Source organism: Desulfobacca acetoxidans DSM 11109, assembly GCF_000195295.1.
Taxonomy (GTDB): Bacteria; Desulfobacterota; Desulfobaccia; order Desulfobaccales; family Desulfobaccaceae; genus Desulfobacca; species Desulfobacca acetoxidans.
In genome coordinates this window covers 1383964-1441634 of record NC_015388.1, presented here as the reverse complement: position 1 = coordinate 1441634, position 57671 = coordinate 1383964, and the positions used below count along the sequence as shown (strand labels likewise).

The 57671-nt window shown below is 52.7% G+C and carries 55 protein-coding genes, 1 tRNA gene and 1 riboswitch (2 of these 57 only partly in view); of the genes, 17 read left to right on the top strand and 39 right to left on the bottom strand.

Annotation, left to right across the window (positions count from 1 at the left end; genetic code table 11):
- Positions 1 to 819: the 3' portion of a phosphatase domain-containing putative toxin gene (locus DESAC_RS06220; protein WP_148231197.1), read on the top strand. The gene continues 258 nt to the left of window position 1, outside the view; 819 of the gene's 1077 nt are visible here — the last part of the coding sequence; the start codon falls outside the window, past its left edge; it ends in the stop codon at positions 817 to 819.
- Between the two features lie 133 nt (positions 820 to 952).
- Here the strand turns inward: DESAC_RS06220 and DESAC_RS06215 are convergent, their stop codons facing one another.
- From DESAC_RS06215 to DESAC_RS06185, 7 genes are all read right to left on the bottom strand, one after another.
- Positions 953 to 1660 (bottom strand): ABC transporter ATP-binding protein, encoded by a 708-nt coding sequence (locus DESAC_RS06215; RefSeq protein ID WP_041283835.1) that lies wholly within the window; start codon positions 1658 to 1660, stop codon positions 953 to 955.
- On the bottom strand, positions 1647 to 2417 hold the full coding sequence (locus DESAC_RS06210) for an ABC transporter ATP-binding protein (RefSeq protein ID WP_013706221.1): 771 nt from the start codon (positions 2415 to 2417) through the stop codon (positions 1647 to 1649). Before DESAC_RS06210 ends, DESAC_RS06215 begins: the two co-directional genes overlap by 14 nt.
- A gap of 220 nt (positions 2418 to 2637) precedes the next feature.
- Entirely contained in the window at positions 2638 to 3678 is a 1041-nt protein-coding gene (locus DESAC_RS06205) for a branched-chain amino acid ABC transporter permease (RefSeq protein WP_013706220.1), read from the bottom strand.
- Complete coding sequence (locus DESAC_RS06200; protein ID WP_013706219.1) at positions 3679 to 4575, bottom strand: branched-chain amino acid ABC transporter permease; 897 nt, start codon at positions 4573 to 4575, stop codon at positions 3679 to 3681.
- Positions 4576 to 4590: 15 nt separating this feature from the next.
- Complete coding sequence (gene tsaB / locus DESAC_RS06195) at positions 4591 to 5289, bottom strand: tRNA (adenosine(37)-N6)-threonylcarbamoyltransferase complex dimerization subunit type 1 TsaB (RefSeq protein WP_013706218.1); 699 nt, start codon at positions 5287 to 5289, stop codon at positions 4591 to 4593.
- A 97-nt stretch (positions 5290 to 5386) separates the two neighbouring features.
- A complete protein-coding gene (locus DESAC_RS06190; protein WP_041283834.1) occupies positions 5387 to 5707 on the bottom strand; it encodes a hypothetical protein in 321 nt (106 codons plus the stop codon).
- 606 nt (positions 5708 to 6313) lie between these two features.
- Positions 6314 to 6790, bottom strand: a complete 477-nt coding sequence (locus DESAC_RS06185) for a MarR family winged helix-turn-helix transcriptional regulator (RefSeq protein ID WP_041284304.1) — start codon at positions 6788 to 6790, stop codon at positions 6314 to 6316.
- Between the two features lie 329 nt (positions 6791 to 7119).
- On the opposite strand from DESAC_RS06185, the gene DESAC_RS06180 reads away from it, so the two are divergent.
- The 7 genes from DESAC_RS06180 to DESAC_RS06150 all read left to right on the top strand — a co-directional run bounded on the left by DESAC_RS06180 (position 7120) and on the right by DESAC_RS06150 (position 14609).
- Positions 7120 to 7635, top strand: a complete 516-nt coding sequence (locus DESAC_RS06180; RefSeq protein WP_013706216.1) for a metal-dependent transcriptional regulator — start codon at positions 7120 to 7122, stop codon at positions 7633 to 7635.
- A gap of 170 nt (positions 7636 to 7805) precedes the next feature.
- The gene (locus DESAC_RS06175; protein WP_013706215.1) at positions 7806 to 8501 is read left to right on the top strand and encodes a MotA/TolQ/ExbB proton channel family protein; all 696 of its coding nucleotides are present in this window, start codon (positions 7806 to 7808) and stop codon (positions 8499 to 8501) included.
- Positions 8498 to 8896 (top strand): ExbD/TolR family protein, encoded by a 399-nt coding sequence (locus tag DESAC_RS06170; RefSeq protein ID WP_013706214.1) that lies wholly within the window; start codon positions 8498 to 8500, stop codon positions 8894 to 8896. Before DESAC_RS06175 ends, DESAC_RS06170 begins: the two co-directional genes overlap by 4 nt.
- A gap of 2 nt (positions 8897 to 8898) precedes the next feature.
- Complete coding sequence (locus tag DESAC_RS15150) at positions 8899 to 9624, top strand: energy transducer TonB (RefSeq protein WP_013706213.1); 726 nt, start codon at positions 8899 to 8901, stop codon at positions 9622 to 9624.
- Between the two features lie 298 nt (positions 9625 to 9922).
- On the top strand, positions 9923 to 11956 hold the full coding sequence (locus DESAC_RS06160; protein WP_013706212.1) for a TonB-dependent receptor: 2034 nt from the start codon (positions 9923 to 9925) through the stop codon (positions 11954 to 11956).
- Between the two features lie 99 nt (positions 11957 to 12055).
- A complete protein-coding gene (locus DESAC_RS06155) occupies positions 12056 to 12997 on the top strand; it encodes an SAM-dependent methyltransferase (RefSeq protein ID WP_013706211.1) in 942 nt (313 codons plus the stop codon).
- Between the two features lie 88 nt (positions 12998 to 13085).
- Positions 13086 to 14609 carry an APC family permease gene (locus DESAC_RS06150; protein ID WP_013706210.1) on the top strand — a complete coding sequence of 508 codons (1524 nt, stop codon included), beginning with the start codon at positions 13086 to 13088 and terminating at the stop codon, positions 14607 to 14609.
- A 472-nt stretch (positions 14610 to 15081) separates the two neighbouring features.
- Here DESAC_RS06150 and DESAC_RS16245 read toward each other — a convergent pair whose 3' ends face one another.
- From DESAC_RS16245 to DESAC_RS06110, 9 genes are all read right to left on the bottom strand, one after another.
- On the bottom strand, positions 15082 to 15243 hold the full coding sequence (locus tag DESAC_RS16245; protein WP_013706209.1) for a hypothetical protein: 162 nt from the start codon (positions 15241 to 15243) through the stop codon (positions 15082 to 15084).
- Between the two features lie 271 nt (positions 15244 to 15514).
- A complete protein-coding gene (locus DESAC_RS06145) occupies positions 15515 to 16258 on the bottom strand; it encodes a ZIP family metal transporter (RefSeq protein WP_041283832.1) in 744 nt (247 codons plus the stop codon).
- Between the two features lie 225 nt (positions 16259 to 16483).
- Entirely contained in the window at positions 16484 to 17911 is a 1428-nt protein-coding gene (locus tag DESAC_RS06140) for an efflux transporter outer membrane subunit (RefSeq protein WP_013706207.1), read from the bottom strand.
- Between the two features lies 1 nt (position 17912).
- Complete coding sequence (locus DESAC_RS06135) at positions 17913 to 21092, bottom strand: efflux RND transporter permease subunit (RefSeq protein ID WP_013706206.1); 3180 nt, start codon at positions 21090 to 21092, stop codon at positions 17913 to 17915.
- A 12-nt stretch (positions 21093 to 21104) separates the two neighbouring features.
- Positions 21105 to 22313 carry an efflux RND transporter periplasmic adaptor subunit gene (locus tag DESAC_RS06130; RefSeq protein ID WP_052301990.1) on the bottom strand — a complete coding sequence of 403 codons (1209 nt, stop codon included), beginning with the start codon at positions 22311 to 22313 and terminating at the stop codon, positions 21105 to 21107.
- Positions 22314 to 22420: 107 nt separating this feature from the next.
- The gene (locus DESAC_RS06125) at positions 22421 to 22897 is read right to left on the bottom strand and encodes a MarR family winged helix-turn-helix transcriptional regulator (protein WP_013706204.1); all 477 of its coding nucleotides are present in this window, start codon (positions 22895 to 22897) and stop codon (positions 22421 to 22423) included.
- Between the two features lie 33 nt (positions 22898 to 22930).
- A complete protein-coding gene (locus tag DESAC_RS06120; protein WP_013706203.1) occupies positions 22931 to 23170 on the bottom strand; it encodes a hypothetical protein in 240 nt (79 codons plus the stop codon).
- Positions 23171 to 23254: 84 nt separating this feature from the next.
- The gene (locus DESAC_RS06115) at positions 23255 to 24196 is read right to left on the bottom strand and encodes an SAM-dependent methyltransferase (protein ID WP_013706202.1); all 942 of its coding nucleotides are present in this window, start codon (positions 24194 to 24196) and stop codon (positions 23255 to 23257) included.
- A gap of 39 nt (positions 24197 to 24235) precedes the next feature.
- A complete protein-coding gene (locus DESAC_RS06110; protein ID WP_013706201.1) occupies positions 24236 to 26458 on the bottom strand; it encodes a TonB-dependent receptor in 2223 nt (740 codons plus the stop codon).
- Between the two features lie 818 nt (positions 26459 to 27276).
- Here DESAC_RS06110 and DESAC_RS06100 point away from each other — a divergent pair.
- From DESAC_RS06100 to DESAC_RS06080, 6 genes are all read left to right on the top strand, one after another.
- Positions 27277 to 27462, top strand: coding sequence for a hypothetical protein (locus DESAC_RS06100; protein WP_013706199.1), 186 nt, complete (start codon positions 27277 to 27279; stop codon positions 27460 to 27462).
- Between the two features lie 151 nt (positions 27463 to 27613).
- Positions 27614 to 27690 (top strand) — tRNA-Pro (locus DESAC_RS06095).
- A gap of 384 nt (positions 27691 to 28074) precedes the next feature.
- Positions 28075 to 28284, top strand: a complete 210-nt coding sequence (locus DESAC_RS15145) for a hypothetical protein (RefSeq protein ID WP_052301905.1) — start codon at positions 28075 to 28077, stop codon at positions 28282 to 28284.
- Between the two features lie 72 nt (positions 28285 to 28356).
- A complete protein-coding gene (locus DESAC_RS06090) occupies positions 28357 to 29670 on the top strand; it encodes an N-6 DNA methylase (protein ID WP_052301904.1) in 1314 nt (437 codons plus the stop codon).
- A 239-nt stretch (positions 29671 to 29909) separates the two neighbouring features.
- Positions 29910 to 30218: a type II toxin-antitoxin system Phd/YefM family antitoxin gene (locus tag DESAC_RS06085; RefSeq protein ID WP_013706198.1), complete on the top strand. Its 309-nt coding sequence runs from the start codon at positions 29910 to 29912 to the stop codon at positions 30216 to 30218.
- Positions 30193 to 30618 (top strand): type II toxin-antitoxin system VapC family toxin, encoded by a 426-nt coding sequence (locus tag DESAC_RS06080; protein ID WP_013706197.1) that lies wholly within the window; start codon positions 30193 to 30195, stop codon positions 30616 to 30618. Before DESAC_RS06085 ends, DESAC_RS06080 begins: the two co-directional genes overlap by 26 nt.
- Before the next feature lie 232 nt (positions 30619 to 30850).
- Here DESAC_RS06080 and DESAC_RS06075 read toward each other — a convergent pair whose 3' ends face one another.
- Positions 30851 to 31615 carry a GGDEF domain-containing protein gene (locus DESAC_RS06075; RefSeq protein WP_013706196.1) on the bottom strand — a complete coding sequence of 255 codons (765 nt, stop codon included), beginning with the start codon at positions 31613 to 31615 and terminating at the stop codon, positions 30851 to 30853.
- A gap of 389 nt (positions 31616 to 32004) precedes the next feature.
- A riboswitch (cobalamin riboswitch) is annotated at positions 32005 to 32211 on the top strand.
- Positions 32212 to 32288: 77 nt separating this feature from the next.
- Between DESAC_RS06075 and cbpA the strand changes: the two genes are divergently transcribed.
- The gene (cbpA, locus tag DESAC_RS15705) at positions 32289 to 32417 is read left to right on the top strand and encodes a modified peptide precursor CbpA (protein WP_013706195.1); all 129 of its coding nucleotides are present in this window, start codon (positions 32289 to 32291) and stop codon (positions 32415 to 32417) included.
- Positions 32418 to 32432: 15 nt separating this feature from the next.
- Complete coding sequence (gene cbpB / locus DESAC_RS06065) at positions 32433 to 33836, top strand: peptide-modifying radical SAM enzyme CbpB (protein WP_013706194.1); 1404 nt, start codon at positions 32433 to 32435, stop codon at positions 33834 to 33836.
- Positions 33837 to 34085: 249 nt separating this feature from the next.
- On the opposite strand, the gene DESAC_RS06060 is transcribed toward cbpB, so the two are convergent.
- The 3 genes from DESAC_RS06060 to DESAC_RS15140 all read right to left on the bottom strand — a co-directional run bounded on the left by DESAC_RS06060 (position 34086) and on the right by DESAC_RS15140 (position 36963).
- Entirely contained in the window at positions 34086 to 34928 is an 843-nt protein-coding gene (locus DESAC_RS06060; protein WP_013706193.1) for a universal stress protein, read from the bottom strand.
- Positions 34915 to 35982: a sulfite exporter TauE/SafE family protein gene (locus DESAC_RS06055; RefSeq protein WP_013706192.1), complete on the bottom strand. Its 1068-nt coding sequence runs from the start codon at positions 35980 to 35982 to the stop codon at positions 34915 to 34917. Before DESAC_RS06055 ends, DESAC_RS06060 begins: the two co-directional genes overlap by 14 nt.
- A 147-nt stretch (positions 35983 to 36129) precedes the next feature.
- A complete protein-coding gene (locus DESAC_RS15140; protein WP_013706191.1) occupies positions 36130 to 36963 on the bottom strand; it encodes a putative universal stress family protein in 834 nt (277 codons plus the stop codon).
- A 552-nt stretch (positions 36964 to 37515) separates the two neighbouring features.
- On the opposite strand from DESAC_RS15140, the gene lon reads away from it, so the two are divergent.
- Positions 37516 to 39528, top strand: a complete 2013-nt coding sequence (lon, locus tag DESAC_RS06045; protein WP_013706190.1) for an endopeptidase La — start codon at positions 37516 to 37518, stop codon at positions 39526 to 39528.
- 72 nt (positions 39529 to 39600) lie between these two features.
- On the opposite strand, the gene DESAC_RS06040 is transcribed toward lon, so the two are convergent.
- The 19 genes from DESAC_RS06040 to DESAC_RS05950 all read right to left on the bottom strand — a co-directional run.
- The gene (locus tag DESAC_RS06040; RefSeq protein WP_013706189.1) at positions 39601 to 40950 is read right to left on the bottom strand and encodes a sigma-54-dependent transcriptional regulator; all 1350 of its coding nucleotides are present in this window, start codon (positions 40948 to 40950) and stop codon (positions 39601 to 39603) included.
- On the bottom strand, positions 40947 to 42422 hold the full coding sequence (locus tag DESAC_RS06035) for a sensor histidine kinase (protein ID WP_013706188.1): 1476 nt from the start codon (positions 42420 to 42422) through the stop codon (positions 40947 to 40949). Before DESAC_RS06035 ends, DESAC_RS06040 begins: the two co-directional genes overlap by 4 nt.
- Positions 42423 to 42581: 159 nt before the next feature.
- The gene (locus DESAC_RS06030; RefSeq protein WP_013706187.1) at positions 42582 to 42953 is read right to left on the bottom strand and encodes an MliC family protein; all 372 of its coding nucleotides are present in this window, start codon (positions 42951 to 42953) and stop codon (positions 42582 to 42584) included.
- 331 nt (positions 42954 to 43284) lie between these two features.
- On the bottom strand, positions 43285 to 43662 hold the full coding sequence (locus DESAC_RS06025) for a response regulator (RefSeq protein ID WP_013706186.1): 378 nt from the start codon (positions 43660 to 43662) through the stop codon (positions 43285 to 43287).
- Positions 43663 to 43665: 3 nt separating this feature from the next.
- The gene (locus tag DESAC_RS06020; RefSeq protein ID WP_013706185.1) at positions 43666 to 44097 is read right to left on the bottom strand and encodes an iron-sulfur cluster assembly scaffold protein; all 432 of its coding nucleotides are present in this window, start codon (positions 44095 to 44097) and stop codon (positions 43666 to 43668) included.
- Positions 44098 to 44119: 22 nt separating this feature from the next.
- Complete coding sequence (locus DESAC_RS06015) at positions 44120 to 44524, bottom strand: NifB/NifX family molybdenum-iron cluster-binding protein (RefSeq protein ID WP_013706184.1); 405 nt, start codon at positions 44522 to 44524, stop codon at positions 44120 to 44122.
- 363 nt (positions 44525 to 44887) lie between these two features.
- Complete coding sequence (locus DESAC_RS06010) at positions 44888 to 46303, bottom strand: NADH-quinone oxidoreductase subunit N (RefSeq protein ID WP_013706183.1); 1416 nt, start codon at positions 46301 to 46303, stop codon at positions 44888 to 44890.
- Positions 46304 to 46306: 3 nt separating this feature from the next.
- Complete coding sequence (locus tag DESAC_RS06005; protein WP_013706182.1) at positions 46307 to 47779, bottom strand: complex I subunit 4 family protein; 1473 nt, start codon at positions 47777 to 47779, stop codon at positions 46307 to 46309.
- Between the two features lie 50 nt (positions 47780 to 47829).
- Positions 47830 to 49740: an NADH-quinone oxidoreductase subunit 5 family protein gene (locus DESAC_RS06000; protein WP_013706181.1), complete on the bottom strand. Its 1911-nt coding sequence runs from the start codon at positions 49738 to 49740 to the stop codon at positions 47830 to 47832.
- A 2-nt stretch (positions 49741 to 49742) separates the two neighbouring features.
- Positions 49743 to 50054: an NADH-quinone oxidoreductase subunit NuoK gene (gene nuoK, locus DESAC_RS05995; RefSeq protein WP_013706180.1), complete on the bottom strand. Its 312-nt coding sequence runs from the start codon at positions 50052 to 50054 to the stop codon at positions 49743 to 49745.
- Between the two features lie 25 nt (positions 50055 to 50079).
- Positions 50080 to 50601, bottom strand: a complete 522-nt coding sequence (locus DESAC_RS05990; RefSeq protein ID WP_013706179.1) for an NADH-quinone oxidoreductase subunit J family protein — start codon at positions 50599 to 50601, stop codon at positions 50080 to 50082.
- Complete coding sequence (locus tag DESAC_RS05985; protein ID WP_013706178.1) at positions 50598 to 51131, bottom strand: NuoI/complex I 23 kDa subunit family protein; 534 nt, start codon at positions 51129 to 51131, stop codon at positions 50598 to 50600. The genes DESAC_RS05990 and DESAC_RS05985 overlap by 4 nt, the downstream gene beginning before the upstream one ends.
- Before the next feature lie 55 nt (positions 51132 to 51186).
- On the bottom strand, positions 51187 to 52149 hold the full coding sequence (gene nuoH / locus DESAC_RS05980) for an NADH-quinone oxidoreductase subunit NuoH (RefSeq protein WP_013706177.1): 963 nt from the start codon (positions 52147 to 52149) through the stop codon (positions 51187 to 51189).
- A gap of 81 nt (positions 52150 to 52230) precedes the next feature.
- Positions 52231 to 53346 carry an NADH-quinone oxidoreductase subunit D gene (locus DESAC_RS05975; RefSeq protein ID WP_013706176.1) on the bottom strand — a complete coding sequence of 372 codons (1116 nt, stop codon included), beginning with the start codon at positions 53344 to 53346 and terminating at the stop codon, positions 52231 to 52233.
- Position 53347: 1 nt separating this feature from the next.
- Positions 53348 to 53788 carry an NADH-quinone oxidoreductase subunit C gene (locus DESAC_RS15135; RefSeq protein WP_013706175.1) on the bottom strand — a complete coding sequence of 147 codons (441 nt, stop codon included), beginning with the start codon at positions 53786 to 53788 and terminating at the stop codon, positions 53348 to 53350.
- Position 53789: 1 nt separating this feature from the next.
- On the bottom strand, positions 53790 to 54278 hold the full coding sequence (locus DESAC_RS05965; protein WP_013706174.1) for an NADH-quinone oxidoreductase subunit B: 489 nt from the start codon (positions 54276 to 54278) through the stop codon (positions 53790 to 53792).
- A complete protein-coding gene (locus DESAC_RS05960; protein ID WP_237671374.1) occupies positions 54251 to 54667 on the bottom strand; it encodes an NADH-quinone oxidoreductase subunit A in 417 nt (138 codons plus the stop codon). The genes DESAC_RS05965 and DESAC_RS05960 overlap by 28 nt, the downstream gene beginning before the upstream one ends.
- Positions 54668 to 55036: 369 nt before the next feature.
- Positions 55037 to 57112 carry a TonB-dependent receptor plug domain-containing protein gene (locus DESAC_RS05955; protein ID WP_013706172.1) on the bottom strand — a complete coding sequence of 692 codons (2076 nt, stop codon included), beginning with the start codon at positions 57110 to 57112 and terminating at the stop codon, positions 55037 to 55039.
- Between the two features lie 17 nt (positions 57113 to 57129).
- Positions 57130 to 57671, bottom strand: partial view of a hypothetical protein gene (locus tag DESAC_RS05950; protein ID WP_013706171.1) — the 3' portion only. Its footprint extends 310 nt past the window's final position; 542 of the gene's 852 nt are visible here — the last part of the coding sequence; its start codon lies off the right edge, out of view; it ends in the stop codon at positions 57130 to 57132.

The window sequence follows — 57671 nt, the reverse complement described above, 5'->3', positions numbered from 1 at the left end:
TATTTAGGGAAAAAGGTATTGATCCACTGCCGCTTTGGCATCGGCCGCACCGGTACGGTAGTAAATGCCTTTCTGCTCCGCAAAGGCCTGGGACACAAACTGGCAGGCAAGAGACTCAAAGGCCTGAAATCCAAACCGGCGAATTTTGATCAGTGGTGGTTTATCCGGAAGTATGGCAAAAAAGAAAAGCCGCTGACCATCCGCGAGCCTTCTCTGGAAACCAAACATTTGGTGGATCTCTTCCCGTTTTTTGCCGACTACGAGAGGCTCGCGCAAGAAGTGGACCGTCATCTGCTTGAGGCAGACTGTCATTCCCGGTGCGGTCGGGAGCATATAGCCTGCTGTTACAACCCGGTGGTTGTACCGTTTATTGAAGCGGTCTACCTCAACCACATGATCAACGCCACTTTGAGTCGGGTGGAGCGCCAGAATGCCGTTCACCGCGCCGCCGAAGCGAGGCGGATGGCCAAGGAGATGCAGTCAACGATGGAGGATTGTGGCGATGACCGGTTGGCTGAGGCCTACACGAGAGCTAACCTCTTATGTCCGCTGAACGAACGCCAGCGCTGCCTGATCTTCCCGCACCGCCCCCTGGCCTGTCGGCTCTTCGACCTGCCCCCCGAGAAACAGGGTGTTCTCCTGAGTGGCCTGTCTGAGGCCTTGGACAATCTCTCCCGCCAGGTCTATTTTGCCTTCACCTCCTGCTTTCCCGAGGCCAAGCCCTTATCTTTTCTGTTACTTGAGGTGGTCTCAGGCAGGTTCGCCCAGATCTTCTTTCATCAGATAACGGCGGGCACGGCTCGCCCTATAACTTCTTGATGATATTTCCAAGTGCAGGCCTTTGATGACGGCGGGCACGGCCCGCCCTATAACCCTGATTTGTGGGTAATGATTAGCTTATGGGAAGAGGGTCAGGAAGAGGCTCATCTTGTTCAGTATTTCGAACCAGAGATTAACCACCCAGATAAGCAGCCTGCACCATCGGGTCATTCAGGAGGCGGTTGCTCGGCCCCTCCAAGATAATGCGCCCGTTCTCCAGCAGATAGCCATAGTGGGCCAGACGCAGGGCCGCCACGGCGTTCTGCTCTACCAGCAGCATAGTTGTTCCCTCGCGGTTAATCTGCGCCAGCATTTTAAAAACTTCCTGCACGAGGAGCGGTGCCAACCCGAGGGAAGGCTCATCCAACAACAGTAGTCGAGGACGGGACATCAGCGCCCGCCCCAAGGCCAGCATCTGTTGTTCGCCGCCGCTCAGGCCCCCCGCCCTCTGCCTCAGGCGCTCCCCAAGGCGGGGAAAGAGCTGATAGACCCTAACTAAATCGCCCTCCAACTCCCGCTTCGGACGGTGATATCCCCCTAAAACGAGGTTTTCCCTCACCGTCAGGTGCGGAAAGACGCGTCGTCCCTCCGGACAGAGAGCCACCCCCCGACGCACGATGTCATGCGGCGCGGCCCCTTGTATATATTGGCCGGCAAAGAGAATGGTCCCCGCCTGCGGGCGCTGCAATCCGCTGACGGTCCGCATCAGCGTTGACTTACCGGCCCCGTTGGCCCCGATGAGAGCCACAATCCGGCCGGTGCCCACCGCCAGGGTGACATTATCCAGGGCCGGAATAGGACCGTAAGCCACAGAGAGGTTGGCAATCTCAAGCACCCGCATCCTCCCCCAGATAGGCCTGAATGACACGCCGGTCGGACCGCACCGCGGCTGGCGGACCCTGAGCAATGATCAAACCATGGTCCAGCACCGTCAGCCGTTGGCAGATAGGCATCAAAAACTTCATGTCGTGTTCAATCAACAGAATGGACAGGTTATAACGCTGCTGCAGATCAAGCAGGAGCCCCATGAGCTCGGCAGATTCATGGGGGTTCAACCCCGCCGCCGGTTCATCCAACAGCAGCAATTTGGGAGCCGTCGCCAGGGCCCGGGCAATTTCCAGGCGGCGCTGGCGGCCATAAGGTAGCTGGCCAGCTTTATCTTCAGCAACATCAGCTAATTGTAATGCCGTTAAGACCTCCATGGACTGACCTCGGAAAGACCTCTCTTCCGCCAGAAAACACGGGAGGCGCAGCACCGCTTGCCAGAGATGAGTCCGACGGCGACAGTGAAAGGCTATCCGGACGTTGTCCAGTACCGAAAGTTCTTGAAAAAGCTTGATATTCTGGAAGGTGCGGGCGATGCCCCGTCGCACTACGACCTGCGGCGGCAGACCGAGGATCGACGCACCCTGGAAAATGATCTCCCCGGCGGTAGGCCGGTAAAAACCGCTGAGAAGGTTGAAAACCGTGGTCTTGCCAGCACCGTTGGGACCGATGAGGCCATGCAGTTCCCCCGGCGGCAACTTAAGGGTGAAATCGGCCAGGGCCATCAGCCCGCCAAAGCGCATCTGCAGGTCTTTGATCTCCAGAATAGACACTGGTAAGGTTTCCGGTTTCAACTTTCCGGTTGCCGGTTAAAAACTTCCGTAATTTTCATTATCGGCGAAACGACCGCCAACCATGGAAATAACCTGTGCAGGGAGGCTGATTGTTGCGTCCCCCAAGTAATTCTCATCCATACTCCTCTAGACCATTACCCCCTCAACTGCTGCAGTGTCGTAGGGCGGCAAAGCGCAGCGCCTCCCGCCTCTTGACCAGTTATTTAATTTTTAGACGCCCTAGCAGCCAATTCCAGGAAAATTCCTGCCGCCCCAGCAGACCCCGGCGGAAAAAGAGGATCATCACCAGAAGCAGAAATGAGAATATTACCGCCCGCAGGCCTGGAATACCGGGCAGATGTATACACCCGATCAGGATCGGTTCTTCTACTACCCGCAGCCACTCCCCGCCCCAGGTCAGTACTATCGCCGCCAGCACTGCGCCGGTAGTACTCCCCAGACCGCCAAAGACAATAATGATCAATAGATTAAAGGTCAGAAAAAAGGTGAATAAAGTTGGTGAAATCGTCGTGATCAGGTGGGCTAACAGGCCGCCAGCCACCCCCAAAAAAAAGGCGCTGACCAAAAAGGCCAGCAGGAGGTGGCGGAAAGGGTCGATCCCCATGGCTCGGGCGGCGGTCTCATCCTCCCGAATAGCCTGCATGGCCCGCCCATAGCCCGAATGAATGATGCCGGTGATCACCACCAGCGCCATGACTGCCGTTCCCCAGGTCCACCACAGATTGGTGAATGGCGGCAGACCCTTGAGTCCCAAGGGGCCATTGGTGACCGACTGCAGGTTATTGGCCAGAACGCGCACTACTTCGCCAAAGCCCAGGGTAACGATAGCCAGATAATCACCGCGTACCCGCAGCACCGGAAAGCCGGTCAGGAAGGCGAAGACCACCGCCACCAGTCCCCCGGCCATCAGGGCGACAGGAAAAGAGGTGGAAAACTGATTGAGCGGCCAGATGAGGGGGCTGAGCAGAAAAGAGAGCTGTTTTTCCGCCGGACTGAGGGTCAGTAGGGCGGCGGTGTAGGCCCCCAGAGTGACAAAGGCATTGGGTCCCAGATGGAGTTGGCCGCAGACGCCGTTGATCAGATTATAACTCACTGCCATGGTAATAAAGATGGCAATGTTGTTCAAGATCCGGATGTGATAATCGTTGGCCCAGGTCTGGGCTCCTGCCAGCAGCAGAAACAACAGGATGGCTGTCCCAGAGGTGAGGAAGAGATTGCGGCGCCGTGGGTTCGATCCCATTTAGAGCTTCTCCGCCAGCATAATCTCTCCCATGATACCAGTGGGTCGCACCAGCAATACCACGATGAGCAGCCCGAAGGCCAGGGCATCCCGATATCCGGCCCAGGAAGGGAAGACGGCCACGACGGTAATCTCCAGGAGACCCAAAAGCACCCCCCCCACGACGGCCCCCGGCAGGCTGCCGATTCCTCCCAGCACCGCCGCCACAAAGGCCTTCAAACCGGGAAGAATCCCCAGGAAAGGATTCACCTGGGGATACTTCATGGCCCACAATAACCCACCGACCCCCGCCAGGGTAGATCCCAGGATAAAGGTCAGGCTAATGAGCCGATTGACGTTGACACCCATGATCTGGGTAGTCTCCCAATCAAAGGCCAGGGCCCGCAGAGCCATGCCCACGCGGGTAGAGTAGATCAGGACAAACAATCCGGCCAGGACGATGAGGGTGATCAGTGGAATGTACACACTGAGTCGGGGAAGATAGAGTTCCCCAAAGCGCCAGGCCCCCCCAAAAAAAGCCGGTGTGGGAAAAGACAGAGGCCGTCCGCCAATGAACACCAGGACCAGGTTTTCCAACAGGAAAGAGACCCCGATGGCCGAAATCAAGAGAGACAACCGCGGCGCCCGGCGCAGGGGCCGATAGGCCCCCCGCTCCAACATCGCCCCCATGAGTCCGGTGAGGATCAGGGCCAGCCCAAAAGCCAGCGGCCAGGGCAGGGAAAAGAGAGAAAGGCCGAAAAGTCCGAGATAAGCGGCAACCATCAAAAAATCGCCATGAGCGAAATTAATCAGCCGCAGGACGCCATACACCATAGTATAGCCGATAGCGATCAGGGCATAGAGGCTGCCGAGGGAGACACCGTTGATAAGCTGCTGTAACAGGACGGAACCGGTCATGCTCTTCGCCCCCGATTATGGCATTGCGGCAGACGCCGGCCTTTTTAATTCGGCATCGGCAGGGCGGAGATAAAAGGGCGTCAACTTCTCCAGGTTGGGAATTAACCCGGCGTCATACTGCTGGAGGCCTAAGCGGGCCAGCACCGCCGCCCGGATGTAGCGCAGCTCCGGCGGCGGCAGGATGGCCAGGTTCCCCAAAAGCTCCTGCCACAGGACGCCGTAACGCTCCAAACCGGGACCGGTAATGAGCGTCGGCTCGGTAATCCGCTCCGCCAATGCTGCAGGCGAAAGCAAGAGGTAATCGCCGGCCAGATTCAGGCCGCCCCCCCCCTGACAGTAAATCCCGGCGTAGACTTCGTGCTTCTTGGCGTCGATCACCGTGCAAACGGGCAAAGAAGCAAAAGGAAAATTGGCGGCCAGGACATCCAGGGTATTTACTGCAATAACCGGGCATCCCAGGACCAGGGCCAATCCTTTGGCGGCAGAGAGCCCCAGCCGCAGGCCGGTAAAATTGCCCGGTCCGCGGCTGACCACGATGAGCTTGACCTCCTGAATCGACCTGCCAGCGTCTTGAAGCAGCCGGTCAATGCCGGGCAGGAGACGGTTTAAATACGAGGCCGGACTTTCCAAGGTATATTCCGCCAGCAGCCGCCCGCCCTGCATGAGGGCCAGGCCACCGCGGCTAGTGCTGGTATCAAAGGCTAAAACGAGCATAATGAATCTGTACTCCAATTCCCCAAGCAGAAAATATAATATATTTTGATATATATGTATAGAGGCCATTGCAAAATACCCGTTTTTGTCCTCTGCGTTAGTCAGCCGACGTCATGGACAGCACAGCGTTAATCAAGGAGCCATCAATAGCAACTAGATCGCCCAATTCAGGATATTCCAGGGGCAAGGTTCGAGTAGTTTGTTCATGCAGCTTTTCGTAAACGTAGATGAGTTGTTCCAGACCACGGGTATTGATAGCTTCACAGTAACTACTCCTTTTTATGCCATCGGCAGGAGCAATGAATTCACGTGCATAATCATCCTCTTCCAAAAATTGCAGGAGATGCCAGGTCGAATCGTACTCTTTTAAATACAAGCCAACGAGAGATTTAAGTTGATGTTCAAAAGTCAATTTCAAAGGTTTATTTCCTCGGCCCAGAAGAGGAGGAATGGTATCATCAATATTCTCGGCTGGTTGCCATAATCCAGTTCAGGAGGGCACTTTTTTTCTGCTACTCTGAGGCTTGCTGATGTGAGGCCATTTCGTAACTTCCTATATGAATGATGGTGATGCAGGCTTTCCAGCCGGCACGCTGATGCATAGGCCAGGAAGCCTATGCTACCAATCATTCTTTCATGCTTCGTTATGTTATTGCGAACATGAGGACTTGTATTAAAGAATATTAAGAAATCCTTCACATGTACACAATTAACTTCATCAAGCAAGAAATGCGAGTTCTCGAAATTTTTTCACAAGTTTTATTGCTTAATGCAATTTTCTAACCGGACATTATTGGGATTTACTGATAGTCTCCGGAAGGGTTTTAAAAAATATCGCCGCGGATTATTCGGCCGTTAGGAAGAACTTTATTTTCCCAAGGAATTGCGCAGGAGACTTTAGAGGCAGAGTTTTTTTATCAAATTGATGTGAGTTTTGATGGAATGCGCCAAAACTTTGCTTCACGCCATCCCTCTTCTATCTTATCCTAATACGTAAAGCACCTTAAATTACTATCCAAAAAATTTACTTCTTGGATAGAAGATCGAGGCGTTCTTCTACGATATCTTCAATGACATCCAATATCACCGAAGCGGTGGCGATCTGAGCTAGGGAAAAGGCGCCCAAGCGATTGACTAGTTCGGCAAAGTGTTTCCCATGAAAACGCTCATGAGCCTGAAACGCCCGCCATCCCAATTCCGTAAGGGATAAATCTAACTCCTTATTATTGTTGGCTGTATGCTGTTTTTCCACGAAACCCTTCTCTGCCAATTTCGACACGATCTGCGAAGCCGCACTTTTGGTAACCCCGAAATAAGCTGCCAACTCTGTAACGTTGATTGGCCTATGCTCACCTATCGCCTGAATGGTATGGATCTCTCTGGGATTGAGTTCTACACCATCATCAAAACGAATGCGCAACGCCTCGAGGCGCGCCCGCTTGTTGAGGATCCGCATAAGCTTCCGCCCCATGTCGGCGATATATTCGGCCTTAGTGTCCATATTACCGATATGGTGAATCATCTTAACTAATTTGTCAATGGAAAACTTTCTCTAAACACGAAGTTAAAAAAGCCGCGGGCCTGACGCCCCTGGCGGATTGGTATGATCCTGGTTCTGAGCCCCTATTATATAAAATTCGTACCGGAACAGGCAGAATCTATCTCTTACCGAGGTTGGGCGGCGGCTTTGCGTATGTCAGATCTATGGAAATTTTTCATGCTGTGTCTGGATGCCATGCTGCCGGCTACGCTTCCTTAAAAAAAAGCTTGACAGATGTTTGTCTTATTCTATATTGTTTATTATCTAAACTATAATGAGAGGGTTCCAACATGGAAAACCTATCCCTGAGCGCTAGCATGGAAGATTATCTGGAGGCCATTTTCCATATCGTGGCAGAAAAACGGGTTGCCCGAGGGAAGGATATCGCTGCCAGCCTGAGGGTGCACAAATCCTCAGTGACCGCGGCCTTGCGGAACTTGGCCGAAAATAAGCTGATTAATTATGCCCCCTATGACGTAGTCACCCTGACTCCCCAGGGTGCTGCCCTGGCCCAGGATGTGGTATGGCGTCATGAAGCCTTGCTCAACTTTTTCGTTCAGGTCCTTACCATTGAAGAGCATCTAGCCGAAGAAGTCGCCTGCCGGATGGAACATGCCCTCCCGCGACTCATCGGGGATCGACTGATTCTGTTCTGCGACTTTTTGGAGGTTTGTCCCCTGACAGGCAAAAAATGGATTCTCGGTTTTCAGCACTTCTGCAACGGGGATCTGACGCAGAAAAACTGTGAACACTGCCTCAGCTTGTGCCTGGAAGATGTGACAAAAAACGGTCTTGAGGTGGGGTAAGGCTCAAAATATCGAGGTGAGCTAATTTTTTTTGAGCGATAAGTTTGTTAATTTAAACATTGTATTATAAATAAAACATAAAAACGAAGAACATGGGATAGTACAAGTTACTTTAGGGCGACTCCAAGGTAATAATGACTTCATGGCTTTTTCATTTTTGGGGGATCAAAATGGATTTGACCAAAAGCTTGCTTGACCTGACCGTCGGCGGCAGTACCTGGGTTCTATGGCTGCTCCTCGGGTTAAGTGTCGCCTCGGTGGCGATCATGATCGACAAGACCCTGATCTTTTATCGTCACCGTTTCAACCAGGATCGGTTTGTGGCCGAAATTAAAACATCCCTGAGGCAAGAAGACTGGCCCCGGATCATTTCCCGATGTGAGCAGGAACGCAGTATGGAAGCCCGGGTACTGCTAGTCGGCCTCCGGGAAATTCCCCGGAGCAAGGCGGCTGTACAGGACATCATGAAGGGGGAGCGGTTGCAGGTAGGCCTTTATCTGGGAAAAAGATTGGGTTTTCTAGGAACCTTGGGAGCCAATGCCCCCTTCATCGGCCTTTTCGGCACCGTCTTAGGAATCATCCATGCCTTCAAAGACTTAGCCCTGGCCGAAGGCGGCGGTGGCCCGGCGGTCATGGCGGGCATCGCCGAGGCCCTGATCGCCACTGCCGTAGGTCTCTTGGTGGCCATACCAGCGGTGGTAATGTACAACCTTTTTCATCACCGCCTTCAGGTAGTGCTGGAACGCTCCCGGGTTCTGGAGCAGCTTCTCTTGGCCCACCTCGATGGGGCAACCGGGACTGCCGAGATTTCCATTCCAGACGTGGAACTTTCCAAGTCCCCCCGGAGGGTCGGGAGATTGGTATGAAAGACCAAGTTCAAGGTCCCATCACCGAGATCAATATGACCCCTTTTGTGGACATCGTGCTCGTGATCCTGATCATTTTTATGCTGACTGCCACGCTGTTGCAACCCCGCACCTTTTCCATCGCCCTGCCCAAGGCCACCGAAGCGGAAAAAAACGAGAAACACCCCATCATCATCGCTATCAATGCAGAGGGACAGATCGCCATCAATGGGGTACGGCTGAACCATTACGGTGAGTTTGAGCAGGTCTTTCGGGCGCAGTCACAGGATCCGGAACCCCAGGCGGTCATTGCCGCAGATAGAGAAATCCGGCATGGCCGCCTCATCGAGGTCATTGATAATCTGAAGCGCCTGAAAGTGGAGCGCATCGGTATTGAGGTAGAACAACGTCAATAGCCATGAATGCGACAATCCCCAAATCCGACTCAAAATGGCATAGTTGCACCCTGGCGGCTCTAACTTCTATGGCCCTGCACGGGCTGCTAGGCGCATCCGTATTGTGGCTTCAAAAAGATCTGCCCAGACCGAAAAAGCTGAAAGAGATGACGATCCAGAGAATCTTTCTGGCGGACAATATTCAGGATGCGGTGATGTGTTCCACCCAGCCCCGGCAGGCGTCTTTGAGGCAGCTTAAGGCGCCGGTAAAGCCTGTCCCCCCGAAACCCGTGCCGAAACCGCGCCAGAAACCAAAACCCCAAATCATCCCGGAAACGGCGGAGCCGCATCCCTCCCTGGCTATAGCCCGACCCGGTCCGGTCCCATCGTCCCCCGCGGTCAGAGGACAACCCTCTTCTGCGCCGCAGGGTCGAGGAGGGGGGAGCGGCACCGGACCTCACCTCATAGATTTCGGCAGTTCCTCCGGTCCCGCCTTTCTGAGTCGGACCGCGCCGGTCTATCCGGAGCAGGCCCGGCGGCTCGGCCAGGAAGGCAAGGTGTTACTGCGGCTGAGCATTGATGAACGGGGCACTCTACAGAAGGTCGAGGTCTTGAAAAGCGCGGGGGGCGGGTTTGACGAGGCCGCGGTGGAAGCGGTTAAACGTTCCACCTTCCGGCCGGCTACCATTGAAGGAAAACCTGCGCCTTGCATCGCCAGGCTGCCGATAAGATTTGTTTTGCGATATTAATGAGATACCACCGGGGTGTTTCCACTTTTGACGGAGAGGAAGGGAACAGGGACATTCGCAGACTCACCGCTGTAGCATGAAGACTAAGATGGAGAAAGCCGCGGCGGCATAACCGCCACCTGATCCGTTTACAGGACAGGCGGCAAAAATCAGGGCAGGGGCTGACTTTGCCAAGGTGGCCCTGCCCTGAAAGGACCCTAGCGACAGACGGCCGTTAACCGTACACGTGTGCACCAAAGCCCCTGTTTTTCAGATTACGAAAGAATGGGGAGGAAGGCAAGGGGATAAGGAGAAAAAAATGAACATTAGATGGTTAATAATGGGACTTTTCTTGTTAACTCTCTGCACCACACCGGTTTCTGCCACCGTAGAGAAAGACGCTGCCGCAGAAGAGGACATCCCGGAAGTGGTAGTGGAAAGCCAACGTCTGGTGGAAAAACAGGACAAAATAACCATTAAACCAGAAGGTCTGCCCGCGAATGTGAATATCGTCACCAAAGAAGACCTGGAAAAGACACCCGTAACCAATTATTTGGATATCTTCCGAAAAATACCGGGAGTTTATGTCAGTAAATACTCATCGGCGTTCATGGGAGACAGAATCAGTATGCGGGGTTTTACCGGTAACCACAGCAGGGAAGTCGCCGTTTTCGTCGACGGCATGCCCATGAACATGCTCGATTTGGTCCCCGGCTATGCGGACCTTGAATGGCTGGTTCCGGAAATGGTCGAACGCATCGAAGTCATTAAGGGCCCTTTCTCCGCTCTATATGGCGATTTTACCTTGGGTGGAGTCATCAACATCATTACCAAAAAGGTGGATCAGCCCAGTGTGGGGTTCTATGGGGGCACCTATGGGACGGTGCAAGGCGTGGGGGTCCTCAGCGACCCATCTTGGAGTTCCTCATTAAAGAATATAACGCCTTTTCTGGTATGGGAAGGTTATAGCCGGGACGGCTATCGTGACAATAGTAATTACGATCGGGGGCAATTCTTCAATAAATTCACTTTCCCATTATGGCAGGGGGATTTATCGGCCCGTATTCATTATGTGGCCCGTTCCTGCGGAAATCCCGGTTTCCTGAATATAAACAGTATGAAGTCCGGATTAAGCCGAACAAGCGCGGTGGATAATAACGAACGTGGCGATGCCGAAATGGCTAACCTAGTGGTGAATTATGAACCCAGGGGCGGTGAGGAAGGCTTCCACGGCACCCTTTACTATTGCTATCATCAGAACAATATCTCGGGAACATATCCGCCTCAACCTCAATATCGAGCATTCACCTTTGAAAACTACTTCGGCTGGAAGCTTTTGTATGATTACCGGCCCTTTGAATGTCTTTCCTTGGAGGTGGGCAACGACCTGCGTTATGACGCGGTCAGTCAGAACCGCTGGAATACATTGAATTATTATACCTTAATAAAACATACCCAGGATTATGCATTCGATGTATTTAGCACCGGGTTTTTTACCCAGGCTCAGTACAAGCCTTTCTCTTTCATAAAGTTTATGGGCGGGGGGCGTTTCGACCAATATGCAATTAACCTAGTTAATGAATTGTACCCTCAAAATTCCGGAAAGGCTAGCCCCAATTTGTGGAGCCCCAAGATCGGGGTGGTTATCACTCCCTATAAGGATATCAATATCTTCGCCAACAAAGGGCGGGGCTTCCGTTCCCCAGCAGCTTTCGAACTGTCTCCATCCTCGGCGATCCAAAAAAAGAACTTCAATCTGGGGCTGTCCAAGTTGGAGTCCTGGGACGTGGGCATCAACGGCCTCCTGTTTAATCGGGTCTATGTCAGCTTTGATTATTTTAATACCTTGTATCATGGGGAGGGGGCGTTAAACCCTGCAACCCAGATGTATGAAAACCTGGGGACCTCCAAACGCACGGGCCTCGAAGTCGAGGCCAGGATCTTCCTGACTCGGGATCTCACCTTATACGGGAGTTGGATGGATGCGCGAGCCCGGCTAAAGAATCCGAGTACGCCGGGGGCAGTTTATATCCCCCGTACCCCCGAGGACCAAGGCATCGTCGGCTTGGAGTTCCATAAACCCTGGCGTGATCAAAGGTTTGGCCTGGATTTTTACTATCTGCGCGTCAGCCGGATTCCCATCGATGCGACCGGTACCCTGATCGCCTCGCAATTTGATCAATATCACTGGAAATTGACCTACGGCTACAAAAAGTGGACGGCGACACTAGACGCAACGTTTTCTCCCCGACGCTATGCTTCGGATGCCTATACGGGCGATCTCGTCACCGGTATAGCAATGGTCCCCTTGCCGCAATGGGAGGTACTGGGGGGATTGAAGTATCAATTTTGATAAAAGGTTTTGGGGTCTTCAATTGACTCCAGTTATTACTGCACCTTATGTAAGCACACACGACAATTCAATGAGAATCAACCTGAAGAGGAGGAGGAAATGATGACCAAGTGGAAGTTGCTGCGACTGTTGCTGGCAACCGGTTTGTGCCTGGTTGGGGGCGCGTTTACCGGAATGGCGGCGCCGCCGGCCCCGGGAAAATTTTACCTCGTCGGCACCGGTCCGGCCGGCCCGGAACACGCCACCCTGAAGGCCATGGATACCATAAACAAGGCAGACCTAATCCTCTGTCATCCGGAGCTGCAGAAACTGTTCCAGTCATGTCTCAACGGCAAAAAGGTGGAAGACCCCTGGAAGGAGCTGTGGTGGCACCAGGGGAAGATGTGGGTAATGTTGTTGCCCAATCTCCCTCCGGAGGAAAGACGCGCCTTAGTGGAGGAAAAGATGCGGCAACGGGATAAATTTGTCCAGCGGGTCAAGGGCCTCCTGGACCAGGGCAAGAAGGTGGCCCTGTTGGACGGCGGCGACCCCACGGTTTACAGCCGGGCATATTGGCTCATGGAAGGGCTGAACGACGACCGGGTGGAAATTATCCCCGGAGTGGGGGCCTTGTCCGCCTGCATGGCTGCTTTAAAGCGCCCGAGCACCGGCGGGGAAGCCCGCTTTATGTCTCAGACGGCGGGATATTGCTTCTTCGGCCAGCCCGACCGGGATGACCTGGCCCGGGATTTTGCGCGCATTTCCGGCACCCTGGTGGTTTACGCGGGTTTAAAAGAAGCCAATGATATCTTTACTGCTTTAAAGAAACATAATCCGGAAGAGCTTCCGGCGGCGGTGGTCTTTTTCGCCGGCTATCCGGATAAGGAGAAGATAGTCAAAGGAACCCTGAAAAACATTCAGGAAAAACTCGCCGCCGAAAAAGAGGAATTTATGGGCTTGATTATTGTGGGTCGATGCCTGGATGGGGCCCGTTTCCCCAGGTCGGTGTTGAACCTGCCGGAGCGGTCTTCCGGGGAAAAGCCGAGCAAGGGCCAACCGTAAAGGGTTCGTCGCGGTCTAAGAGATCGGTTCTGCGCGACTGCAAATTGGTAAAGAGGTTCTCGGCGCCGAATGTTGCTTCCGTTTCGATATGACCGGCAAAACCCGCGTCAATGTCGGTGCGCCCCAGCAGGGGTTTAACCGCCGCGCCCAAGGGACCCCGGAGATTATGCCGCTCAATAATTTCAATACTCTGAAAGTTGGGAAAAAAATGAACCGCACTGTCCCGGCTGTAGCCACCGAACTCTCGGCGCCGCAAAGCCGCCACGAGCTCAGCCTGTTTTCTGCCATCATCCTGGTGGTGGCCAACATGGTGGGCGCTGGCATCTTCACCACCTCAGGCTTCGCTATCCAGGAATTGCAAAATCCCTGGGCCTTGCTGGCGTGCTGGGCTGCCGGCGGGTTGTTTGCCCTGGCCGGTGCCCTGTGTTACGGCGAGTTGGGGTCCCGCTATCCTCGAGCCGGCGGGGAATACGCCTTTTTGCGGGAGATTTTTGGTGAATCGGTGGCTTTTTTATCCGGCTGGATCTCCCTCATTGTAGGCTTTTCAGCCCCCATTGCCGCGGGGGCCATGGCCTTTGCGGTGTATCTTCTGGGAAGCGCCGGGTTCCCCGCGGCTCTGGGCTTCACTTACAAAATCCAGGGGCTGACGGTGCTGACCATTTCACCGGTTACCCTGTTAGCCTCCGCAATAATCGTGGTCTTCTCCATGATTCACCGCCACAGCCTGTTTCTAGGCAGCCGCGTCCAGAACCTGCTCACCCTCTTTAAGGTCACCCTCATCCTGGCCTTTATTTTCCTGGGCTTCATGTATGGCCGCGGTTCTCTGACCCATTTGGGCGCGGCGCCGCCGGTAGGTCTTTATTTTTCCAGTTCTTTCGCCACCTCGCTTATTTTCATTACTTTCGCCTACAGCGGCTGGAATGCCGCGGCCTATATGGGCAGTGAAATCTCCCAACCCACCCGCAATATTCCCCTGGCTTTAGTGTGCGGCACCCTGGTGGTTACCGTCCTATACCTGCTTATCAATGTGATCTTTCTCTATGGCCTGCCGGTCCAGGAGATGAGCGGCGTCCTGGAAGTAGGAGAAAAGGCCGCCCTGGCCTTGTTTGGCCCCGAGGTCAGCCGGACGTTTGCCGCAGTTATCGCTTTAAGCCTCCTGTCCCTCATCAGCGCCATGATGATGACCGGCCCTCGGGTCTATCTGGCCATGGCGCAAGACGGGCTGTTTTTCTCGGGCCTCAGCAGGGTGAGCAGCCGCTCCGGCACCCCGGCCAACGCCATTTGGCTCCAGGGCAGCCTGGCTCTGGGTATGGTGCTGACCGCCTCCTTCGAAAATTTGCTGATCTTTATCGGTTTCACCCTGTCGCTGTTCTCCCTGATCACCGTGGCGGGGCTCATGGTTTTGCGGCACCGGCAACCAGCTCCGGACTTGCCTTATAAAACCCTGGGGTATCCTTTCACCCCCATCTTGTTTATGGCAGGCAATCTCTGGATTATCCTTTTTTCCATCATCAACAAGCCTTATGTTTCACTCACCGGCTTGGCCGCCATCGCAGCGGGCCTGGCCCTTTACTTCCTTTTCAAACGACGTTCTGGGCAAACCAAGGCTTAACGAACGATGACCACCAGGCACAGTCAGGTTAGGTTTTACAGGGGGATACAACTGATAATTGCAGTAAGGCGCTGCAAAGCCTCCACACCCGTCATTCTGAGGAAGCGAGGCAGTCCGGGAATCCAAAAAATATAAAATTCCTCAATTCCCCGAAAGAGACAATAAGTACAGAGAAAGGCCGGGGTGTGGGCAGGTAGATCTGATCGGACAGATTCAAGGCGATACTGCGCCCTGTGGCCTCGGGCATTCCTGGGCCATACGCGTCGAATACCTTATACAACCGGTGCCTCTGATCCATCTGGAGTTAGGACTGGAAAGGTACCAAAAAGCAATCCCCCAGGCAGGCCAGATAACGCATATCCTGGTACTCAGCAAAAGCCTACAACACGGAAAGGCCGACCTGGTAGGCATAAGTGTCAACCACCAGAGCCAGCCTTTCCAGATTCTCTCTGAAAGCCATTAAGGGCGCAAATTATTGAATGGGCGCCGGGCCGCAGACACGGCCGGGATGGCCTTTTATCCATTCCAGCAGTTTGTTCAGAAAACGCAGGGCTTCGTCTTTATCCCTGTCGATGACAATAGCTTCGATCTCTTGCTGGTCCTTGTCCGAAAAAAGGATCTCTTTGTCTGCCATGGTTTTTCTCCTTGTCTTGATTTAATGGGCGCTGCCGGGCAGCGCCGGTTGCAATCACCAAATTTCTCGAAATACACTTCCACCACTTATGCATGAATTGAGATCATTAAATAATGTCATTCTCTTGAAAGAAATTGGTTCATTAACCGCAATTATGCAACTATAAGTTTATAATCAGCATTTTTGAAAGCCTTCATCTAACATCAACTCGTTTGTTTATTTCATTGACGAATGAGAAGTTCCCTGCATCGTGTTAATGCTATTTTATTTTTTAACTAAAGATATTATCAAAAACCATCATAATAATAAAACCAAGAATCACACCTATGCTAGCTTCCCGGTCATTGCCTCGAGAATGAGTTTCAGGTATTATTTCTTCGGTTATCACAAGAAGCATAGCTCCGGCAGCAAATGCCAAACCATAAGGAAGAAGGAATTTCCCTAAAGAAACGACGGATATTCCCAAAAATCCTCCAAATGGTTCCACCAAACCAGTCAATAGAGCTATCAGGAAAGCTTTACTTCTCGTACTTCCCTCTCTTAACAAAGGGAATGCAACAGCTAATCCTTCAGGCATATTTTGGAGTCCTATTCCAATTGCTAAGCTGGTTCCCGCTTTAATATCACCGCCACCATAACCTACTCCAACAGCCATACCTTCAGGAAAGTTATGAATAGTTATAGCCAGAATAAATAACCATATTTTACTAAGCTTTGTTGGGGGACCCTTAACTCCTGCTACATAATGTGCATGAGGAATAAGTCTTTCCGCGTAGAACAGGAATACGGTTCCTGTAATAATTCCTATTACTGTTTTCCAAATTCCCCCAATTTCAATTGCAGGCACAATTAAACTGAATGAACTTGCTGCCAGCATAACACCTGCAGCAAATCCGAGTGAAGCATCAAGGAACTTATCAGAAGGTTCAGGTATAAAAAAAACTAATATGGCTCCTATGCCAGTAGCCAGGCCAGCTAAAAGACTGGCTAAACTTCCGATTAATATCATATTCATATTTGATTATTATATTAACTATTTTTAACCGAGATTAAGCGGCAACCTTGGCCACCGTAGTCAAAAATGGTTTTAAGGCCTCTTGGCCCGGTTAACATCCGGTCGGATTATCTCTTTTTGGCTTTTCCCATTATCGAGCATCTTTGAGATCTCGAATTGTTAGATTATCCCATTCTATTACATAGATATGCTAATTTCCATCTTTTCCTGCGGAATGATCCAGGATTATAAACCTTCAGGTGAGGTGCTGGCGTCGCCGCCCCCTCCCAACACCTCATAAAGCCGCACCTGATTGACTAATTTGGCCAGGCGGATGGCGATGAGACCCTGCTGTGCGGCATAAAGAGAGCGTTGCGCATCCAGCACGTTTAGATAGATGTCGATCCCCTTTTCATAGCGCGCATTGGAGAGCTGGTAGGTTCTGGCAGTGGCATCGACCAGAGATTGCTGGGCTGCCATCCGGTCTCCCAGCGTGCCTCGGCTGGCAAGCGCATCAGCGGTTTCCCGAAAAGCGATTTGGATCGATCGTTCGTATTGCGCCAGGGCAATCTTCCTTGCTACCTGAGTGGCCTCCAATGCTGGCCGGGTGCGGGCATCGAAGATCGGCAGAACGATTCGAGGAGCGTAACTCCAGACAAAGGAACCGGTCTCAAACAGTCCCGATAGGTCGCCGCTGGCGGTACCAATCGCCGAGGTAAGTGAAATGCGGGGGAAGAAAGCGGCGCGGGCCGCGCCGATATTGGCATTGGCGGCCTTGAGGACATGCTCTGCCTGAAGAATATCGGGACGGCGCAGGAGCACCTCCGAAGACGTGCCGGGGGATACATCCGGCAAGGGTTTGACCAGGCTCAATTCTCTCGGCAACAGGTCGGCCGGAATGGGTGATCCGGCCAACAGGTGTAAGGCATTTTCATCTTGAGCCGTCAATTCAGTATAGCGCGCCACGTCCACTCGGGCTGTATCCACTCTGGTTTGTACCTGACGCAGATCCAGTTCGGGTGCAAAGCCAACTTCAAACCTCCGTCGGATCAGATTGTAAGCAGCCTGCTGGGTCTCAAGGGTGGATCGAGCCAGTTTGAGGTTTTCCCGATCCGCCGCCAGGGTCAGATAGGCGTTGGCCACTTCTGATATCAGCAAGATCTCCGCACTGCGGCGACCCTGTTCCGAGGCCAGGTATTCTTCTAGGGCCCGTTTTTTCAAGCTGCGAATCCGGCCGAAGAAATCAATTTCCCAGGAACTGATGCCCAGATTGATGCTGTACTCCTCCAGGTTTACCATTCCTTGGGTTCCCGAGATTTTGACGCGTTCCTTTTTGGCGCTGATGCCGGTTTCCAACGTCGGGAAAAGCTCGGCGCGCTGGACGCGGTACAAGGCGCGCGCCTTTTCCACATTCAAGGCGGCTACCCGCAGATCTCGATTGTTTTTCAGGGCCATGGCAATAACCGTTTGCAGCCGGTGATCATTGAAGAATTTTCGCCATTGCACCTCGACCGCGAGCGCGGCGTCCGGCTTAGAGAAAGCGTCTTTATATGCCGGACCGCTGGGCCAGTCCTGGGGGATCGGCGCCTCGGGGCGACTGTATGGCGGAGCCATGGTGCAGCCGGTGAGCAAAAGGGCCGTTAGGGCGCAAAATGAAAGAATTTCCCTCATCATATCAATGCTCCTCTGATAAACTCGCGGCCTCCGCAACCGGCCCTGCCTTGGCGAAGCTATGTTTCCTGCCAAACAATTGCACTACTCCCACAAAAAAAAGGGGGATAAAGAAAATCGCCAGGAAGGTGGCCGTTACCATCCCGCCCAAAACGCCGGTGCCGATGGCGATTTGCGCGCCGGCGCCAGCTCCGGTGGCCAGCGCCAGGGGCAGAACACCGAAGCCGAAGGCCAATGAGGTCATGACAATGGGGCGTAACCTGAGTTTCGACCCGGTCAGCGTGGCTTGGATCAACTCCATGCCCTCCTTTGATTTGGCCATGGCGAACTGCACGATCAAAATGGCGTTCTTGCTGGTAAGCCCCAAAACGGTGAGCAGCCCGATCTGAAAATAGACGTCATTGGGCAGCCCCCGCAGTGATGATGCCACCACGCCACCGACAACTCCCAGTGGCAAGGCTAGCAGAATAGTGATGGGAATGGTCCAGCTCTCATACATGGCCGCCAGGCAGAGAAAAATCACAATAATAGAGAAGGCATAGAGCAAGGGGGCCTGTGACTTGGCCATGCGCTCCTGGTAGGAGAGTCCGGTCCAGTCAAAACCAATGCCCTTGGGAAGCTTCGAGACGATTTCTTCCATGGCCTGCATTGCCTCCCCAGAGCTTCTTCCGGCGGCCGGTTCACCCCAGATATTCAATGACGGGAAGCTGTTAAAACGCTCCAGCAGCGGCGACCCCTGGAACCAGTGGCCGCCGGCGAAGGAAGCGAACGGCGTCATCGTCCCGGAGATATTGCGAACATAGAGCCGCTCCAAATCTTGGGGCAGCATCCGAAAGGGCGCGTCGGCCTGAACATAGACCCGCTTGACCCGTCCGCCCTGGATGAAGTCGTTGACATAGGCACTGCCGAAGGCCGCGGAGATGGTGTTATGGATGGTGTTGATGGGAACCCCCAGGGCGCCCGCCTTTCCCCAATCCACATCAATGTGGTATTGGGTCACATCTTCCAGGCCGCTGGGGCGAATGCGGGTCAACCTCGGGTCCTTGGCAGCCATGTCGAGCATCCGGTTGCGGGCCGCCATCAAGGCCTCATGACCCAACCCACCCCGGTCCTGCAATTGAAAGTCGAACCCACCCGCCCGTCCGAGCTCGAAAACTGCCGGGGGTGGGAAGGCAAAAACTCTGGCGTTGCGGATCTGCGCAAACCTGGCCATGGCGCGTCCCACCAGGGCGTTTACTTTCAAATCAGCCTGGGGGCGCAGCTCCCAGTCCTTGAGCTTAACCAATCCAATCCCCACGTTCTGCCCGCCTCCGGAAAAGCCCCGGCCGGCAAAGGTGAAGCAGGAAGCCACCGCCTTCTTTTCCTCCACCAGCAGATAGTTTCGGACCTCATCCAAGACCTGCTTGGTCTGCTCCAGGGTCGAACCCGCCGGCAGCATCGCCTGGACGTACATGATGCCTTGGTCCTCGTTGGGAAGATAGGCGATGGGCATGCGCTGGTACAGAAATCCCAATATCGCCACGATCAGCAGGTAAATAACCAGGTAGCGCAGCTTCTTGGCAAGGATCCGGCCCACCAGGATTTGGTACCTATTCCTGATCCACAGAAACGCCTGGTCGAACCACCGGAAAAAGGGGCGAAAGAGAAAAAAGCCGGTCTCAGCGGCCTCATGTCCCTTGGTTAACGGCTGCAGCAGCGAGGCGCAGAGCACCGGAGTCAGGATGAGAGCCACCACTACCGACAGCAGCATGGCGGCAATGATGGTCACCGAAAACTGGCGGTAGATGACCCCGGTAGAGCCGCCGAAGAAGGCCATGGGACCGAATACCGCCGCCAGCACCAGCCCGATGCCGATCAAGGCGCTGGTGATCTCTCTCATGGATTTGCGGGTCGCCTCTTTGGGTGGGAGTCCCTCCTCACTCATGACCCGCTCCACGTTTTCCACCACCACAATAGCGTCGTCCACTAAAAGACCGATGGCCAGCACCATAGCGAACATGGTCAGCATGTTGATGGAAAACCCGAATAATCCCAGGACGGCGAAGGTCCCCAAGATCACCACCGGCACCGCCAGGGTGGGAATCAGCGTGGCCCGGATATTCCCCAGAAAAAGGTACATCACCAGGAAGACCAGTAGAATCGCTTCCAATAGGGTCATGACCACCTCGTTGATGGCCCCCCTGACGAAAGGGGTGGTATCTAAGGGGTAGATAACCTTTATGCCGGGGGGAAAGTACCTGGCCAACTCCTGCATTTTCGCCTTGACTAAATCAGCGGTTTTCAGCGCATTGGCGCCGGGGGCCAACCGGACGGCCAACACGGCTGCGGGCTTGCCGTCGAAAAGTTGGTGGCGGCCGTAGCGCTCGGTGCCCAATTCCGTCCGTCCCACGTCCCGCACCCGCACGATGGAACTATCCGGGTTGATCCGCAAGGGGATGGCGGCGAACTCCTCCGGAGTCTTGAGTAGGTTCTGGACGATGACGGAGGCGTTCAGCCGCTGCCCAGCCACCGCTGGCGCCCCGCCGAACTGACCGGCGGAAACTTCCACGTTGTAGGCCTGAAGCCCCTGGATGACATCTTCCATGGTCAAACGATAATCATTCAACCTGTCAGGATTAATCCAGAGCCGCATGGCGTATTGGGAAGAAAAGACTTCCACTTCACCTACCCCCGGCACCCGGGCCAGCACCTGCTCGACGTTGGCCTGGGCATAGTCCGCCAGGTCAAACTCGTCCATGCTGGCGTCTTCTGAGATCAGACCCGTAACCAGCAGCCAATTGATGGTCGACTTGCTGACCCTGACCCCCTGGCGTTGTACCACGTCGGGCAGACTCGCCAAGGCGAGCTGAAGCTTGTTCTGCACCTGGGCCCAGGCGAGGTCCGGATCGGTTCCCGGAGCAAAGGTGAGTTCGATTTTCCCGGCGCCGGAGGCATCGCTGGTAGCGGACATATACAGCAACTTGTCAAAGCCGGTCATCTTCTGCTCGATGATCTGAATAACGCTGTTCTCCACGGTTTCAGCCGAAGCCCCGGGATAAAAGGCTTCAATGGCGATGGAGGGAGGGGCGATAGGCGGATACTGGGAAATGGGCAAATTATAAATTGCCAGACCGCCCGCCAGCATCATGATAATGGCGATAACCCAGGCGAAGACCGGGCGGTCCAGAAAGAAATTGGATAACATCTCGATCCTCCGTCAGCGCGATTCTGCCAGGGGGCGGTTCGCAGGCGAGGCGGCTTGGCCGGCCTGGGCGTTTTTCCAGGGGACGGCTATGACTGTGGCGCTCGGCCGCACATTCATCATGCCTTCGACAATCAAGCGCTCACCAGCCTTCAGACCTGATGAGATGAGCCACTTATCCCCGATGGCGCGGTCGAGGGTCAACAGTCGCTGCTGGACCTTGCCAGCCTCATCCACGATCAGGGCGATGGGTTCCCCCTTGGGATTGCGGCTCACCCCTTGTTGAGGGACCAGCAGGGCTTGTTCGGCAATTCCCTCTTGAACTACGGCCCGCACGAACATGCCTGGCAGAAGCAGATGTTTCGAATTCGGGACCACAATCCGCAGGATGAAAGAACCGGTGGCCTGGTCCACAGTGATGTCGCGGAATTGCAGCAGGCCTTCCAGGGGATATGCTGTTCCGTCTTCCAGGAGGATGTGGACTTTTCTCCCGTTTGCTCCGTCGGCGCTGAGCCGGCCGGTTTCCAGGTGGCGTTTCAAACGCAGCAACTCGGCCGACGACTGGGTCACATCCACGTAAATGGGGTCAAGCTGCTGAATGGTGGCCAGGGATGTAGGCTGATAAGCGGTCACCAGGGCGCCGTCGGTCACGGAGGATTTGCCGATGCGTCCGGAGATGGGCGCGGTGACCCGGGTGTAGCCCAGATTGATGCGGGCTCCGGTCACCTGGGCTTGCCAATATGCCACTTCCGCCCGGGCCTGGTCCTCGGCGGCTACCGCATCGTCGTAGTCCTGGCGGCTTACCGCTTTGTCGACCAGCAATTCCTTATGCCGCTCGGCCTTCAAGCGGATGGAGGGTAGATTGGCCTGGGCCTTGCTTAGGGAGGCCCTGGAAGAGTCAAGGGCCACCTGAAAGGGAGCGGGATCTATCTGGTAAAGAACTTGTCCGGCTTGTACGTCGGAACCCTCTTTAAACAGGCGCTGCTTGATGATGCCATTAACTTGGGGTCGAATTTCTGCCACCAGGTAGGCAGAAGTACGACCGGGCAATTCGGTGGTCAACTCCACCGGCTGCGGCTTAATGGTTACCGTGGACACTTCCGGGAGCGGAGCTGGGGCAGGTTGCCGCCCGTACCCGCTTTCGCAGCCGCCCAGCAAAATCATCAGCCCCAGCAAAGCCACGGTCCATTTCAACGGTTCGTAACTTTTCTTGTGCAGTTCCATCATAAGTATTCCCACATGTCTAGTCGTAAGGCTATTCCAAAGTTAATTTGGCATCCTTCTTCAAATTGTAAAAATTGTTAAGTAGCTTAACTTCTATGATAAAAAAATTACTCGTGTAATATCCGCACCAGGCGCTCCTCCAGAACACTTTCAATGACGTCCAACAAAACAGACGTGGTGGCGATCTGTGATAGGGAAAAGGCACTCAAGCGATTGACTAGTTCGGCAAAGTGTTTCCCATGAAAGCGCTCATGCGCGTGAAACGCCCGCCATCCCAATTCCGTGAGGGACAGGTCTAACTCCTTGTTGCTGTGGGCGGCATGACGCTTTCGCACAAAGCCTTTCTCTGCCAGTTTCGCCACAATCTGTGAAGCCGCGCTCTTGGTGACCCCGAAATGAACTGCCAAATCTGTAAGGTTGATTTGCTTAGGCTCACCAATCGCCTGGACGGTATGGATCTCCTTGGGAGTAAGTTCCACACCTTCATCAAAACGAATGCGGATCTCCTCGATTTGCGCCTGCCTGTTGAGGATTCGCAGGAGCTTCCGAGAGATGGCGACGATAAAATCTTCCTTAGTTTCCATTTTAATTAATAGTAAAGGAGCTTAACTATATTGTCAAGTAAAAATCTGCAACACGCTCAGCTCTTTTGACTCAATCGTTCTGAGACCAGCCCAACTACCCTCTTCCCAGCGCCCCTGCTTGGGCGCCCCGACATCGACCATCGTTTCACCGGCTATGTCGAAACGGAAGCAGAGGTTGGCGTCGGGAACTTTTTTTGAAGACGAAAAAACCGTTCCCGGCCATACAGAGAGGCAGCGAGTTTTTTCTGCCTCTCCGCCGCTCTCCAAAGCCATAAACTTTGCGGGAGATGGGCCCCTGAATAGAGGTTACCCCTGCGAAACCGCGCAGAACCAATCTCTTAGACCGCGACGAACCCTTTACGGTTGGCCCTTGCTCGGCTTTTCCCCGGAAGACCGCTCCGGCAGGTTCAACACCGACCTGGGGAAACGGGCGCCGTCCAGACACCGACCTACAATAATCAACCCCATAAATTCCTCCTTTTGGGCGGCGATCTTTTCCCGGATATTCTTCATGGTTCCCTTGACAATTTTTTCTTTATCCGGAAAGCCTGCGAAATAGACCACCGCCGCTGGCAGGTCTTCCGGGTTATATTTCTTTAAAGTGGTAAAAATATCATTGGCTTCTTTTAAACCCGAGTAAACCACCAGGGTGCCGGAAATCCGCGCAAAATCCCGGGCCAGGTCATCCCGGTCGGGCTTGCCGAAGAAGCAATATCCCGCCGTCTGAGACATGAAGCGGGCTTCCCCGCCGGTGCTCGGGCGCTTTAAGGCGGCCATGCACGCGGACAAGGCTCCCACCCCGGGGATGATCTCCACCCGATCGTCGTTCAACCCTTCCATGAGCCAATAAGCCCGGCTGTAAACCGTAGGGTCGCCGCCGTCCAACAGGACCACCTTTTGGCCCTGGTCCAGGAGACCCTTGACCCGCTGGACAAATTTATCCCGTTGCCGCATCTTTTCCTCCACTAAGGCGCGTCTTTCCTCCAGAGGGAGATTGGGCAGCAACATTATCCACATCTTCCCCTGGTGCCACCACAGCTCCTTCCAGGGGTCTTCCACCTTTTTGCCGTTGAGACATGACTGGAACAGTTTCTGCAGCTCCGGATGACAGAGGATTAGGTCTGCCTTATTTATGGTATCCATGGCCTTCAGGGTGGCGTGTTCCGGGCCGGCCGGACCGGTGCCGACGAGGTAAAATTTTCCCGGGGCCGAGGGGGCTGCAACTCCGGAAATCGTCCCCCAAGCAAGGCATAAGCAACCGGTCAGAAACATAAGCAGCAACTTCTCTTTGATCATCATTTTTCCCCCTTTTGATTGCAACAAGACGGTTGTAAGAAGTTAATAACGCGCCTGCAACCCGCCATAGATGGTAGCGCTGGGCATGGGATAACCGGCGCTTTCTTCATAGAACTCGCCGGTGAGGTTTTGCACGCCGCAATATGCGAAGGTTTTTACGCCATAGCGTTCCACCACCGGGTAACGACCCTCCAGATTAATATTGAAGAAACCTTTCATCGGTCTTAAGGTGACGCCGGTGACCACATTACTCGCAGAAACCCCGGAGACGGTGTACTGCTTGCGATGGGAGACCAGGCGCAGGGAAAGCTTGCCTTCCGCCCCGTTGGGCGCCTTATACTTCAGGCCGACATTGGCTTTATGCTCCGGATATTCAGTGAGCTTTTGCACCCCGCCGCCCAAAGGATCGGGGCTGGTGCTGGTCTGCTGCCAGGTGTAATTAGCGAAGGCCGCCAGGTTGTAAGGCAAGGGGATGTGTCCTTCCACTTCGACGCCTCTGATTTTGGCCAGGTCGAGGTTATAGACCACCCTGCCGCCCGGGCTGAAGGCTGAACTAAACATCTGTCGGATATAATCGTTTATGTCGTAATAGTAACTCCGGATCCGCAGCATGGAATTCCAGGGCAACTGCTGGGTGATCCCGGCCTCGTATTGCATGCCGAATTCCGGAGAGACAACTGGCTGCCCGGTGGGGACGCTGGCACCGACCCAAAATGCGCACCACTCCGTCAGGTTGGGAAAATGGCTGCTATAATTGGCCGACAGATAGGCTTCAGTGGTGTCCGTGGGCCGGATGGTCAAGGTACATTTAGGACTCAGGAAGTCGGCGCGTAGACCTTTGGAGTTTTTGATTCCTGGATCCGCAGCATCATAATTGTCATAACGCAGTCCCAGGTAGAGCTCAAAGTACTTGGTAAGGGGAAGGGACGCGTCCACGAAGCCGCCATGCATCTTGGCCGCATTTCTCATGCCTTGGATGGGGCGTGGGGTGGGGGGGAAGGTCATGTAATTTAAATATACTGCCGGAGAAAAATAATTCGGGTCTAGGTCAGTATATTGCACGCCGCCGAAGCCATAATAATTCCCTTCCAGACCGAAACCCAGGCGAACTTTTCCCGGGGTTTGGCGAACCTTGAAGTTCCAACCCCAGGTATCTTCATCCCAGCTCCCGCGCGACGCGATTAACTTATTCGGGTTGTTCATGGCGTAATAATGTTCTGACCGTGTGGCCTGACAATAAAAGAGATGAAATTCCCCCGCGCCATACCAGAAATTTTGCTTGCCTTCCAGGTCAAACTCGTACCGCTGCGTACGAACGTAACTGTTGTCTCCGGCAGTCCTTCCCAACCATTGCTTAGTCTGGGCGTTTTGACCGGTGATCTGATCCAGAAAGTTGAGATACGGTCCATAAAGCCAGTCAGCATCGCTCTCAGGATAGTCAGGGTTGTAAAATGGCGAATCAGGCCAGTTATAGATAATCAAACCGGTTTCTTGAGTAAAATAGCGGGCCGAGCCGGTCAAGCTTAGGTCCCAGGGGAAGGAATAGGTGAAGCTGCCACTAAAGTTCCCCCGATCGCGGATAAAATTATTCCTGAGATACCCGTCGCTATTACCATAGTTGACCCCCAAAGCGTACTGCACGGGTCCATAGCTGCCTGTGGTCAAAAAACGGTAGCTCTCCGTCGCCCAACTGCCCCAATAGGTGTCTAAAGAGATCTTGGGCTCCTTGGTTCCCCTTTGCGTGTTGATGGTGATTACCCCTCCCAGGGTGTTGGGATATTCCGCCGACAGCGGCCCCCGGATAATTTCCAGGCGTTCCAGGTCCTCGGTGGTGATGGTAGCCCAATCAACGAAAAAACCGCCCTTTACCCCGGAGCCTTTCCAAGACCGGCCATTTAGGTAAACCTGGTACCGGCCTTCATCAAATCCCCGGATGGATACCTGGTTGGCTTTCACCCCCAACAGGGAGCGGCGAGTCATATCCAGACCGGCCTGATCTTCCAGGTATCCGGGCAGATTTTGATATGGTCCGAGGCTGATGTCTTCTTTGGTAACGACGCTGCTGGTGGCCGCTTTTTCGGCAAAGGAATGAACCTCAATCTGAGGCAGTTCCTCCACCGTGACCGGTTTGTCCGCCCGGGTTTCCTCTTCCTGCCCCGGCGGGCTTTCAACCGACCCTGTTTCCTCCCCCAGGGCCAGCATCGACAGCAGGACCAGCCATAATCCCACACACCCGAAAATCTTTGCCCAATTAACCCTCCACATCTCCAATCTCCTTTCCCCGTATAATGATGGAACACACTTTTTGACAGCGCCCTCCATCTCTGATAGAAAAGAGATAGGGGGTCGCGGTTAAGAGGTGCGATTCCTCAGAAGGCGGCTCTTCTTGGCAGGGGGGACGCCTTCTGTTTTGTTAGTAAATACTATAGGATATATCACATAGACGACAAAAAAAGCCACGCTCTGTCCTCTACGCTGACGTAGTGGCCTTCGTGGCTCAATTACGAAACTTACTGCGCTTAAAAATCCAGGGGGTTCATCCCCCTCAATAAATGACTACCAACTTCTTGAAGGGTCTTAAAAAAATATCGCCGCGGATTATACGGCCGTTGGGAAGAACTGTATTTTCCCAGGGAATTGCGCAGGAGACTTTAGAGGCAGAGTTTTCTTATCAAATTGATGTGAGTTTTGATGGAATGCGCACTTCACGCCTTCATCAAAACGAATGCGAATCTCCTCGATTTGCGCCTGCCTGTTGAGGATTCGCAGGAGTTTCTGCCTCATGGCGGCGATATATTCTGCCTTAGTCTCCATAAACATTATAGTAAAGTAGCTTAACTATATTAGCAAGAAAAATAGTCAGACCCCGGCAAAAAAATAGAGGAATCTTACCTCCAATCTTCTAAGCACACAAGAAAAGACTCGGGCCGGCCAACCGGAACCCCACTTAAACCATTCGACAGGGAGTTGATCCGACTCCATATAGATAATCGGAGAAACGGATGCTTGCCTATTCCAAACCTCAGCTAATCCCTGGCACCGGAAGGGAAGTCGAGATTTCTCTGTAAGATAACTGCCAGGAAATGCATCCCCCCATTGGCATGGCCCTCATCGAGCGGGTGGATTATCACAGCGATTGGTACCGTGAGTTCTTGGGCCATTTCCTGCGCCCCGATGGCTGCGGTTCCGACGCGATTTATGACGAGGGTCACATGCTTAATCTGACCTACAGACAGCAAGGCAAGGACCTAGCCCCGCTGCAGTATTGAAGTAACCTTCTAATCACCCTGCGAATGGCAAGTTAAACTATTGACAACCCTCGCTCCTAAAGATATCATAAATTTATATAAAATATTGGACTTGACAGCATGGCTGCATATATCTGCGCTGTCGAGAGCAAACTCGAAGTTATGGTTAAGTCGGGACGTAGCGCAGCCTGGTAGCGCACCTGAATGGGGTTCAGGGGGTCGGAGGTTCAAATCCTCTCGTCCCGACCAAAATTTGATTAAAATCAAGGCAAGTTACAGAGCTAATCTGAATTTGCCTTTTTTAATTTTCTTTTGACGTGCACATAACGTGCACCAAAAACTTTTAAATACCATTGCCGCGCTTGCAATCGCACACTGATTTTTCAGTATATCTTTAATTTCATGAAGTTCTCTTTCCCCTTGCTCTCTACTTTGTGCTATAAAAAAACATTTGCTCCAAATATATAGTTGGATTGTGACACTTCAGTTGTTTGGGGCAAATATAAGATTCCCCTACGAATAGGCCTGTTGGTGTTGTAGAGCTTTAGGGTGGGCGCCGCCCACCATGCTTTGATCTATTATCTCAGATAGCTGAAGTATTACATTGGGTTAAATGGTCTTGTGAGGGCATACATGACCAATGCCTTAAAAACTTATCTCAAATCCCTGCAAACCGATCTGGCCAGGGTGAACGCCTCAGAGCATACCCACCGGCCTACTCTCAAGACCCTCTTGGAATCCTTAGGGAAACACCTCACCGCCACGAATGAACCCCGGCAAGTTACCGATTGCGGCAAGCCCGACATGGCGGTTTATCAAGGGCCAGTGCTTCTTGGTTATTAGGAAACAAAGGATGTTGGGGTAAATCTTGCGACTGAAGAAAAGAGCCCCCAGCTAAAACGTTACCGGGAAGCCTTGCCAAACCTCATTCTGACTGACTACCTCGAGTTTCGCTGGTATGTGCACGGTGAACGACGGTCAACGGTTTCCTTGGGCCACATAGAACCAGATGGCAAGGTTAAGGTCAAGAAAGAAGATCTTGCCGCCGTGGGAGATTTGCTGGCCCAATTCCTGGCCCTAAAGCTTCCCTCTATCAGCACGGCCAAAGAATTAGCCCTAAGAATGGCAAATTTAGCTGGGTTAATGCACAATGCCGCCCTCAAGACCCTGGAAATTGAGCCGGATACGGGAACCCTTAAGGGCTGGCTGGCGGCCTTTGAAAAGACCCTGGTTCCCAGCCTCTCCCCGGAACAATTTTCCGATATGTATGCTCAAACCCTCACCTATGGCCTTTTTGCCGCCAAGGTAAGTGTCGGGGCGGGCCAAAATTTGCGCCGGGATACGGCCGCCGCGTTATTGCCGGAAACCAACCCTTTCCTCAAAAGGCTCTTCTATCATCTTGCCGGACCAGAGGTTCCCCTTACGGTGTCATGGGTGGTCGATGATATGGTAGCCCTGCTTAACTCTGCGGACCTTGAAGCAGTTATGTCCGATTTCGGCCGGGGGTCATTGGAGAAAGACCCGGTAGTTCACTTCTATGAAACCTTCCTGGCTGTTTACGACCCCCAAAAGCGTAAGGTCCGTGGGGTTTACTATACTCCTGAACCTGTAGTTTCCTATATTGTCAGAGCGATTGATTTTTTACTTAAAAACCGCTTTGGCCGCCCATGGGGGGTAGCTGATAGGCATACCCTGATTCTTGACCCGGCTTGCGGCACGGGAACTTTTCTTCACAGTGTTATTTCCTTGATTTATGCTACCTTATGCACCCAAGGACAGGCCGGGGGCTGGCCTTCGTATGTCTCCCAAAGCCTCTTGCCCCGGATATTTGGCTTTGAGCTTCTGATGGCCCCTTATGCCGTGGCTCACCTCAAGCTGGGGTTGCTCTTGCTGGAAAAGGGCTTTGATTTTCCACCTGGCCAACGTTTGGGGGTCTATCTCACTAATACCTTAGATGAAGGCTTTAAAAGAGCAGAAGTCTTACCCCTTGCTGGGTTCATCACTGAGGAAAGTAATAGCGCCGCCCGAATTAAGAAGGAAGACCCCATAGAAGTAATCTTGGGAAATCCGCCGTATGCGGGCCATTCCGCCAATGCCAGTTTAAGACAGGAAGCAGGGGTAACCGGGACAATAAGGACCGTGCGGACCTTCATAGGGCGTCTCATTGAAGATTATAAACAGGTTGACGGCAAGCCCTTAGGTGAGAAAAACCCCAAATTGACTCAATAATTGATGCTCATGGGGGTTGGCCGCTTATCTAATTATGTGTTGAAAACTTTTCAATAAGCAGTTAAAAGAGAAAAAATGTCAGTAGTATCATGTTTTCCTTCCGGTTGTCCTTCTAGTGTATCTTCGGCACAATTTTCTACAAGCTGCAAACTCGCAGTGTGAAGTTCTTGCGGACGATCTGAGCATGGATTATAATTAATCAATCAATTGATCAATTATTGTGTTGGGGGAGACGAGGTATGGAAAGCGTGGTAAGTGCAACCCAGGCGCGTATTCATCTCGGCAAGCTCATCAGGCAGGTTTTGGCTGGTGAAGTGGTTGTAATTGAACATATCGGCAAACCTGCCGTGGTGGTTCTTTCAGTAGAGGAGTATACAAAACTCAAAGCGAAACGTCAGCGGGGCTGGAGGGAGACATTGGAGAAGATTTTTCAGCTCAACGCCCGAATACAGGCGCGCCCAGGAGGTACGTTGCCTTTGACGCCGCCAGCAGAAATTATTCAGGAAATCCGGGAGGAACGGGATGCCCAACTCAATAGTGTGTGTTGACGCCAGCTATGTGCTTCGACTCCTGGGCAGTGCCAGTCCTGAAGCAGCGCCGGTACAAATGTGGGTAGAGAGTCATGAGCAAGGAAAAATCGCTGTGGCGCCCGGACTATTGTATTATGAGGTGGTAAACGCCTTGCACCGGTATGTGGTCAAAGGTCAATTGACGGCAGCGGAAGCCAGGCAACTTCTGGAACTGGCCCTTGATCTCGAAATTGAATTGCACAGCGAGCTGGATATACACCACCAGGCCTTCAGGATGGCGGAAGAACTGGCATTACCGGCGGCTTATGATGCTCATTATCTAGCTCTCGCCAAACGGTTGGGGGCAGAACTTTGGACTGCTGATCAGCGTCTGGCCCGGGTTGCCAGCACTGTAGTTGATATTGTCGTGGTTCCGTGAGGGGCCAAGCAGGGGTTTGGCTTTAGCGGCGCTGGGGGCCGGGTCTGGCATCAGAAAGTATGGGAGTTCAATTCCATGGACGTAAAGGCCCGGCAGGTTTTAACCTTGTCGGGCCTCACTTTTTTACCGTCACGGCTACAAAACCTCGGACGAGGTGCGGCAGGGACAACTTCAAGTGCTGCCCCTGGCCGCCTGATTTAACCAAAAACTTTATCCAAACAATTGTTGACCTTTACACAGTCTGCTGATAATGCTCAGTTCGGTTGCGACCGCCTGTTTTGGCGCGGTAGAGGGCATCGTCGGCATACCGGATAATGCGATCATAGTGATCAATATCCTGCAATTGGCCTGCCCCCAGGCTGGCTACCCCGATACTGACTGTTGCCCGAATCACCTCTCCTTTTTCACCTACAATCTGATGCTGCGCCACCAGTTTTCGGATTCTTTCGGCGATAGCTATTGCCCCCGCCGCCTCGGTTTCCGGCAGCAAAACAATCAGTTCATCGCCTCCGTAACGGGCGGCCAGATCACTCAGACGACAGTTATCGTGTAATATTTGGGCAATATCGATGAGCAACTGATCACCCAGGAGATGCCCATACGTGTCATTGATGGCCTTGAAATGGTCGATGTCCAACATAATACAGCTCAGAGAACGGCGGTAGCGTTTGGCCCGCTCCACCTCCTGACCGAATTGCTCAAAAAAGAAACGGCGATTGTGCAACCTGGTAAGATCATCCACGGAGGCCATTTTCACTAATTTCTCTTGGGCTGCGGCAACCTTGCGGGTAAGTCTGGCAATAAAATAATATAATCCTCCCAATACCAGGAGAATCACCGCTAGACTCACTAATATCCAGACATAATCTCTCTGGTTGGGGTCGCTGAACAGGATCGCGGCGGCATCAAATCCGATCATGGTGTCCTGAGGTTCCACCTGCCACGATTGCCGGTCAAAGTACGAAATCTGACGCCGTGTTTCATAATTAATGTTCATCCGCAAACTGCGTTGCTGCCCCTTGCAGCACAAAGAGAAAAACGAAAATCATATTTGTCGGAGCGGGATTAGCCTGCCCCTACAAGGGATAACTCCAAAAATAAAGGACTTTCCGGGTGGAGACTATCAAAGAGTTATTTGAACATTTGAATATCTTACAAATAACGCGGGCAGCCTCTTTTCTGATACGGTTTAAGTTGCGCGAACCTCAAGCAGCCCAAATAAGCCCCTTAACAAGGCGCATGAAAGTCCTTCGAACGATTATTTTTTATCATGCGATCAGCAGAGATACAATCCTTTCCACAATTATAGAAAACGATGGGCGCGATAGGCCAAAGGCAAACCGGTTGTAGAAATATTTATCGCACACCGAAGCCGGTTTATCATTGACAAAGGCGGGAGGATTAAGTATGAATTAGATGTTGGTCAGCATCCCGGAACACGGTGTAAATCCGTGGCGGTCCCGCCGCTGTAATCGGGGACGAGGAGGGCGAAGGGAATATCCCGGCCACTGCCGCAGGCCACTGCGGTGGGAAGGTTGCGCCTTCAACGGTTAATCCGAAAGCCAGAAGACCTGCTGTTCCAGACACAATTTAGTGAACTGCTTATGGTAAAGGGAGTTCCGTATCATACGGGATTCCCTTTTTTATTTTAATCCTAAGGAGGATGGAAGATGCAACAAAAGGTCATTACCCCAGATTCTTCCAAAAAACTTGCCCCCATCGGTTACCGCTATAGCTGCAAATCCGATGGCACCAACACTGGCCTATCCCACTACATTCTGTTGGACAACAAGAAGTAAGATAAGGATGCACTCTTGAAACCTGCAACATCGCTTGCCGGGGTCTCTGCCAATGTGGGGCAGGGCCCCCGCTTTTCCCTGATGGATATCGGTCATCCCGATTACGCCGTCCTCATCGAAGGGGATACCGGTTTCTGGACCCTGGTTCCCCGGGCCGAGGCTGGAGAATACTTATTAGGCAACTTCATACCCCAGATATTCATGGAACACCAGGAACACTTTCAGCGGGAGATGCAAACCCTGCGCTTTGAGCTGATCCCCTCGGCGGTCTATTTTAACCCTACAGAACGATGCAACCTAAATTGCTCCTACTGTTATATCCCCAGCGACATCCGGCTCGGCGGGATGGATATGCCGCCGTTGCGGCTCCTCCAAGCATTAGAGATGTTGTCGGATTACTTCGGCCGTACCCTGCCGGAGGGTGTCATGCCGCAGATTATATTTCATGGCAGCGAACCGATGATGGTCAGGGATGCGGTTTTTGCCGGGATTGAACGATACGGCAACCGCTTTCGCTTCGGCATCCAGACCAATGGCACTATGCTGGACGATGCAGCATTAGCTTTTATCCAGGCGCACCAGGTCAGCCTGGGCCTCTCCCTGGACGCTCCGGTAGCGGATATTGCTGATCAAACGCGGAAAAACTGGCAGGGCCGCGGGGTATACGGTGTAGTAGCTCCTCTCTTGGACCGGTTAGCAGATTACCCAAACTACAGTGTCATCTGCACCGTCACCCAAACCAATGTAGACCGTTTGACAGACATGGTAGAATTTCTTCATGGCGCCGGTGTCAGGGTGGCCATGCTCAATCCGGTACGTTGCACTCAACCCGGAGGCCGTGATCTCAAACCGGATGACCAAGTCTTTGCCCGACACTTCAGTGCCGCCCTAGAGCGGAGCCATGATCTGTTTCAGGCCACCGGCCGCAAACTGGTCATCGCCAATTTTGCCAATATCCTCATAGGCATCGTAGCACCGTTGGCCCGCCGCCTGATGTGCGACATCTCTCCCTGCGGCGGCGGACGCTGTTTCTTTGCCCTGTCAGCCAGAGGTGACCTCTTCCCCTGCAGCGAGTTCATCGGCATCCCGGAATTTAGGGGGGGCAATCTCTTCAACACTCCGGTGGAGGACATCCTCAGAACCCGCCCCTTCCAGGACATGACCAGCCGCAAGGTGGAGGATTTCGAACCCTGCCGAAGCTGCGCCATTCGCCATTTCTGCGGTGCTCCCTGCCCTGCGGAGATTTATATGTGCTCTCAAACCCTGCATGCTCCGGCTCCATACTGCGAATTTTATGTGGAGCAGGCCAAGTTCGCTTTCCGGGTCATTGCCGCTGGTCAAGTAGACAACTATGTTTGGGATGGCTGGAAGGAGGGTACCGAACAGAGTTTTGCTCTCCCCACCATATCATCTATCTGACCTATTCGATCCCAATCTCCGGGTTTCCAATTGGAGAACAACTTATACCAATCCCCAATTAAAAAAGCAGGGCGAACCTTGTGTTCGCCCACATCTTTAGCAGAACACAGGATTCGCCCCTATAGCAATAGGTTCTAAGGAACACAACGAAGCATGAAAACAGAACCGTGGCGGCTGCTCACAATAATGCCTTTTCGGCCCACTGCCCACCGCTCACCGCCCACTGTTTTCATATAACGACAATGAGGTTTAGGTCTTGACGATGAGCAGCGGACAGGGCGCCTGGGTCATCACCTGCTCGGTAACGCTTCCCATGAAGAGGCGCTTGAGGCCCGTCCGGCCGTGGGAACCCATGATTATAAGATTAACCTGCTCTTCCCGGCCAAGGTCCACAATGGCTTTTGGGGCCTTGCTTACCCGCAGGAATTCGCGGGTGGCGATGCCCATGGCCTCGGCCTCGGTCTTGACTTCGGAAAGGTAGCCTTTGACGCCCCGCATTAGATTATCTTTGAGGTTGACGTCGCCATACAGTTGAAATGGCAGGTCCAGGGCTGAGAGGATCAGCAATTCGCTGTTATATGACTTCGCCAGGTCCAGGGCGCGATCTACGATCTTGACGCTGGCTTCCGAACCATCCACGGCCAGCAAGATCTTTTTCCAGTTCAGGCTCGCATGTTCCGGAATAACCAGCACATCCTTTGTGCTGTAGCCGATAACCTTGGCCGTGGGGCCACTCATAAAGAATCGTATAATTCCCTGGTCTTCGCGTAAACCCATAACAACCAGGTCAAAGTCTTCACTGGCAGCGATGTCGGCAATTACCTCATGAGGCTCGCCCACCGGACAGGCTACCGATATTTCTACCCCCGCCTCGGCGGCCAGGTCCAGGGCCAGGGACGCGGCTTGGTCACACGGGGCTCGCATGAGCTTCTCTATCTCACCCACCCCGGCAAACCGCAGGTCACCATGATAGGGCGGCACAACCGAAATAACCGAGATACCGTTTTGGGTCAGTTTGAAGGTTTCCTGCAAGGCGTGCAGACTTGATGCAGCCCCATCAACCGGCACCAGTATTTTCTTATATTTTGCCATAATTTTCGCTACCTACGGTAAGATGCAGCCTCTCTGCCCTTTTGGCCTTTACCATCGCCCCGATGATGATCACTGCACCGGTGAGCAGAGCAATGCACATAGAGATAAAGCTGGCCGAGTTTAATATCGTGAGGAGACCGTCATCCCAGTTTAGCACTCCGAGTTGCTTGAGATACTTGGGAATGGCCAGACCACGACTTACCGCCACGATGAGCATAATTGTTCCCATGACGATTTTGATCATGTGCTCTTTGACATAGGTAGTGCCGATGGCGCCCAACTGCACTCCTAAAAGAGAGCCGGCCAGAATAATCAGGGTCAGGCGGATATCCACCATGCCCATAATCGCCCACTTAACAGTTCCGCCGAAACCCATGATAAAGGCAACCACCAGCTCGGTAGCCGAAGAGATCAGAGAGGAGGCGCCGATCACATAGATCATACCGGGCACGCCGATAAATCCCCCCACGGCAATAGTGGCAGCCAGCACGCCGGTGGCAAAACCCACGGGCAGCACAAACCATAACGAGATATTTACATCAGCGGTTTTAAAGTAGATCATGGGAGGTAGGTTAATTTTCTGGAGCTTTTGCGCCAGCGTTACCGTCAACTCGGTCTTCTCCGACCTATCACTCTTCATGGCATCCCAGAAGACATACCCGCCTACCACAATGAGCACGACGACAAACGAAATGCTCACGTACAGGTTGGAGCCGGCCTGCCCCCAGGCCGCCAGAATCATTTCCTGAACCTTGATACCCAGATATACCCCCACGGACGCCGAAGAGGCCATGATCAATCCCATTTTGATATCTACCTGGCCATACTTCCAGCGTTTATAGGCGCCTACCATGGCCTTGGGGAATTTATGGCACATGTTGCTGGCTACCGCTACCGGCCCGGCGACCCCCAGGCTCATCATGCCGGGCGTCAGGACAAAAGCCCCGCCGGAGCCGATAAAACCGCTTACCAGACCGCCAATAAAGCCAACAATAAACAAGAAACTGATGTTGAGCACATTAAGATCGATGAAATTAATAACTTCTCCTTCCACTGTCGCCTCCTTTAAAGTGATCCGCTGTAACAGGGAATATGATAAGGGTGATACACTCCACGCTAATGCCAGCCCTTCTCAGGGACCTGTGGAGGAGCGGGGTAACCCCGCTCCTACGATTCGATGACGAATAATGTTTCTGCAGGATTAAGCGTTCAGGCGCAGCTCCGGCCGGGGGCGTTTCCTCGCCACAGGCCGCTTGGCAGCCGTCGGCTGGACCGTCTGTTTGGGCGCCTCAATACCTAAGGCCGACCAGAAGTAGTTGGCGAAGGCGCCGTGAACAAAAGAAACCGCAAAGACCGTAATGATCGGCAATGCCGCATACCAGGCCCCCCGGGTAAAATATTTCATCACCGTATCCGTATTCAAGAAAACTGCGGCATACATAACCGCCGAAAGGGCGCCGAAACCGACTACCTGGATCAGGTTTTTCCTTCTGCTTGCATTCTGCTTCGCCATGACCATATCTCCTTTTTTCCCGGTAATTAAAAACATTGGCAGGGTTACTGCTTCAGTACCTTTTTCATCCCCGGTTTCTGCTCCGGTGATGACAAACTCGATTCTTTTTACTTCCTGGTTTAATTCCTCTACCGCCTGATTGAGCTCCCCGAAATTTATTAGGTGCCAACACTGCACGCCTTTGGCAGCCGCCTGGCGCTGCAGATCGGTAAAGCCGCTGGCCGCCCGACGCTTAAAGAGCTCCTGGCGAGACAGGCGAAAAGGGGAAAAACGGTTTTTTAGGGGCGCTAAAGAGGGACAGACATTCATGGCAATGATGTCATTGTTCAACCGTTGGGCGACATTGAGGGCATACTCCGTAGCCGCCCGATCAAACTTCTCCCCGTCACTGACCAAGAGAATCTTCCGACTGTGAGGAGAGATAACCGCCGTTGCGGTGGCCATCCGACTACTTTGAATGCCGGACTCTCGGTTCACCCTGTTCTTATCCCGTTTCTGTGGTTGATCTATACGACGCCTCATGGTTTGAACCCTTCTAATATGGTTAGCGTCACCCTACTTCTCCATATGTCCGCCAATTCTTACTTTGTTTATATTCAAATGTCATGCCAGTCCATTCTATATACGATATCTCTATAATATAACTACATAATTAATATATCGCAAGATAGTGTCTCCCTGACAGCCCTAGTTGCAATCTGCAACGCAACTTAGTTACAAGCTAAATAACCCTGTTTAAACAAACAGTTAATCAAAGCAACACCAGAAGTTAACTTCCATTGCAAATTGCAACAATTAGTGGACCGTCTTGCCAAATAGCCATTATTATCGACCGGAACACAGTGAATGACCTTAACCTCCCAGAGCCCTAAGATTCCTTACTACGCTCCAAATGACCGAAGCGGGGGAAATGAGTTCAGCAGCAGCCTTAGGGGAAATGGTATGTTGGCCCTAAAATTCCTGCCGACAAGAAATTTCAGCCTGTGCTATTGACACTTGCTCCGAGCTGAAAATACTTTTATAATCAGGGTTAATTAGGTCTTGGGACCCAGAAGAAAAGGAAAGGCCAAACCGATGATCTTCTTTCGCAGGTCTGACGAGGATCGACCCCGCTCGGCTCAGGAGTTGAGTGACGTCCGAGCGGCTATTCAAAAAGCCAATCTGCCGGAGTCGGTGGCTGCAATAGCCTTAAAGGAGCTGGAGCGGGTAGAGAAGACCGATCCCTCCGTGGCGGAGTATTCCATCGGTCTCAACTACCTGGATTATCTCATTTCTCTTCCCTGGAACAGCTTCACCGAGGATAATCTGGATCTCCGGCGGGCTGAGCGAGTTCTCGCCTTCAAGCATTACGGCCTGGGGCACATCAAAGAGCGCATCCTGGAATACCTGGCAGTGCGCACCCTCTGCAGCCTGCAGAGTTCCAACCTCCTGGTAGTGGATGATGAGGAGATAGCCCGAACCAACCTTGAGTATATCTTGCGTAAAGAAGGGCATCAAGTCAGTACGGCGGCCAATGGCGCCGAAGCTTTAGAGAAGGTGAAGGCTCAGAACTTTGACGTTATTGTCACGGACCTGAAGATGGATCAGATGGATGGCCTGCAGTTGTTGGAAAATGTCAAAAGGGTTTCGCCTCATTCCGAAGTAATCATGGTCACAGGGTTCGCCACGGTAAGCACAGCGGTGGATGCCCTGAAGAAAGGGGCTGCCCACTATCTCTCCAAACCGATCAAGTTGGAGGAACTGCGTCAGACGGTAAGGGAACTCGTAGACCGCAAGCGGCATTTTCAACTGACGCGGGGACCTATTCTCTGTTTTGCCGGGCCGCCGGGTACCGGCAAGACTTCCATCGGACAGGCCATAGCAGAAGCCTTGGAGCGCAAATTCGTGCGCATGTCTCTAGCCGGCCTGCGGGATGAGGCGGAATTGCGGGGGCATCGGCGGACATATGTAGGGGCCATGCCTGGCCGCATCATTAATGAGATTCGCCGCCTGGGGGTTAAAAATCCAGTCTTCATGCTCGATGAGATAGACAAGATCGGCCAGGATTTTCGCGGCGACCCGGCCTCGGTGTTGCTGGAGATTCTCGATCCCCAGCAGAACAGCCACTTTGTTGATCATTACGTAGACGTCCCCTTCGATCTATCGAGTGTCATGTTCATCACTACCGCCAATGTAGTGGAAAACCTTCCTGGCCCCCTGCTGGACCGCCTCGAGGTGATTAACTTTTCAGGTTATACAGAGAACGAAAAACTCCACATTGCCCGCGATTTTATCATTCCCCAAACCTTGCGGGACTCCGGCCTGACCGCTATGGCGCCGGTTTTCACTGATGAGGCCATTGTTAGGATCATCTCCGATTATACCCGGGAAGCGGGTCTAAGGAATCTGGAGAGGGAGATCGCCAATGTCTGCCGCAAGCTGGCTCGGGTCTGTCTCCAGAGTAAAACTACACCCGGCGAGCTGGTCGTGGATGCTGAACTGGTAGAAACTTTACTGGGTCCCAGAAAATACACCCATGAAGTGGCGGAGGCGGAAAACCGCGTAGGCGTCACCACCGGCCTGGTCTGGACAGAATTTGGCGGCGAAATTATCTTTGTGGAAGCAACCGGTATGAAGGGCAACAAACAGCTTATCTTGACCGGATCCCTGGGAAACGTCATGCAGGAGTCGGCGCAAACCGCCTTAAGCTACGTTCGTAGCAACGCCACCAACCTCGGGGTCGACCCCGACTTTTTCGCCGGCAGCGATATTCACATTCATTTCCCGTCCGGCGCCATTCCGAAAGACGGACCCTCGGCGGGGGTAACCATCGCTCTGGCCCTGATCTCACTTCTAACGGGCCGGCCAGCCCGTCGGACGGTGGCTCTCACCGGAGAGATAACCTTGAGCGGCCGCATCCTCCCGGTCAGCGGGGTCAGGGAAAAGATATTGGCCGCCAGCCGGGCCGGGGTGCGTACGGTGGTGTTTCCCAAACCTAACGAAGTCGATATTCAAAACCTGGAGGAAGATGTCAAAAAGGAGCTGGAAATTGTATTGGCAGAAGAGATCGATCCATTAGTAGATGTAGTTCTGCTCCCCGCCCCATAAGGTCAACCGGTTTGAAACTGGTCTATTTGCTGCAGCCTTATCGTCGCGGCGTACCCAAATAAGGCCGAGGATTTAAGGTTCCAGATCAAACCGTTTTAGCTTGCGCCAGAGTGAGACGCGGTCAATTCCTAATATTTCCGCTGCCTTAGTCTTATTGCCCTCTACCTGGGCCAACACCCATTCAATATAGTCCCTTTCATTCTCTTCCAGGGTATGAAACTCCTTTTTCCGATGCCGCTGGACGTGATATTGGTGTTTCTGAAGATCGGGGGAGAGGTGGCCGATTTCAATAATCGGTCCGGTTGACAGGGTTACCGCCCGCTCGATAATATTTTCTAATTCCCGAACGTTGCCGGGATATTCGTAGTTCATGAGAATGGTCATAACTTCAGGCGAGATACCTTCCACACGTTTTTTCTGGCTTTCGGCAAACTTCGTGAGGAAATGTTGACACAATAGCGGGATATCATCCCGGCGCTCTACCAGCGGTGGAACGTAAAGGGTAATGACATTCAGACGGAAGAAGAGGTCCTGCCGAAAAGTTCCCAGATCCACCTCTTGTTTCAGATCTTTATTGCTGGCGGCAATAATCCGCACATCTACCGGCAGCTCTTCGGTTCCTCCAACCCGCAGGAAGGTCTTCTCTTGCAAAACTCGCAGTAACTTGACCTGCATCACGGGCGGCATATCCCCGATCTCATCAAGAAAGAGCGTGCCGCCGTTGGCGGCTTCCAGCAGACCCCGTTTAATCCCGCGGGCGCCGGTAAAGGCCTCCCGTTCATGGCCGAAGAGTTCATTGGCTAATAGTTCGGCGGTAAAAGAGCCGCAGTTGATAGCCAAAAACCGTTTTTCAGCCCGATTGCTGAGATGGTGAACGGCTTTAGCCACCAGTTCCTTGCCGGTGCCGGTCTCTCCCTGGATCAGGACAGTACAGTCCGTAGGCGCAATCTGGCGGATGGTTTCCTCCAGGGCCAACATCTTGGTACTCTTGCCGACCAACCAGGGAAAACCCTGCTGCACCTGGCGCTTCAGTTGGCTTACTTCCTGTCTGAGCCATCTCTTTTCGAGGGCCTTTCGCACGAGAATGCGAACTTCTTCGATTTTATAAGGTTTGGCCAGATAGTGGTAGGCCCCTTTCTGCATGGCCTCCACCGCCGAAGTCACTGTGGCGTAACCGGTAATTACAATCACTTCGATATCAGGTTGGAGTTCTTTGGCTCTGGCCAGCACCTGTAAACCGTCAATCTGCTGCATACGCAAATCCGTCAGAACCAGGTCAAACTCGCCCTGGGCCAGCTCTTCATAAGCCAAGGAGCCGTTCTCTACCGCGACGGTCTCATACCCCTCCTTCTCCAGGACGTGTTGCAGGTTTTCCCGACTGATGGTTTCATCTTCGACGATCAGGATGCGGGCTGGGTTCATGCCGCTAAAACCTCCGGTTCGGGTTTAGACTTCGGTGGCAGGGGCAGGCTGATAGTAAAACGCGTTCCTTCCCCCGGTTTACTTTCCACGGTGATGGTGCCCCGATGTTTTTCCACAATCCCGTACGCAATCGATAAACCCAAACCGGTACCGAGACCTACTTCTTTAGTGGTGAAGAATGGGTCAAAAATCTTATCCAAAGCCTCTGGTGGAATGCCAACCCCGGTATCTTCTACCGTAATCATCGCCTGTTGTCTGGCTTCATCTGCCCAAGCCGCAATCTTGATCTGCCCGGGCAGTTCCTCGATAGCTTGGGTGGCATTGAGCAACAGATTGATAAACACCTCCTGCATGCGTTGCACGTCTAGATCGAGAATCAAGTCATCCGGCACCTGTTGGATTATTTCTACGCCCGGCGGCGCCTGACTTGCCACCAGACGTACCGCTCGGGCAATGACGTCCCTTAAAACCGTCGGATTCAGGGAAAAATCCCGCACCCGGGAAAATTCAAGCAGACCTTTGACAATATCACGCGCCCGGTGGACTTCCTGTATCACATTGGTCAGCATCTTGTGCATAAATTCATGATTGCAGATATCCAATTCTTCGAGGACAATCTGGCAAGAAGTGGAAATATTATTCAAGGGGTTATTTAATTGATGGGCGATGCCTGCCGTCAAAACCCCCAAGGAAGACATCTTTTTAATCTGCACCAATTGGTTCTGCCGTTTTTCCAATTCAGCAATCATACGGTTAAAAGCCGTCACCACCTGTTGCGTTTCGTCACGGGTATTCAATACCGGTAAGGGGCGGAAATTCCCCTGGGCAATGCGGAGGGTGGTCTTCTCAATAACCTCCAAGGGTTTAATAACCTTGCGGCTGACAATGAAGGTCAAAAAAACTCCGAATACCAGAAAAATTGATAGAGAATAGAGGAGCTGCGTCTTCAATGTGCGCAAAATCTCCAAGATGCGCTGCCGTTCGTAGACCACAACCTGGGACGATAGCTCCACGAGGATCTTACCATGTTCCCGCAATTTTTCTTCCAGGGCCTCTCGCTTCTTTCTATCAGCCTGATCCATAACTTCTGATAGGGACGCTATTTTGTCCACAGTCTCTTTATAGGCCCCCAGGGCTTTCTTCATGAGATCAAACTGCGGCAACAGCTTTAATTTCTGCCCCTCGAAAACCAGGTTATCCAGAACCCTCTGAGCCGCTTGCAGATATTGCAGATTCTCTCTAAGATCGGCTGAAGAGCCATAGAGGAGATAATTCTTTTCATACCTCCGGATCTCTAACGTTGTATTACTTAAGTCATCGGCAATCTCCACCACATGTTGTTTCAGTTCGATCTGATGCAGATAATAATATGAAATTGCCGCAATGGCCACCACTGCCATAATACTAACCACTAAACCAACTATTACTTTCTGCCGAATATTTAATGAAAATGGCAAGAGCCAACCGGTCATTGCCTTAACTCCTTTGGCGGTCCAACTTGGAAAGCATCGCTTTTCGTAACACTTCAGTTTTTTTTAGCGAATACAAGATTCACCGCTACGGATGGGCCGGTCGGTGCTGTAGTGCTGTAGGGTGGGCACCGCCCAGCATTCCTTGATCTATTCTCTTCCTCAATCCCTCCTCCGGCAGTTTTTAATGATGATTTTGCCGTCAATCTCGATAAATGCCTCATTGCCCTTCAACCATACTGAGGTCCTGCCATTGCTGTACCGATCCCCTGAGGCCGAAACAACCCTCGGAAGTTTCATAGGTTTGCCCTCTAAAGTGAGTAAAACGCTGTCCTCATCGGGCAGCAAGGTCAGGGTGAAACTCTTGCCATCTTCGCACAGATAGTTAAATACCTTCGAGGATTGGGTGCATTCGGCATCGCCCGTCGTAACAGCCCCGAGGTCGCTCCGAACCAATCCGAGCAGTATTAATGCTGCCGACGCCAGTCCGATCAGGATTGCCTTAACGCTCCGATTGCTTTCCATTCCCGGCATGTTTAACGTCCTTTCGCTGTTTTTAAAAGTCTAACATATTCGCTTTAATCAGGAAAGATGCTATCTGGGAGCGAGCCTTTCAGCATTTAATGCCTCTTATTGGCGGAGATACGCCAATGGTGCCATGGATCAGGGTCCAAGGTCCCTTGTTAAAAGTCGGTATTGGGGGCAGCGGGTTACGGCCTCTACACAATTCCTCCCAGCTTAACGGCCAACGCAGGGGTGAGCCGAAAGGATTGCCCGGTTGGCCGGATAGAGGCAAAAAAAACCCTCTTCCTGGTAAGAAGAGGGCTGGAAAGAGGATACGGGATATATCATTCCGCCATCGTCACTAGCTGCTGTATCCGATAACCCTTCTCAGCTTGTGCAGCAGATCGGTGGCATCGCTCGGACCTGGCAATTGCGGCAGCCGGCCGAGAACTCCTAAACCCTCGCTCTGTTCATGAAACTCTTCATCTGACAACGGACTGACTACGACTGTATTTACCATGGCATTTATTGCCAGAAGCTTTTGAACAAGATCCAAAGGGCTACCATCAGGCAGATCAGCGTCAAACACTATGAGGTGCACCGAAGGCGCACGACCGGCTTCAAGGGCCTCGGCACCGGATTGGACCAGCCTGAGGTTTACCTCTTGGTCAGACGACAGGGCTTCGGAGAAGGTCTTAAAAGCCTCCGGGCGTGTAGTAGTAAGAATTATATTGAGCATTCTTCATCCATCCGTCAGAGGCGTGATTATAATCCCAGATTGCGAAACTCTCCGGTAATAATCGGCAATGGCCTCTCCTAAGGTGTTTACCGCTAGGCGGGCACAATGCAAGTGGTCTTCCGGCAGCCCTCCCAGGGCGTTCACCACATCTTGGGGCTCCAAGTCCAAGGCTTGATCCACATTTCGACCTTTGGCCAATTCGCTCATGGCGCTAGCGCAGACCAGGGTATACACACACCCCCGAGGAAGGACCTTGATATCTGCAATGTTTTCCATCTCGATCTGCAGCGATACCTCTATAGAATCGCCGCAGACGCCGACAGCAGTACCTCTGCCACTCGGGTTTTTTATAGCACCGATATTTTTTGGATATTTCGCTATTCGGAAGAACTGCTCTCCTACTTCACCCGGCACCGGAAAATCATCATCAGACACGGTAGATCTCCTTTTCTGATGATCAGAATCTTCCCATGTGCATCATGCCGCCACCGCCCCCACCGCAGGTAAATTCAGTAGTAAACCGCGGTAACCTTCCATTTATCAGGGCATCCAGGGCCTCTCCCACCGTTTGCGTCTCCCCGCCGTATAAGACGTCAATCCCTACCTGATTGAACCCCATGAGAGGTCGCATCCCCATACCACCGGCAATGAGAACCTGCACGCCATGCCGTGCTAAATGATTGACCGGAGCCATGCACCCCCCCTGCTCGTGCGGTACATTGGGTAACGTGGCCACTTCCTGCACCTGGCCGTCAGTAATTTTTACCACCGTGTAGAGATCACAATGACCGAAATGGGCGCCGAGATGGGCCTCAAGTCCACCAGGAAAAGACGAAGGGATGGCAACAACTACACTTTGCATCATATTCTCCTACAAGTATTATTTTAGGGCGTCAGCGTACTGGTTTGTAGCCCGAACCGACACCTTAACTCAAATATATAATTATATCGGAGAAGATAATCAATATCAAGACCGATTTTTTATCAGCCCAGCGTAATTTCAATGTCTTAAACTCTTGACTCTTACGATAGTCGCCCTCCCCCCGCATCCGAGGTGATATGAAAACTCTTTGCACCCAGAAAGGTAATAACCGCGATGGTTTCGTGATTCCCTAAAAACGGACCTTAATGAGGAGAGCTGCATTTTTCCAGCAGGCACACCGACGAGCCAAAAAAAAAACCAGCCCTCTGGCCGGCTTTTTTTGTGAAATTTTCTTTTCTCGGCTTAGAGTACATATTTTACTGCCATACGGGCTAACTCCACAACCTGATTTGGGAATACGCCAAAACCGATAATGATCCCGATCAGACCAACGCTGGTCAGGCGGATAACATTTGATGGCTGAATAACCGGCAGGTCGCCTGGTTCCAAAAAGTAGGCCGCATATACCACTTTCAAATAGTAGTAAAGAGATATCGTGCCGTTGACGGCGCCAATAAGGACCAGCCAGAAATAGCCTTGACTCATGGCTGAGGTGAAGATAAGGAGCTTTCCAGTGAATCCGATTGACGGGGGTACACCCGCCAATGAGAACAGACCGAGCATTAAGGCCAAAGCCAACAGCGGAGAGCGTTGATAAAGTCCGGCAAACTCTACAATCTTGAGGTCTCTTCCATCACCTGCTACTTCGGAAAGCACCATGAAACAGGTGAAGTTCATGATAAGGTATGCTACCGCATAATATATCACACCGGTGTATCCAGGTTCACTCAGTGTCAAGATCCCCATCATTATATAGCCGGCATGGGCAATTGAGGAGTAGGCCAGCATACGCTTGAAGTCTTTTTGAATAATTGCCACCAGATTGCCCAGGGTCATAGAAATAATCGACAAAAATACCAGGACCTTGGCAAAGGAGTAGCCATAGGGGCCGCCCAACGCCGCAAAACGCAACAGTACGGCCACAGCCGCCGCCTTGGAGGCGGTGGCGATATAAGCCACTAATTGATTGGTGCCCCCTTGGTAGACATCCGGCGCCCAGAAGTGGATAGGGAAAATGGACAATTTAAAGAAAAAACCGGCCAGCGAGAGGACAATCCCTAATAGGCCAACAGGGCTATGCACCAGTGCCGGCAGCCTCATCATGACATCGGCAATATAAGTGCTGTGCACCGCCCCGAAGATGTAGCTGAGACCGAAGAGCATAAAACAGGAGGAAACGGCGCCGATAAAGAGGTATTTGATGCCCGCCTCTACGTCGATGCCGTCTCCCCGGCGCATCGGCACCAGGATATATAGGGAATACGAAGCCAGTTCGAGGGAGACGTATACGGTCAGAAGCTCTACGGCGCTGACCAGCATCATCATCCCAACCGTACAGGTAGTCAGGAATAAATAAAACTCTGCATGGGAGCGCTCTTCGACATCCGCCAGATTGTGGGAGATAAGGGCTACCAGAAACAGGCCCAGGGCCAGAGCTGCTTTAAATATCTGGCTGAAGAGATCGACCTTGTAAGCCGCGAAAAAGAGTTCTCCTTGCTGAAAGAGGCACAGGGAAGAAACGAGAACGCCGCCTCCAGCTAGTGCGAGAAAAATCTGAAAGTCACGCTTTACATTCACCTGTTGGCGCAAGGTACGAAAGAATAACGCCAACCCCATGAGCAAATAGTAGAGTTCCGGTGCGAACAGAGCAGCATTCATAGCTTACAACCCACTTATGAACGGCGCCACCGCCGTTTTGATGACGTCCAACATCAGGCTCGGGAAGATGCCGAACAAGATCAATGTGGCAATAAGAATCATCCGGGGCAACCCCAGGAAGGGGCTGACGTCCTCAAAGTGTATAAATTTTGGATTGGGTTCATTATAGAAGGATGTTTGAACCACCCGCAGGGCAAAAAGAGCGCCGACGACAATTGAAGCCAGCGCGATCAAGCCGCCTATGCCGAATACCTTTACCGCAGCAATGAAGACCAGCAGTTCGGCCCAGAAACTGGCGAATCCAGGAAGGCCGGCGCCGCACAACGCCGCGGTGATAAAGAAGGCCGAGGCCACCGGCATGATCTTACTAAACCCTCCTAATAGGTGAATGTCTCGAACGTGCGTGCGATCATAAATGTATCCCACGGCAGAGAAGAAGAGGGCCGTCATGACGCCGTGGGAGAACATCTGAAACACCGAGCCATTGAGGCCGTCCATAGTTCCGGTGGCCAACCCCAAGGCCACGATTCCCATGTGAGAAACTGACGAGTAGCCGATAACGTATTTTAGATCAGTCTGGGCCAACCCAACGAAGACCCCATAGACAATACCGCAGATAGCCAGGAGCCCCATAAGTTGCGACCAATACTGGAATCCTTCCGGGCAGAGATACATCGGAACCCTTAGGATGCCATAGGAGCCGAGCTTCATCAACACGCCGGCGTGCAGCATACTGACTGCGGTGGGAGCGGCCACATGGCCTACCGGCGACCACGTGTGGAACGGCCACATCGCCGCCAAAACACCAAATCCGAACAGGAGCAGGACAAAGATGATCTTTTGCATTTCTGGCGGGAAATGCACCCCATGCAATTTAATCAGATCGAAGGTGTATAGCCCGGATGTGGAGTATAACAACAGAATTCCAGGAATAATCAACCCGCTGCCCGCCATCAGATAGAGGGTCAGCTTCATAGCCGCATATTCTTTCCGTGTGGAACCCCAGATCAGGATAAGAATATACATCGGGACAACGGCGATTTCATAGAACAGAAAAAAGAAAAAAATGTCCATCGACATGAAGACACCGAAGACGCCGGTGACCAGGAACAACATAAAGGCAAAGTATTCTTTGACCCGATTTTCCAACTCCCACATGGTAAGCACACCGGTAAATATGACGATACCGGTAAGCAGCAACAGCGGCGCGTTAATACCATCGACACCGACGAAAAAGGTTATGCCGAACGACTTCACCCATTCGTATTTTTCGACAAACTGCAATCCCCCTAAGACCTTGTCATAACCGACGAACGTGTAGATTGATAGGCCCAGAGAAATTCCCGCCGAGACCAAGGAAACGGCGCGGATGAGGAATTTCTGCTCCTCCTTGAGAAGCACAATAATAAAGAGGCCTATGGCCGGCGACAATACCATGCAGGTCAGATAAGGAAAACTAGCTAGATGCTCCACCATAGAAAGCCATCCTAGAACGTATTTGCAATAATAATTAACGCCAAATGCGGTTATCGGCCCGTGACCAGGTACAGGCCCACTCCCGCCACCACCAGCACCATGAAAAGTAGGTTAAGTTGGAGTAGAGCAGTCTGAAAACGAGACAGATAACGGCCACTCCCCACAGTGGAAAAAGCCACCGCATCAACGCCGCCATCTACCACCCGGCGGTCATTGTACGTAAACCACTTGGAGAACGTGCCGTAAATAAATGCATTTAAAAACCAGCGCCAGAAATGATCCATATACCACTTTTGGATAAAAAAGTTTTCCAATACCGGAACATAACTCAGGAACCCAACACACTTGGCCTTTTTCGCTCCCCAGTCCCGCCAAGCCAAGCCGATGCCGAGCAAAGCGGCGCTCACAGCGCTAACCAGCAGGGGAATACTGATCTCATGGTGACCGGCATGGCCGGTAAGGAACTTTTCCAGGTGGCCTTGCATAAACCCGAGCGTCAGGGTGAAGCAGGCTAATATAAGCAGCGGTATGTTCATGGCCCAATCGCCGCCATGCGCTTCTGCATGACCGTGACCATGACCGTGTTCCTCGGCATGGCCGTGGGCCTCGGCAATCTTAAAAATCGGTTCGCGCGGAAAGAGCATGACAAAAATTACCCGGAAGGTGTAATAGGCGGTGAGAAAAGCGCCAAACAGACCGGCAAAGAGGAAGAACTTGTTGTCTAAATGGGCTAACGCCCCCAAGATGCCTTCTTTACTGAAGAAACCGGCCAGTGGGAAGATCCCGGCCAGAGACAGGGCGGCAATGGTTATGGTGATCATAGGGATTTTCAATTTCTTCCCACCTTGGGCTGCCATTATAAAGAAGTCATTGGTGCCAAAATGGTGTATGAAGACCCCGGAACAGAGGAACAATAGCGCCTTAAAGGAGGCATGGGTAGTAAGATGATAATAACCGGCGAAATAACTCCCGGCAGCCAGCCCCATGACCATGAACCCAAGCTGGCTGACCGTGGAATAAGCCCAGACCTGCTTAATATCGGAGGCTACCATACCGATTGTGGAGGATAGCAGGAGGGTGATTGTCCCAATAATCAGCGCCACCATCATGGCTTCGGATGAGGCGCTGAAGAAGGGATATATGCGGGCCATGAGATAAACCCCGGCGGCCACCATGGTAGCAGAATGGAGCAGGGCGCTGACCGGCGTCGGGCCTTCCATGGCGTCGGGAAGCCAGACATGGATCGGAAACTGGGCGCTCTTACCCATGATACCGCAGAATATCAACAGGGCCGCAGTGGTAATGAGCCAGCCGGGCATCGATTGAGCCACGGCAGCGCTGTTCACCTGGTTTATCTCCAGGTTGCCATAATAAATGGTTAAAAAGGCCAGACCCATGAAGAAACCGACGTCTCCGAAACGTGTCACCACAAAGGCCTTTTTGCCGGCCTCGGAGGCCGAGAATTTTTCATACCAGAAACCGATGAGCAGGTAGGAGGCCAGACCGACCATCTCCCAGCAGATATAAAGCTGCAACAGACCGCTGGAGATGCTCAAGGTCAACATGGAAAAGGCGAACAGAGACAGAAAGGCGTAGAACCGGCCGAAGCCGGGGTCGCCGCCCATATAGCCGATAGAGTAGACCTGCACCAGCCAACTGATCGTAGCCACGATGGTAAGCATAAGCAGACTGGTGGGATCCAGCAGAAACCCAAAGGGTATCTTCACCATGTCGGAATAAAGCCACTGCAGGTTATAAATGAGAGGCTTCTCTATACCCCAGTATTTAATGAGCAGCCACCAGGCGATAACCAGGGGAATGGTGGACCCCGTCAACGATATCCCTAAAGAGAGTTTCGGATTCTCCCGGGTGAAGATCATAATTACGCCAAAACAGAGTATAGGAAGAATCGAAACCAACAAACATGCCTGAAACGTAGCATCGAAAAACTGAACCGCCATCCTTAACCTCGCAGTTCGTTGACATTTTCAGCGTTGATGGACTTGAGCTTGCGATAAACCGCGACAATAATACTCAAAGCAATGGCCGCCTCTGCCGCAGCTACCGCCATGATGAACAGGGTAAAGATCTGCCCTACCGCCGGGTCGGGTGCCAGAAACCGGTTAAAGGCCATAAAATTAATACCGGCGGCATTGAGCATCAGCTCCACGGAGATCAGCACGGCGATGAAGGAGCGCCTCGCCAGGACACCATACATCCCGATGGCGAACAGCAGCACCGCAATATAGAGATAGGTTTGGAGATTGTCATACATAGTCGAATCCTATCACCTCGGACGCTTAAGAATCAGCCCGGTTGCGGCCATTGCGGGCATTGACGATGGCGCCCAGCATGGCAACCAGCAGCACTAAAGAGATAACCTCAAAGATGAGGGCATAGCGGGTAAGCAGATAATGCCCGATGGTGGCTATTGACCAATCATCACCCCGCACTGAGGCCGGAATCCAGTCGGTTTTCTTGATGAGCAGGCTGAGCATCAAAAAGACCACCCCCGCTCCCAGACCGGCACCGGCAATTTTAAGAGGCTTACGCGGGGGCTTGGGTAAATAGAGCGGTTCGGAGAGCATAATAGCAAAACAGATGGCAATACAAATAGCCCCCACGTAAATCAAGATTTCCATCATAGCCAAGAACGGACTATTGAGATATACGAAAATGCCGGCCACCCCGAAGAGCGACAAGGCCAGTCCCAAAACGTTATGGAAGATGTTGCGGGCGCCCACGGCGATGATCGCGCCGCCGAAGGTGACGGCCAGAACCCCGAGGAAACTGAGATTGGAAAGATCAAAAATGGCGCTCATGCTGCACCCTCCCCAGTGGCGACTTCAGCCTTAACCTTAGGTTCTTCAGGTTCGGGTATGGGGGGAACCTCCTCCGCCAAACCCAAGGCCCGCTGTTGCGCCTGCAACCTGGCCATGACGTCAATCACCATATCTTTCCGGCTATAGCCGGCAAGCCGGTATTCATCCGAAAATTTGAGGGCGTTGGTAGGACAGACTTCAACGCATAGACCACACAGGCTGCATAAAGAATAATCGAGTTGATAGGTCACTGCCCGTTTCTTTTTACTACCGGCCACCTTGACCCCGGTGACGGTAATCACCTTAGAGGGGCAGGTGCGCATACAGTTCTCGCAGGCGGTGCACCGATGCGACCCAGTCTCCTCGTCAATGATAAATTCTATATGTCCCCGGTAGCGCGGGCTGAGAGTTAATTTCTCCCGGGGATATTGCACTGTTACGATCGGCTTAACGAAATAGCGGATCGTTACCGCCAAACCCGCCAGCAGGCTTATAAATCCGTTTACGGTTTCCTTAACATAGGCCATCATTGCAGCAAACCTTTACATGTACACGACTTTAGAGTAATGCTCCCACCTGACCGAATTATAAGATCTTAATGACCAGGGCCGTCACAAGGAGATTCACAAAGGCTAGAGGTATTAAAACCTTCCACGAAAAAGTGATGAGTTGATCAAACCGCAGCCGCGGAAAGGTCCAACGGAACCACATTATAATGAAAATCATCAGGTAAACTTTGATTAAAAACCAGACCACGGGAGGAAGGACGGGGCCCCGCCATCCGCCCAGGAAGAGGACGGTGGCCACCGCCGAGACGATAAACATATTGGTATATTCCGCCAGGAAGAAGATGGCGAAACGCATACCGGAATATTCCGTATGGAAACCGGCCACCAACTCTGATTCGGCCTCCGGAATATCAAAGGGGGCCCGGTTGGTCTCCGCTGTAGCGCAGGTAATATACAGGATGAAGGCCAAAGGCTGTAGGAAGATATTCCAGAGCACGGATTGTTGCGCCACAATATCCGACAACCTGAAGGAACCGGCCATCAGAATAATGCTCATGGCAGTGATCAGTAAAGGAATTTCATAGGCAACATTCTGGGCTACCGAGCGGATGGCGCCGAGAAGGGCATATTTGTTATTGGAAGACCATCCGGCCATGAGGATGGCCAACACCGATAAGGCCCCGAAGGCGAAAATCAGCAGCAGACCGACATTTATGTCTCGGATTACGAGGGCAGGTGAAAAGGGAATGACCAGAAAGCTGACCAGCACGGGGAGGAACATCACAATCGGGGCCAACAGATAGATTATTTTGTCGACGTCTTCCGGCGTAATCAATTCCTTCCCGATCAGTTTGAGGGCGTCGGCGATAGTCTGCAAGGCCCCGTGGAACCCTACTTCCATCGGCCCCGGCCGGAGCTGAATGTGCGCCGAGACTTTCCGTTCCATCCAGATTAAGAACAGGGCGTTGACGGAGACCAGGCCGATAACCCCGATCAGGCTGACCACCAATCTCGCTCCTTCGGCTACTAAGAACTGCATCGAGTTATCCTCATCACATCAGATTCCGGTATGGCGGGTGGTGATTAACCGTGTATAACCGCCATTACCTGTCAACCGCGCTTATCGATCAATCTCTGGAATCACCAGGTCAATAGAGCCTAAAATGGCAACTGCATCGGCCACCATGGTATTTTTAATGAGCTCCGGCAAGATACTCAGGTTTGAGAAACAGGGTACCCGAAGCTTTATCCGATACGGCTTGACGTCACCCTTGCTCACGATATAGCAGCCAAACTCCCCCCTGGCCGTCTCAACGGCAGTGTACACTTCACCTTCGGCCGGTTTCAGACGTTTCGGCACCTTCTCCGCCATAATCGGGCCGTTGGGAATCTTATCCAGGGCCTGCTCGATAATCCTCAGGCTCTGTTCCATTTCCCGCAACCGGACGAGATAACGATCCATGATATCCCCCCGCTCCCCGGTGGGAATCTCAAAATCGAACAGGGGATAGGCGGAAAACGGTTCACTGCGGCGGATATCGTAGGCGATGCCACTGCCGCGCAGGTTCGGGCCGGTGACGCCGTACTTCAGAGCCAATTCCGGGGTCAGGATGCCCACATCCCGTGTACGATGGATAAAGATGACGTTCTTGGTAACCAGATCGTCATAATCGTCCCAGCGGCTGCGTAGACGTTGAATAAAGGCTCGGCACCCGGCGGTGAATTCATCGTCAATATCCACCGGCACTCCGCCGAAACGATAAAAACAATAGGTCAAACGGGAACCGGTAAGCCGATCCAGTAGGTCCAAGATCTGCTCCCGGTCATCGAAGCAATAGAGAAAGGGAGTAAAAGCCCCCAGGTCCATCAGGTAGGCGCCGAACCAGAGGAGGTGGGAGGAAAGGCGGTTCAGTTCACTGGTGATGACCCGGATAAACTCCGCCCGCTCCGGCGGGGTAATCCCGGCCAGCTTCTCCACCGCCATGCAGTAGCACTGGTTATAGGCCAGGGCATGCAGATAATCCACCCGCCCCATGTTGGGCAGATACTGTTGATAGGTCCGCAATTCGGCCATCTTTTCATGCGCCCGATGCCCATAGCCGATTACCGGATCGGAGTTGATAATAAATTCGCCATCCATCTCCAGCACGATGCGCAGGACACCATGGGTGCTGGGATGCTGCGGCCCCAGATTCAAATAGAAAGTCTTCTCTTCAACACCTTTTTCCAGCATCATCTTAACTGCTCGCAACGAAATCTTTGAGAAGCGGGTGGAAATCGGCATCCTCGGGCAGAATCAGATTTTTCAGATTCGGATGACCCGTAAAGGTGATGCCGAACATCTCGAAGACCTCCCGCTCAAACCAGTCGGCGGCGGGATAAATATGGCTGATGGAGGGTGCCGCAACCCCCTTGGCCAGGGATGCATGCACCACGGTACGGCAGAGATAGCGATACGAGGCAAAAAAGTATACCAGGTCAAAGGATTCCACCAGATCAAGCGCCGTTAGAGATTCCAAAAAACATTCGTGCTTGAGCATAGCTTCAGCCACCGCCGCCATCTGCTGAAGTTCGGCCTCCGCCCGCACATGGCAGCCGGTTTTGACATACTCCGCCTCCATCGCCTTGTCTGGACCGAGGATGGATTGCAGACTCTGTATAATCGTTTGAGGCGTCATCTTATCTATACTTTCTTAAACGCGGTCGGTTAGTGATCTTCTCTTCCAACTGCAAAATACCCTCTAAGAGGCCTTCGGGCCGGGGCGGGCAGCCGGGAACATACACATCTACCGGAATGATCTGATCGGCCCCCGGCACGATGGCATACTGCCCTTCATACAGGAAAGGCCCGCCGGAAATGGCGCAATTGCCCATGGCAATCACCCACTTGGGTGCGGGCATCTGCTCATACAGCCGGATCACCGGATCAGCCATTTTCTTAGAAATGGTTCCGGCCACAATCATCAGGTCGGACTGGCGGGGCGAAGGCCGGAAGACGCCCGCCCCAAAACGGTCCAGATCAAACCGGGAGGCGCCCGCAGCCATCATCTCAATGGCACAACACGCCAACCCAAAGGTTATGGGCCAGAGCGAGTTTGCCCGGCATAGGTTTAAGACTTCTTCCAGAACCGCAAACTGGATCAGCGGCTCTCCGGTTTTCTTTTCCACGAAAAAACCCCCCTGCACCAAGCATATACAATCACCAGGGATAGGATGCCGATGAAGAGAAAAATTTCAACAAAGTCCCGCCAGACATATCCCTTGCCAAAAGCCAACAGGACCGGAAAGAGGAAAATCACGTCCACATCGAAGGCCAGAAAAATCAATGCAAAGAGATAATAGATGACGGCCACCTGCACCCAAGCGCTGCCAAAGGTGGGAATGCCGCACTCATAGGTTTCGCTCCGGGAACGACCGAAGCTGCGCGGCGCGACGAAGTGGGCAATTACTAATGGTCCGAAGGCGAAGCCGGCGCCCACCAGAAGAAATATGAGCACATAAGCGTAATCGTGCAGAACCGAGGTAATATCCACCTGTACCTCCATACCGCAGGTCATGATGTTTGTGAAAACATTCTTTATGGGTATAGCAAGCATATTCTTCATTGTCAAGCATCTAAATTTTGTTTGTGGGATTTTTTTATTTGTGACTTTTTTAATTTTAGAAAGGCAGCACGATCATTGAGTCAAGCGGCGTGAGCGGATATAATCGGCTTGTATAATAATATTATGAGGATATGCATGGTATAGTTATATTATAGAGATGGTGTAAACGAGGCCGCGGCTCATTATCCTGGCATTCTTTTTCTGCTCGGCCTCGATGGCTTCGCCCGGGCCATAGGTTTATCCAGGCATACTATCGCTGCTGACGCATGCCTGGGTAATGCCAAGAGGTTGAGCAACCTTATGGGACAGTGCAGCTCTAGTTCAGAATTTGGTATTGATCCCCAGCCAAAAAGTGCGCCCCGGCCCCGGGAAGCCGCTCTGGCTTTCATAGTTTTTGTCAAGGAGGTTGCTTAAAAACGCAAAAGCCTCAAGATGATTGCCTATAGGCTGATTAATCTGAGCATTGAGTAAAAAATAGCTGCCGGTCTTCAGTGCCTCGGTGGTCGGACTGGCCGGAGAAGGAAGTTGATCCCACTGCCCGGCCAGGAACATGCCCTCCAGGTGCAGGCGGGTGGCCAGCCGCGGAACTCGGTAGTTGATGCCCAGATCTATTTTATTCTTGGGAACTCCGATCACATAATCGGTGACCCGGAATGTACTCCTGTCTTTGGCCTGCATGAGGGTATATCCGAGCCTCAGATTGAGGTCTTGCCGGGGGATCAGCTTGCCGACCAGCTCCAGGCCGTAGATCTCGACCTGGGCATAGTTGCGATACAGGGCATCCGGGTAGGGGGCGTCGCGGCTGATACGGTTTTCGATGTCGTAAAAAAATATCGATGCCTCGCCTGAGGCCCATTTACCAAAAGGCCGCGTTAGCCCCAGGGTATAGTTGATGCTTCTCTGGGGCTTCAAATTCACATTGCCCCCCTTGGAGGAGAACAATTGCTGCAAGGTAGGAAAGCGAGTCTTGCGGGCTATCGAACCGTAGACCCTGGTCTGGTCAAGAAAAGAGTAGCTGACGCCTACCATGGGGTTGAGGGCGTCCTTGGTGTTGCCGGTGGGAAGGCTCTCGGTATACAACCAGTTCCCCTGTTTATCGGTGATGTTGTGCTCGGCCTTATCCACCTGGAACCAGTCATAACTCAGGCCAACAACTACTGGGAGCCGATCCAGGGGACGCCATTCGTTTTCCACCGCCACCGAGCCGGTGTATGATAAGGATTTTGCAAAGGGAAGATAAACATCGTCCCGTTCCTCGTGGGAGTCGCCCCGGAAATGGAAGGCAAAGCGCAGGCTGTCCCAGGACACTGGGTCCAGGTCTGCAAACAGGGAGGTCCCGGCAATATAATCCTGGTAGGTGCTAACCGCAATCGGATTGATCATATTCAGGTCGGGGTAGGAAACAAAGTCGTCTACATGGTTATGATAGAAAAACTTTGCCCGCAATCGGATGATATCGTTTACTCTGTGCTCTCCGTTCAGGTCCATACCCCAATCCCGGTATTTGTCCATCCGGGCAAACCGGGAAAAAGATGGCCGTTTGGGAAAGATGATCACTTCCCGGGTAGAGACGGGAAAGCCCCAGGAAGAATCGATAAAATAGGAACTGAGATAGCATTTGGATTCCGGTCCCAGTTCTATTCCGGCCTTGCCCCAGAGGCTGGTCTGTTCGAGGTCCGAGTTATTGCGTTGGCCGCCATCCTCCAGGATGGCATTTGTAGTGCCTCCCGGCTTCTTGATAATCTTACCGTCGCGGGGTGTAAAGCCATCGGACATCGGCCAGCCATCCATACCTCGGCGGCTGACGTTCAACCAGTACTTAAATCTGTCCAGGCTATTGCCGTGGGTAGCGGATACATGATAGGCGCAGTCACTGCCGGCCTCGCCGGTGCCGGAAAAGGTTGCCCGATCTCCGGCAGTCTTGGTGATGATATTGATCACCCCGCCCATGGCACCGGGGCCATAGAGCACCGAAGGAGCGCCCTTGACCACATCGATGCGGGCGATCATATCCGTGGGAAGCTGGTTCAGGTTCAGCTTGCCGTAATTGGATTCATAATAAGGCACCCCATCAATGAGGATCAGGGCTTCATACTGTTGAAAGCCATGAATCCTGATATCCGGCTCATTCTTAAAACCCGTGGTCACGGTTACGCCGGGGATATAGGATAAGGCTTCGGGCACGGTAAGACTGTGCGTCTCCTTGATATCCTGGGCGCTGAAGGTGCTGATCGTGGTCGTTTGGCTGCTGGCATCCTTTTCTCCCGAAATTACCACTTCGCCCAACGTGAAAACCTGATAGTCGGGAGACTCTTTCTGGTCTTGGGCCAAGACCGCCTTAAAGAGGCAGAAAACCGATAGAATAGCCAGGGTAACCACCGGAAACAGTTTTTTCATGACGTAATCTCCGTAATTTAGAGTGAGTTGCGGCAATCGGACTCCTGATCATTGGTTGGCAATGTACTTCCTCGCAGGAAGGCTTTGACGGTCAACAGCAGGTAGACTACGATCCAGGCAAAGTAAAAGGCGAAAAAGAAATTGGTCAACGGATTGGAGACAACGGCCAGTACGGCACCCACCCGGTTCTTCTCCCCGGTGTCAGCGCGGAAGAAGTCTGACAGGGTCACCCGTATCTTCCCTGCCAGCAGTGGTTCCAGCATACGCAGGTCGCCTTCAGCCAGCTTCTGCGGACCCTGCCAGATTGAAAGCCTTACCGTGTTCTCCGCCCGGTTGAAGACCTCTCGGGTGTGGACCCGGCGACCCTGGCGGTAGGTAAGGTTGAGAAAGGCAGGATCATTGACAAAATGCACCCGTTCGACGGTGATAAGAAGGTCTCCGGGAAAGGTTTTGCTTTGGCCGGACAGCAGCTTGACCCCCTCTTCCTTAAAACCCATAGTCATCTGGGAAAGATGCCCTAAAAGAATCAGGAGCATGAGCACATGAGCCAAGAGCAGGA

Excerpts from the sequence above, each read along its gene's own strand:
- DESAC_RS06215 (WP_041283835.1), bottom strand. The coding sequence starts at position 1,660 with ATGCGGGTGCTTGAGATTGCCAACCTCTCTGTGGCTTACGGTCCTATT.
- DESAC_RS06205 (WP_013706220.1), bottom strand. The coding sequence starts at position 3,678 with ATGGGATCGAACCCACGGCGCCGCAATCTCTTCCTCACCTCTGGGACA.
- DESAC_RS06200 (WP_013706219.1), bottom strand. The coding sequence starts at position 4,575 with ATGACCGGTTCCGTCCTGTTACAGCAGCTTATCAACGGTGTCTCCCTC.
- tsaB (WP_013706218.1), bottom strand. The coding sequence starts at position 5,289 with ATGCTCGTTTTAGCCTTTGATACCAGCACTAGCCGCGGTGGCCTGGCC.
- DESAC_RS06185 (WP_041284304.1), bottom strand. The coding sequence starts at position 6,790 with ATGGACACTAAGGCCGAATATATCGCCGACATGGGGCGGAAGCTTATG.
- DESAC_RS06180 (WP_013706216.1), top strand. The coding sequence starts at position 7,120 with ATGGAAAACCTATCCCTGAGCGCTAGCATGGAAGATTATCTGGAGGCC.
- DESAC_RS06175 (WP_013706215.1), top strand. The coding sequence starts at position 7,806 with ATGGATTTGACCAAAAGCTTGCTTGACCTGACCGTCGGCGGCAGTACC.
- DESAC_RS06170 (WP_013706214.1), top strand. The coding sequence starts at position 8,498 with ATGAAAGACCAAGTTCAAGGTCCCATCACCGAGATCAATATGACCCCT.
- DESAC_RS15150 (WP_013706213.1), top strand. The coding sequence starts at position 8,899 with ATGAATGCGACAATCCCCAAATCCGACTCAAAATGGCATAGTTGCACC.
- DESAC_RS06160 (WP_013706212.1), top strand. The coding sequence starts at position 9,923 with ATGAACATTAGATGGTTAATAATGGGACTTTTCTTGTTAACTCTCTGC.
- DESAC_RS06155 (WP_013706211.1), top strand. The coding sequence starts at position 12,056 with ATGATGACCAAGTGGAAGTTGCTGCGACTGTTGCTGGCAACCGGTTTG.
- DESAC_RS06150 (WP_013706210.1), top strand. The coding sequence starts at position 13,086 with ATGACCGGCAAAACCCGCGTCAATGTCGGTGCGCCCCAGCAGGGGTTT.
- DESAC_RS16245 (WP_013706209.1), bottom strand. The coding sequence starts at position 15,243 with ATGGCAGACAAAGAGATCCTTTTTTCGGACAAGGACCAGCAAGAGATC.
- DESAC_RS06145 (WP_041283832.1), bottom strand. The coding sequence starts at position 16,258 with ATGAATATGATATTAATCGGAAGTTTAGCCAGTCTTTTAGCTGGCCTG.
- DESAC_RS06140 (WP_013706207.1), bottom strand. The coding sequence starts at position 17,911 with ATGATGAGGGAAATTCTTTCATTTTGCGCCCTAACGGCCCTTTTGCTC.
- DESAC_RS06135 (WP_013706206.1), bottom strand. The coding sequence starts at position 21,092 with ATGTTATCCAATTTCTTTCTGGACCGCCCGGTCTTCGCCTGGGTTATC.
- DESAC_RS06130 (WP_052301990.1), bottom strand. The coding sequence starts at position 22,313 with ATGGAACTGCACAAGAAAAGTTACGAACCGTTGAAATGGACCGTGGCT.
- DESAC_RS06125 (WP_013706204.1), bottom strand. The coding sequence starts at position 22,897 with ATGGAAACTAAGGAAGATTTTATCGTCGCCATCTCTCGGAAGCTCCTG.
- DESAC_RS06120 (WP_013706203.1), bottom strand. The coding sequence starts at position 23,170 with ATGGCTTTGGAGAGCGGCGGAGAGGCAGAAAAAACTCGCTGCCTCTCT.
- DESAC_RS06115 (WP_013706202.1), bottom strand. The coding sequence starts at position 24,196 with ATGATGATCAAAGAGAAGTTGCTGCTTATGTTTCTGACCGGTTGCTTA.
- DESAC_RS06110 (WP_013706201.1), bottom strand. The coding sequence starts at position 26,458 with ATGTGGAGGGTTAATTGGGCAAAGATTTTCGGGTGTGTGGGATTATGG.
- DESAC_RS06100 (WP_013706199.1), top strand. The coding sequence starts at position 27,277 with ATGCATCCCCCCATTGGCATGGCCCTCATCGAGCGGGTGGATTATCAC.
- DESAC_RS15145 (WP_052301905.1), top strand. The coding sequence starts at position 28,075 with ATGACCAATGCCTTAAAAACTTATCTCAAATCCCTGCAAACCGATCTG.
- DESAC_RS06085 (WP_013706198.1), top strand. The coding sequence starts at position 29,910 with ATGGAAAGCGTGGTAAGTGCAACCCAGGCGCGTATTCATCTCGGCAAG.
- DESAC_RS06080 (WP_013706197.1), top strand. The coding sequence starts at position 30,193 with ATGCCCAACTCAATAGTGTGTGTTGACGCCAGCTATGTGCTTCGACTC.
- DESAC_RS06075 (WP_013706196.1), bottom strand. The coding sequence starts at position 31,615 with ATGAACATTAATTATGAAACACGGCGTCAGATTTCGTACTTTGACCGG.
- cbpA (WP_013706195.1), top strand. The coding sequence starts at position 32,289 with ATGCAACAAAAGGTCATTACCCCAGATTCTTCCAAAAAACTTGCCCCC.
- DESAC_RS06060 (WP_013706193.1), bottom strand. The coding sequence starts at position 34,928 with ATGGCAAAATATAAGAAAATACTGGTGCCGGTTGATGGGGCTGCATCA.
- DESAC_RS15140 (WP_013706191.1), bottom strand. The coding sequence starts at position 36,963 with ATGAGGCGTCGTATAGATCAACCACAGAAACGGGATAAGAACAGGGTG.
- lon (WP_013706190.1), top strand. The coding sequence starts at position 37,516 with ATGATCTTCTTTCGCAGGTCTGACGAGGATCGACCCCGCTCGGCTCAG.
- DESAC_RS06040 (WP_013706189.1), bottom strand. The coding sequence starts at position 40,950 with ATGAACCCAGCCCGCATCCTGATCGTCGAAGATGAAACCATCAGTCGG.
- DESAC_RS06035 (WP_013706188.1), bottom strand. The coding sequence starts at position 42,422 with ATGACCGGTTGGCTCTTGCCATTTTCATTAAATATTCGGCAGAAAGTA.
- DESAC_RS06030 (WP_013706187.1), bottom strand. The coding sequence starts at position 42,953 with ATGCCGGGAATGGAAAGCAATCGGAGCGTTAAGGCAATCCTGATCGGA.
- DESAC_RS06025 (WP_013706186.1), bottom strand. The coding sequence starts at position 43,662 with ATGCTCAATATAATTCTTACTACTACACGCCCGGAGGCTTTTAAGACC.
- DESAC_RS06015 (WP_013706184.1), bottom strand. The coding sequence starts at position 44,524 with ATGCAAAGTGTAGTTGTTGCCATCCCTTCGTCTTTTCCTGGTGGACTT.
- DESAC_RS06010 (WP_013706183.1), bottom strand. The coding sequence starts at position 46,303 with ATGAATGCTGCTCTGTTCGCACCGGAACTCTACTATTTGCTCATGGGG.
- DESAC_RS06005 (WP_013706182.1), bottom strand. The coding sequence starts at position 47,779 with ATGGTGGAGCATCTAGCTAGTTTTCCTTATCTGACCTGCATGGTATTG.
- DESAC_RS06000 (WP_013706181.1), bottom strand. The coding sequence starts at position 49,740 with ATGGCGGTTCAGTTTTTCGATGCTACGTTTCAGGCATGTTTGTTGGTT.
- nuoK (WP_013706180.1), bottom strand. The coding sequence starts at position 50,054 with ATGTATGACAATCTCCAAACCTATCTCTATATTGCGGTGCTGCTGTTC.
- DESAC_RS05990 (WP_013706179.1), bottom strand. The coding sequence starts at position 50,601 with ATGAGCGCCATTTTTGATCTTTCCAATCTCAGTTTCCTCGGGGTTCTG.
- DESAC_RS05985 (WP_013706178.1), bottom strand. The coding sequence starts at position 51,131 with ATGATGGCCTATGTTAAGGAAACCGTAAACGGATTTATAAGCCTGCTG.
- nuoH (WP_013706177.1), bottom strand. The coding sequence starts at position 52,149 with ATGCAGTTCTTAGTAGCCGAAGGAGCGAGATTGGTGGTCAGCCTGATC.
- DESAC_RS05975 (WP_013706176.1), bottom strand. The coding sequence starts at position 53,346 with ATGATGCTGGAAAAAGGTGTTGAAGAGAAGACTTTCTATTTGAATCTG.
- DESAC_RS15135 (WP_013706175.1), bottom strand. The coding sequence starts at position 53,788 with ATGACGCCTCAAACGATTATACAGAGTCTGCAATCCATCCTCGGTCCA.
- DESAC_RS05960 (WP_237671374.1), bottom strand. The coding sequence starts at position 54,667 with ATGACCTGCGGTATGGAGGTACAGGTGGATATTACCTCGGTTCTGCAC.
- DESAC_RS05955 (WP_013706172.1), bottom strand. The coding sequence starts at position 57,112 with ATGAAAAAACTGTTTCCGGTGGTTACCCTGGCTATTCTATCGGTTTTC.